Origin of the sequence: Rhizobium aureum (assembly GCF_030182495.1) — a bacterium.
In the GTDB taxonomy this organism is placed as follows: Bacteria; Pseudomonadota; Alphaproteobacteria; order Rhizobiales; family Rhizobiaceae; genus Rhizobium; species Rhizobium tropici_C.
In genome coordinates, this window is the sequence record NZ_JAQJCI010000001.1 from 1092676 (window position 1) to 1148925 (window position 56250).

The window sequence follows — 56250 nt, forward strand, 5'->3', positions numbered from 1 at the left end:
GTGATGGCGGCTGCCCAAAAAGCGAGCCGCTCAGGAGCAAGAAGCGCATGGGATCAGACGTCTCCATCAGACAACCCGACCCATGCTCGTAGCCCGTGAGAAGTGAAGGTTTTCCCGTTTGCTTCGATCTCTATTTCCGTTCGTTTTGATCAGAGTGTCACAATCGCCGCTCTTATCTTGTCCGGCGTTAGCGGCATGTGGGTGAACCGGACCCCCGTCGCATCGGCAAGCGCGTTGGCAAGAGCGGCGGACGTTGGGCCCTGCCCGCACTCGGCCACCCCAAGAAAGGGTTGCCCCGGCTGCTCGATCACTGTGACGTCGATTGTCCTGGGTACCTCAATGAAGCGGAGGATCGGATAGGCGCTCCAATCAAAACTGGTTCGAATGGTCCCATCGTTCATCGCTGCCTCGTGGATACACCAACTCAGCGATTGAATGATCGCGCCTTCGACTTGGTTTTGAACTCCATTTGGCGAGACAACCTCACCACAATCCGTGGCGGCATGGACACGCTCCACTGTAATCAATCCGGTATCCCGCTCGACCGTTATCTCCATGCAGACGGCACAATATGCTCCAAGATTCTTGTAGCGCGCAAACGCCATCCCAAAACCCTGCAGCGGCCGAGCCTTTTGTCGCTTTCTCCAACCGAACCCGTCGGCGGCAGTCTGGATCACCTGTCTGGCGCGCCCGTCCTCCATATGATTCAGCCGAATATCAAGCGGATCGATGCCACCAGCCAAAGCCAGTTCATCGAGCATGCTCTCGATCGAGAATACATTCAAATGTGCGCCGAGCGACCGCAATGCCGATACCCGAATGGGCATGTCCTTGATGAAGTGATAGATGACATGCATGTTCGGAAAGGCGTAGAGCGGGTTCGAATTTCGACTTCCATCACCTTCCGGCATCGGAATCGGCTTTCCTTCGGGAGGCTGGAAGGAAGGTTGGACCTCGTTGCCGATCAAAACGCCGCCGGCGCCGACCGGTCTGTTATTGTGAGGATTGCTCCACACACCGTAATTCCAGCGAACGATCCTGTTGTTGGCGTCGATCGCAGCATCAATCTCGGTAACCATCCCGGGTCCGAGTGGTTCCCAGCCGAACTCCTGTTCGCGCATCCATTGGAGGCGAACTGGCCTTCCCGGCACCGCCATGGCAAGCATGGCGGCTTCGGCGGCCACGTCGTCGGCACCGTTTTGTCCGTAGCACCCCGCCCCCTCCGCATGGATTGCCCGAATCTTTTCGATTGGCCGTCCGAGCAGCTCTGCCGCAACCCGTCGCACGTCGAATGTGCCCTGGCTGTGAGTCCATATCGTCAGCATGTCATCCTTCAGCCATGCGACCGCACACGAAGGCCCTATCGAGCCGTGGCTGATCCAATGCCTTGAATATCTCTGCCTAACTGACTTTTCCGGAACCGCTACGGCTCCGTCGGTATCGAGAATGACGATATCTCTCCAGGGAAGGGATTTCAGCGTGTCGTCCACGCTGCCGTGCGGGAAAGGAGCGTGGACCAGCTCATATGGCGCGGATTGAAGGGCGCGCATCAGTTTGATGGCATCCCATTCCCTCTCCGCAAGCACGGCCGCAAAATCACCGTTTCTGACGAACTTGAACAGGCCGGGCATGCGTTCGATTTCTTCGTCCGGGGGCAGCTTCAACCTGGTCCCTTCGCTCGGCCCCCGGACAACCCGCGCATGCAACATTCCCGGAAGTCGCATGTCGTGGATAAAGGCGGTCCCGCCCGTCGTCTTCGCTGGGATATCTACGCGCGGCAGATTGTGCCCCATCGTACGAAACTGTGACTTAACACGCAGCGGCGCATTGGCGACGGCTTCGACATGCAACGAAAGCGAACCGGCAATCCGGTCGTAGCCGATGGCTTTGCCATCCTGCGATCTTATCGTGCCGATGCCGGTCGTGCTGAGATTGCCGACATCCGTTCCTAGCACTTCTGCCGCCTGTCGCAGCAGTAGCATGCGAACATTCGCGGCGGCATTCCTTAGCGCCGTGCCGCCATCCTGCATTGAATGGCTGCCAGCGGTCAGTCCCTCATCAGGGGTTCGGAGTGTATCAACCGTCACCAAAGTCACTCTATGCGGTGGAAGATCAAGTTCCTCCGCAGCGACTTGAATCAAAGCTGTTTTGATGCCCTGACCGAGTTCGGCCTTTCCTGAAAAGACCGTTGCGTTACCCCACTCGTCAAGTTGTATCCATGCATCGAGATAGGGTGACGATTTGAGACTGCCGGGCAGGTCTGGTGCGATGATGGCAGGACCCGGTCCTCCCTCCCCGCCCCCGGCCAGTTGGGCCAGCGCCGGGCGCGTCAGTGAAAAGGCGACTGCGATCCCGCTGGCCGCCAGGAAGGAGCGGCGTGTTAAATTCGCGCTCATGGTCATCGTCCTTCCGTGCCCATGTTTTCGCTCGCGCGTCTGACCGCGCGCAGGATGCGGGAATGTGTTCCACATCGACAGAGATTGGGCTGCAGATGCGTGCGGATTTCGTCATCCGTGGGAGTCGGGTTCTGCTCGAGCAAGGCCTGCGCTCGCATAATCATTCCCGCGATGCAGTAACCGCATTGCGCGGCCTGCTCGTCCTGAAAGGCCTTTTGAATGATGCTCGGATTGTCGGTGGTTCCCAATCCTTCCAGAGTTCGCACCCGCCGCTCGCCGATAGCGCCCACCGGGGTCAAGCACGAAAAGACCGCCCTGTTTTCAATGTGAACCGTGCATGCGCCGCACTGGCCAAGTCCGCATCCGTACTTCGCGCCATTGAGTTCAAGCTCATCGCGCAAGACATACAGAAGCGGCGTTTCCGGATCGGAGTCGATGTCGCATTTCTTGCCATTCACGACCATGGAAATCGTCATTTTTGGTTCTCCTTACGGATATCGCGAACGGTTCGCCCGAGCCCCGGCCAAGGTTCTTTCGAGGTGAAGCGGGACCGCGCGTAGCCGAGTAGATCCGCAATCTGTCCGTCCGTGAGGTTGTCAGCGAAAGAAGGCATGTATGGTGCGTTGCTGGCCACCGGCGCTTCGATGCCTTGCAGAACGGCCTGGATTGCGTTGCGTGGATCCTCCGAGTTCAGATCGGAGGTCGCCGATAGAAGCGGCCGCCCCCGAACGGCCATCGGGCTGGCAGGCTCATGGCAGCCGGCACACGCCCCTTGAAACAGCGTGGCCGCCTCGTTGTTCGTGACAGCCGCGGTCGCGGCCGGCTGGGCTTCATGACCGGCCGCCGAATTTCGCGGCTCATCGCCGCTCGGGTGCATCATCGAGTCGATATAGACCGCGATGGCGCGGACATCCGAACTGTTCAGGCGCGAAAGCCCTTCCGTGACGGGTCCCATCGGACCGGCCGCCGTGCTGTGCGCGCTGTTTGTCCCGGTGGTGAGATATCCGATCAATGTGTCGACAGTCCAACGGTCAGCCGAGGGGTTATTTGGATCCAGGGGAGGCGCGTTCCATCCCTCAGCAATTCCGCCTTGGAATTCCCTTCCCCATTCCTCGCCACCCAATAGGTTGCGCGGCGTATGACAGGCTCCGCAATGAGCAAGCCCGTCTACGAGGTACTTTCCGCGCTTCCATTCGGCCGTCTGCGAGGTATCCTCCGGTTCGACGGATCCGTGCAGGAAAAGCAGCTTCCAACCCGCTAACAATTGGCGAATGCCCAGTCCCGGCAACAACTCATTTGGCGGAGCTGCCTTGGAGATGGCCTCCCGGGTCATCAGGAATGCGTAGATCGCATCCAGATCGTCGTCGCTGACCTTGATGAAATGCTCATAGGGCAATGCAGGATACAGATGGCTGCCATCGCGCCCCACACCGTGCTTCACAGCACGCCTGAAGGCCTCCGGCGACCAATTGCCTATGCCCGTCTCCTCATCCGGTGTGATGTTGTTGGAGTAAAGGACTCCGAAAGGTGTGGCGAGCGGACGTGACCCCGCGAAAGCCGGACCATTGTCGGCGGTGTGACAGACGATGCAGTCCCCCGCGGTCGCGAGCTGTTCGCCTTTTTTGATAATCTCCGGCGAGAATGATTTTCTATCCGGGCGCGCAATCTTTGGTATCTCCGGCTCGTAGACAATCCAGGCCGCGATCGCCAGACCGACCGCGCCAAGCACGCCAAGACCTCCGATACCCGCCCAGAGATGTCGCTTCGTCAGCTGCATTTGTCCACCTTTCGCGTGCTCGCAAGCAGCTACTTGATGGGCCGATATCGTGCCGAATTCTTGTGTACGCTTACTGCCAATTGAACGAAATTGCTCTTATTTGCTTCCCGTTTGCCTGCGAAATAGCAGAAGATATTCAGCCTTTTCTTCTCAGCGAAGAACCTCGGACTGAATATGAGCTTTGCAATTTGCGACCAGTCGTCGAGGGGCGCGGCAATCTCAGGCGGCAACCTCCGGGCAAGCAAGCTCCAGAGGCAGGATGGAATGGAAAGCCGTTAGCGAAAATCATATACATTGGTATAGTTGAGCATCGAGACGAGTACCCTTAGAAAGCCTTGCTGCACAACCCGACGCGGGAGACGCGTATGTCTGAAAAACCCAATGTCGTCATCGTCGACGACGAACAGCTCGTTCGGAATGGCATAGCGAGCCTATTGCGATCGGTTGGATATGAGGTCCAGGCATTTGAAAGCGTTCAAGAGCTTCAGGACGGCCGGACGCTGTCGGATGCCAATTGTTTGATTCTCGACGTTCGGCTTCCCTTCACGAGCGGCTTGGAATTTCAGCGTAAACTCGTGGACAATGAAATCAGAGTCCCCATCATTTTCATTACGGGCCATGGTGATATACCTATGACGGTCTCGGCGATGAAGGCTGGAGCCGTAGACTTCCTCCCGAAACCGTTCAGAGAGCAGGATCTCCTCGATGCCGTGGCTTCCGCAGTGGACCGCAGCAGGCAGCAAACGGCGTCCGGGTGTCGCGAGCAGGACATCCGCGCAAGATATCAAGCGCTTTCCGCACGCGAGCGCGAAATAATGATCATGGCGACGGCGGGGCTCCTGAATAAGCAGATAGCTGGCAAACTTGGCTTGAGCGAGATCACCGTGAAGATTCACCGAGGGAAAGTGAATCGCAAAATGATGGCTCGAACGTTTGCCGACCTGGTCCGCATGGCTGAAGTCCTCGCTCTCCAGGCGAAAGCTGGATGAGTGGCATCTTGGCCCGCAGGCTTGCTGCGACGCAACATGTTGAACTTCCGGAATATACCAGCGTATAATTCTCTCTTGGCCGGAAAGGCGGTAGGAGAAGCGATCACCAGCCCGAGGCAATCGGAGATCGGCTCCCCCCAAAGTGTCAATTCGCCCCGAAATCTCCATCGTAGACGACGAAGCAACTGTACGGCAGGCTATTGGTAACCTTCTGCGCTCCTTTGGTTTTAACGTGAAATCATATGCCTCAGCGGAAGAGTTCCTCTCGGCAACCGACGCGGCATCTTCGGCATGCATCCTTGCCGATGTGAGAATGGGTGGCATGAGCGGCATTGATCTATTTAACCTTCTGCGGAGTCGCGACATCCAGACTCCGGTCATATTCCTAACCGCTTCATCGTACGACCTGGTCCGAGCGCAAGTTGGCCCGGACGTGCCCTTGCTTCAAAAGCCATTCGACGGCGAGAAGCTGGTTTCGATGATAAACGAAGCCGCTCCGGGTGTCGGCGACCTCTGAAGACGCAAGCGATCAGCTGGACCCGTCGATATCGGTAAAATTGGATGGCCCGCCCATGTGGCGATTTCCACGTTTTCGCGCGGCAGGTTATCGGCAGCCCCTTCCGGCGCATGAAAAGCATCGCTTTCCGCCTTTCCATGACGATTCGGGGACTGCGCACATGGGATGTGGCGGCTGAGATCACCGGCCATTCGCGTATCGGTACTCTCTGCATTCGCCTTGCCGGCATTAGGTGGAAGCAGTCATCAGTTACACAGCAGCCGATGGCTGATCGAACACCGACGATCGGCGCCGACCGAGATTGACCTTGGAAGCAGCCTTGACGCGGCGCCAAGCGCTAGGTGTCATTCCGGTCACCCGCTTGAAGACCCGCGAAAGATGGGCTTGGTCAGCCAGCCCGCAATTCAAAGCTATCTCGCAGAGTGAAAGGTCGGTATTCAGAATTTGATCTTTGGCTGTTTCGATCCGGCGCTCCATCACATACGCATGAGGGGAGCGGCCGAAACTGGTCTTGAAGGCCACGGAGAAGTAGCTCGTGCTAAGTTTTGCGACGGCTGCCAGGTCAGCCAGCGAGATTCCACTGTCGATACGATCCGAAATGAATGCCCGCAGTTTTACGACCTGCCACGCTGCAAGCCCGCCGCTGACATGCACTCTGCCATGTTCAGCGGGCTTTTGCGCAGGCTGGAGCAAGATCGATGCCCTTTTAACGAGGTCAATCGCAGAGACCTCGTCGTCATCAATGCAATCAAGTGCTTTCAGCAGCAATCGAGAAATCTCCGAGGATTTCTCAGCGGTCAGGCTAGAAGCATTGATTCCCAAAATCGGACCTTCAAGGGCGGCACTATCGGACTGCATAACCAATCTCCTGCGGCGTCTTCTTCTCGATGACGCGATAATGGCCTGACCCGACTTCTGAACGGAATCGTACTTATATTTAGCTTGCTCGAAACTCCGGTTTGTGGGCGACATACCTCGGTATATGCCACCCTCCGCGATCTCAACAATTCCGCTAGACCGTCGTTCGCACTGGTATCCCTCCAATATACGGCTCAATCTACGGTGACGAGTGGATGATCCAGTCGGGCGTATCTAAGGCGTATGCGAGTGGACACTGCTCGCTTTGGCGTTTTGCACGCCGGGTACCATCCCGTGGTGTGATTCTAAAAGATTAACATATGTCTATAGTTGTAGCGGCGAGCTCTGGCAGAATGTCTCGTCAGAGCGCAAAGGAATACTGCGAAACTCATCGGCGAGCCGTAAAGGCTATTGATGAACTAGATTAATTTCCAGCTTTGAGCCAGTGGCTTCGGCATAGCGTCGCAAGGTATTCAATGAGGGTGAGACGCCGCCGCCTTCCAGTCGGGCGATGGCCGATTGCGTGGTGCCGATGCGGCGAGCAAGCTCCGCCTGGGAAAGGTTTGCCTTTGTTCGCGCTTTGATTAGAGCTTCGACAAGCTGAAATTCTGCATCCGCCTTCTCGTACTCCTGCCGGAATTCGGGATTGCTCATCAGCTTCTTTTTCAGTTCGGCAATCTTGGTCATGGTTTCACCTCGTTCATCCGCTCTCTGGCTATCGCTAGCGCGCCCGGTGGAGTCTTCTGCGACTTCTTCACGAAAACATGCAGTACGATGACTCGACGGCCTGTAACGGTCACGTAGATACCACGGGCGATCCCCTCGGCGGCTTTGGCGCGCAGTTCCCAAAGCTTGCCTTCCAGATGCTTCACATGCGGTTCACGCAATTGTTCAAGGCCGACATTCTCGACCGCTTCCATGAGGCGGATCAACCGCGCCTGAAAGCCGGGAGGCAATGCCTCGATCTCAGCATCAGCGGCATCGTGTGTTTCGACCGTCCATCTCATAGGTGCTATATAGCGGATATGCTATAGTCAATCAAGCCGTGCAGCAAACAACTGATGTTGTTAGCTTAGCATCAGCCGTCACGGGAATCTTGTGGCACTTGCTCCATAATGCCGCAATAATGCGCGCCGGCACCTATTCGGCTGACCAGCTTTCCGCGCCCGCATTTTGCGGGTTTGGTGCGCACCTGTGTGACGCAAGAGCGGCATGGCAGTTGATTATAAATTGAAATCAATTGCTTATGTGAATAGGAGTTGGAAAACATACTATAATGCTCACACTTGCGCCTCGAACACACGATCGGCCGATTCACACGGAGATATTTGATGTTGCAGTTAGACTCCGCATGGTTGAGCGGATGCGAACGCAAGACCTTGTGGAGATCCGACGTCTTCAAGCTTTATTCTCTCACGGATAGGCAGACCGGTGAAAAATGGGAAGCACTGACAACGTCCAATGGAGTATGGAGCAGTGCGTCTTTGCTCGAGGACGAGTTTGCCAGTTACAAGATTGAGCGCGCGGCCTGGATGGATATTCCTTTCGACCTGATCCGCACCGGAGATGAAACCGTACTTTTATACGAGGATGCCAGTGTCGCTCCGCTCGCTGAAAGCGGCTCTGCCATGACCGTCAAAGCATTCCTCGATTTTGCGGTTTCGGCTGCCAGGGCGCTGATCGCCGCTCACGGCGACGGCTATATCCACGCTCCCTTGCATCCACTCAATCTCGCAACGGACGAAACAGGGGCCGTTCGGCTCCGGGCCTTGGGAACACGCTTCCAAATCCGCGATCGTGCCTCGGTCACGACGGAGAACAAAGCCTTCATCGAAGACTTGCGCTATCATGCGCCCGAACAGCTTCGTTCGATGGATCCCGCCAGCGATCACAGGAGCGACCTCTACTCCCTAGGTGTCATATTTTATAGGCTTCTTGTCGGCCAATTCCCATTTAGAGGTGGCAGCGCGGCGGAGTGGCGGCACGCTCACCTTGCCGTGGAACCCTATGACAGCGGCCAACTTCGCAGAGACATCCCACCCATCTTGGGCCGTATGTTGAGCCATCTTCTGGTCAAGGATCCCGCACAACGATATCAAACTGCGGCATCGGTCTATGCCGATCTATCCAGGTGTCGAGATGAGCTGGTCTCGCGCGGAGAGATCTCGGAATTTGAACTCGGCACCGCAGATGTTCCCTTGGGCCAGGCTTACGCTCACGCGCTCTTCGGCAGGAGTCGCGAGGAGGCCGATCTCCTCGGTGTGGTCGAGCAGTTCGAGGATAGCCGCGAGGGTACCGTAGTGTTTGTCTCGGGCACAGCGGGGATCGGGAAGAGCGCCCTTGTCAATTCGATACGAAAGCGCACCGCCGTTCCGATCATCTTCGCTTATGGGAAAAGCGATCAACAACAAAGGGACATCCCCTACTCTCCGATGGTGCAGATGCTTCGCTCCATCGTCGAGCAGGCAATGCAGAGCCCGGAACCGGCGCTGTCCGAGTTGCGACACGCGCTCTTGAATCGCCTTGACACACACGCAAGGCTGATTGTCGATCTGGTCCCCACGATGGAGCTTATCGTGGGAGCGCACCCGCCGATGTCCGACGTGCCACCACATCCGGCGCAAATTCGTCTTCAAAAGGCATTGGTTCAGACATTGGCGGTTCTTGCCTCCCGCATCGCTCCACTGGCACTTTTCATGGATGATCTTCAGTGGGCTGATCAGCCAACGATCGCAGTTTTGAAGCTTCTCGTCATCGAGAAGGTGGAGAACGTACTGCTCCTGGCAGCCTACCGGGAGGAAGAGAGTACCTCTTTGCTTTCTCCAGGAGGATTTGTAACACATGTCCGCAACTCCACTATTCCGTACAAAGAAATAGCAATCGTACCGATTTCGAAAGTCGCTGCGGGCCAACTGATCGCCAGCGGCCTGAACGCGTATCCCTCGGAAATTGCGTCGTTAACGGATCTGCTTTATGCCAAGACAGCTGGAAACCCGTTTTTTCTTCGCCAATTGCTTCAGGCTCTCATCGAAGAACGGGTGATCGATTTTTCCATTTCCAACCGGTCGCCGCGCTGGAACGCGGATGATGTAAAGCGTTACCCTGCCAGTGACAATGTAGTCGAGTTCATGCTCAGACGATTGGGGCAAATGGACCCCGAGAGCCGTGAAATCCTTCGCTTCATGGCCTGCATTGGGCCTCGGTCGCCCGAGCGCTTGCTGTGCGCCGTCGCCGCCGTGGACCTCGAAAGGCTGCATGATCTCTCGCAGCAACTTGTAGATTCCGGCCTTGTTGACAGAATTGACGGCTATTACCGCTTCTCCCACGACCGCGTTCAGGAAGCGGCTTACGCACTCTTCTCCAATGATGAGCGCGCCGCCGCCCATGCCGGCGTCGCCGAGCAAATGATAGACCTGAACGGGGTCGAGACAAGTGACGCCGCCTTCGCCGCGGCGAGCCAGATAGAACGGTGTGATCCGACCGAGCTGTCAAAGAGCCAGCGCAAGCGCTTCGTTGAGGTCCTTTTGGCAGCGATGGTCCATGCCAGACGATCAGCAGCCAATGGTCAGGCTGCGCATTATGGAGAGACTGCCTATAGGCTTACTGACGAAAGCTGGTGGACGGGCGCCTATCACTTGATCTACCGCTCTCGTTTGCTGTGGTGCGAATGTCTGCTGACGACCGCAGACTTGAAGAATGCAGCCATTCAGCTCGACGATCTTATAGGCCGTACCAACTCGGCACTGGACCGCTCGTCGGTTTACAGGCTTTATGCAAATCTGCGAACCCTGCGATCGGATTACGAGGGAGCTATAGACGCCGCTCTCCTTGGACTCGACCTTCTTGGAGTGAATCTGAAGCGGGGGGCAACCCGCGAAGAATTGGACAAGGCCTACCAAGACGTCAAACGGTCGCTCGGCGACAGAGAGATCTCATCACTCAGGCATCTTCCGGAGATGACGGATCCCCGCATCAAATGCGCAATGGGACTTCTGACAACCCTTATTTCCTCGATTTTCACGAGGGATGGGCTTCGGTTCCTGCATATGGCGAAAATGGTAGAGCTTACGCTCCAATACGGGACCACCTCCGAATCGGCCTACGGCCTGAGTTGGTTCGGGGTGATGATTGCCTCTCTATACGACGATTATCGCGATGGATTTGCCTACGGCCAAGCGGCTCTGGCGCTGGTCGAGCAGCACGGCTACGAAGAGCAGCACACCGCTACCCTGGTGGCAGTTGACCAGATCAGCCCATGGACGCAGCCCATGAGCTATTCACTGCAGCGAATACACGATGCAATCAGAATTGGGCACGCTGCCGGCGACGTGGGAATGACCTGCTATGCTCGCAATCACCTCGTCTCCGACCTCATCATCATGGGTCACCATCTGGCCGGAATCGCGAAGGAGGCCATCGGAGCCATCACACTTACTCGCCAGTTGAACTACAAAGATATCGAGTATCTGGTAACAAGTCAGCTCAACCTGGTTCGGACCCTATCGGGATGGGACGATGGCTCGCTGCCCGAGGTCGACTGGACCTTCGGAGGCGAGAAAATCGTTGCGACATCCACGGTCTTCTGGGTCCAGCTCTACAAGGGCGTGGCATATTTCTACGACGGGGCGTATCGCGAGGCGACCGGTGCGCTACGGGAAGCGGCGGAGCTTATACCTTTGCTGGCCGCGCACATTGATACGGCCTACTGCAGCCTTTTTCTCGCACTGTCCTTGGCTAAGGCCGAAGATGCATACAGCCCCGGATCCGAGGTGGATCAGACACTCCAGTATTTGCGCGGGCGCTTTGCTACATGGGCTGAGCTCAATCCGGAAACATTCCAGAACAAGCTTCTGCTGATCGAGGCCGAGCTTGCCAGGCTCAACGGTGATCACGATCTGGCGACCGCGCTATTCGAACGATCCGTGCTTGCAGCCGAGGCCTCCCGATTCGTTCATGAACAGGCATTGGCATATGAGCTTGCCGGCAATCATAATCGCCAGCTGGGGCGGGTCCTGAGCACCAGGTTTTACATTCAAGCCGCGCTGGAAGCATACCAGCGCTGGGGTGCCGACCGGAAAGCTGGCCGCCTGCGAGAGGAATTCGCCGATATACTAGACAGCAATGGCGAGCGGAGTGCCTCATATCAGATTCCCCTCGATCAGGAGGCTGTCGTGGCGGCGTCACAGGCGCTGTCCGAAGAGGTATTCCTGGACCGCTTGATCGAAACACTTATGAAGAGCATGCTGGTTCACGCAGGCGCCAACCGTGCACTCCTGGTGTCGATGAACGACGGTGAGCTCAGCGTGGAGGCGATCGCCTGGATCGAAGGGGAGGATGTTGTCGTCAATACAACCGGCCTCCCTCTCGAAGGCACCATTCCCTATTCGATTATCGACGCCGTAATGAGTACCCGCCAACCGCTCGTGCTGGCAGATGCCAGACTGGATGGCCAGGAATTCCATGGCCCATATTTCAACAGTCGCCCGACCCGGTCCGTACTCTGCGTTCCGCTTCTGAAGCGTGGTAGCCTCGTCGGTTTCATTTACCTGCAGAACGATCTTGTTGCGGGAGTGTTCACGGAAGGCAAGATCGCACTTCTCAAGCTTCTCGCAACCCAGGCAGCGATCTCCCTCGAGAACGCCCGGCTTTACGCCAACCTGGTCGAGGAGAACGAGTTGCGCGTGAGGAGCGAGACGCAACTTGGCGACGCCCGCGCAGAGTTGGAAAGGAAGGCGAAGCTTACCGCACTGGGGAGTATGGCAGCATCGATCACCCACGAGATCGGGCAGCCATTGGCCGCCATATCGGCCTCCGCATCTGCATCCCTTCGTTGGCTGAGGCGCCCCGAACCCGATATCGGTGAAGCCGTGATCGGTCTCGAAGGGATCAAGGAGGGCATGGAGCGAGTGGGCGAAATCATTCGCTCACTTCGAGCACTTTCGAAACAGGCACCGCAAGCAGCAGAGCCAATCGACGTGGACTCGCTGATCGAACAAGTTATCCTGATCGCCAGATCAGAGATCGAGACCAGTCAGACCCGTGTCGTCACACGACTGGGCATGAGCAACCAGACGGTCATTGCCGACGCGACCCAAATCAAACAGGTTATCCTCAACCTGCTGACCAACGCGATCGAAGCGATGGGAGCCACGCCGCCTCAGGACCGCCAGCTTGTCATCTCGACCGAACCCGTTGATGGCGGCGGCGTCAGAGTCACGGTTCGGGATTTCGGACCTGGTATCTCAGACGCCCTCCATGCAAAGGTTTTCGATCCGATGTTCACGACAAAAGAATCGGGAATGGGTATGGGTCTCGCAATATGCCGATCAATTGTTGAGGCTCACGGGGGTAACCTCACGGTCGAGCCAGCAAATCCGGGTACTGTTTTCAGCTTTTCGATCGGTCTGGCACCCAGGGGATGAGAGCGACAGAGTCCGAAATGGTGGCCAGAACGTCCTCGACAGCAGAGGCGATGTAGCAATCGCTGCACAGGTCAGTATCTCAGGTGGCGAGCTATCATAGCAACACCGAGCAGGAGAACGGGCGCGATCTCGACCGGTCAACGCTCGCCGACTGGGTCGGTCGGGCAGCTTTCAATGTGGACAAAGACGCAGTTCGAGATGGCACAATTTAATTCTGCTGCAACCAGCGGCAGTTTGTCGACCTTTAACATTGCTATGCTTTTGATTGCTTCATGACAATCTCTCTGATTTGGCCCCTGTTCATTGCGTTCTTCGTGCTGGCGCTAATCAGCCCATTTCTTCCGCTGTTCCTTATGTGGAGGTCGGTCGCTCTTTCGGTTCTCGCCCTTGTATCATTCCGTTTGCTTCGTGGACCTGTTCATTGGACCGACCAGGACGTTGGCTATTCCATCGGAATTGCTCTCCTAACGTGGTTCCTCTCGATTGTATTCCTGGCTTTGGCCCTGCGGCTCTGTATCGCTGCTTATTATGATAGGTTGAGATCAGAAATCATGCTCGGCGAGAATACGCGCTGGATCGACAGGGTTTTGCTTGCGGTCACCGGTGCTGTTGTCGGCCTTGTGTTGACGATCAGCATGGCCTCACTCCTCGGCGGCAGCTCAGGCGGGCGCATGTTGGATTTGGGTATTGGCCTAACCGCCAGCGCAGTCATGATCTTTATGCTCATCCGCCGGGCCAGTGGCCTCGCGATCCCGGTCACGGTTCTGTCTATCGTCGTTGCGACAATTTCGTTCGTTGGTTCTGGGCAAACGCGCCGCATCATTGAGGGGGCGGAAACACTTGCAGATGGACGACCGTGGTGTCTCGTCGTGCCGAAATGGCGTTACCACGAACCCGCTGTCTCTGACCTTGGTTTTTTCTCCCTGCCAAAGGGAAGTCTATTACCGCATCTCGTATTGTTCGTCCGCGATGGAGCCGAGGAAACGAAAGCGCATTGGTCGATCCGACAGCAGCGCTTCGTAAACGGTGCAATAATCATCGATGCGACCTGCAATCCTACTGCAGACACCCGAAGATAGCCCCTTGAGACGGACGCGCTCGCTGCAGATCGGGCGGCTACGCAGTTTAGGCGTCAACCTCGCAGAGCAAGTGGCGGTTAGCGCATAGCAGCCAGCTTCATAAAGGCTGCCGGTCCTAAACATCGAACAAAGGACTGCTCTCCAAGCGCGAGTGGAACACCATCTTAACCGAAATGCTTAGTGCGAACGGCAGCCAATCCGAGTGCGAAAAGGGCAAGGGACCACCGTTTTCGACTGGCTTATTGAAATCATCCAAATTCATGGTGACAGCGGTGACGAGGCCGAAGATAATGTCGAACTCGTTCTGGAGTGACGTCCCCTTGCCGCTGATATTTGGATGGGGATCTCCACGGGCAGCGATTTTTGGGGCGTCGTAGTGCCCTGACGAACCGATAAACTTGGATGCCCCGGTTACCGCTCATCGATCTCGTCATGAATCTGCAACTATGCTCTCTTAACCGGAAGCATGCTTAAAAACAGCGTCGGAACAAGGGGGGAGCCAAATCCTATGCGTCAGCCTCGTATCGCTATCATTCTCGACGAGAACACCAGCACGGGCGGAACCCGTTATGAAGCGGCCAAGGGATATTTTCGGGGTGTGAGCAAAGCGGGAGGTCTTCCCTTCGGCGTGCCGTATATTCCTGAAGTCGTCGGCATCGTTTTGAACGAGTTCGATGGCCTGGTCTGCGTCGGCGGACGGTTTGCCTATCCTGACGATTGGTACATCACCGGGGAGGTCTCGAAAGCGCCGCCATCGGAACGTCTCGATATCGAAAGGGCAATCGTCGAGGGTTTCCTGGAGAAAGATAAACCCATTCTCGGCATTTGTGCCGGCATGCAGATGCTCGCATGCCTCAACGGCTGTCGCCTCACACCCGACCTACGCTCGTCCTTCCCGACTGCAAATGAACACGACCAACGAGACCACCTTCATGCGGTCGAAATTGTCCCAGAATCCCGCTTGGCGAAGATCGTTGGCGAGCGCCGTTTCGAGGTAAACACCTTCCATCGAGAGGCTATCGCGCAATTGTCACCAGCCGTTCTTGCGAGCGCCTACGCTGAGGACGGCATCGTCGAGGCCATTGAAGTCGTCTCCAGCTCGTTTGCGATCGGCTTGCAATGGCACCAGGAGTTATTTGCTGACGTGGACCACCCAGGTAATGCCGTGTTTCGCGGCCTTGTGGAAGCCGCGGCATAATCTGAAGCACCACTGATCTCGAATTGAGATACCGTCTGCAGGTCTCCGCAACCGCTGAGGGGTTTTTCAAGCCGTGCTTGGTTATGAGATTGGATCTCAGCACGCTGCGAGCATGATTCGATCGGCCGGAGATGATGCGCTTGTGGCATGTCCTGCAAGCGCACCGGTAAACCATCATTATCAAGGAATGTGAACTGGTCAGGCAACCGGATCTGCCTTAGCTTAGCGTCGCTCGACGCCGCGGCTCCGCCCTTCGGGAAATCTGCTCATTATGCGCACGCACCAGTTAAACATTTCATTGGAGAATTGTCATGAACCTGGAACTCGACGGTAAATTAGCTCTCGTCACCGGCAGCACCGCCGGCATCGGCTATGCAATCGCAGCTACTCTCATTCGCGAAGGCGCCCATGTCATCGTCAACGGACGCACCCAGGATGCTGTCGATCGCGCGGTCGCGGAACTTTCCGCAATCGGAAGCGGCCGCGTTGAAGGATTTGCCGGCAATCTTGGAACCGAAGATGTCGCTGCTGCGGTCGCGAAACGCTTTCCTGATGTCGAAATCCTGGTCAACAACCTCGGAATCTTCGAACCGAAGCCTTTCGAAGAAATTCCCGATACCGACTGGCGGCACTTCTTCGATGTCAATGTGCTTTCAGGTGTTCGTCTCGCCCGCCTTTATCTGCCCTCGATGCGCCAGCGGAACTGGGGCCGCATCATCTTCATATCAAGCGAAAGCGGCGTGCATATTCCCGCCGAGATGGTGCATTACGGTGTGACCAAGGCGGCCCAGATTGCCGTAGCGCGCGGTATTGCCGAATCCGTTGCCGGCACCGCGATCACGGTCAATAGCGTGCTGCCCGGTCCAACGAAGTCGCGCGGCGTCGTGGATTTTGTCGCAGCCTTGCCCGGATCCGAAGGAAAGACCTTCGCGGAATTCGAGACCGAATTCTTCGAGAAAATCCGACCAACGTCCCTGATCAAACGCTTCACGCAGCCTGAGGAAGTCGCGACGATGGTCGCCTATGTGGCAAGCCCGCTGTCTTCGGCCACCAATGGCGCCGCGCTCCGGGTCGATGGCGGTGTGGTCAAGAGCGCGTTCTGACGGCGGTGCCTTCGCCGATCGACGGCAAGGCAGTGATCACCTGATGCTCTCCTTCGTCCAATGCCATGACCGCAGCCTGTATCGGGCTCCGTAATCGGGAACCGCTGCTATCTGGTGGTCGTTAGGAGGGCAAGTGAACTCGGCGGTCTGGCCGCGAATGCATTCGCGGCCAGACCGCCATGACAGGAGACTTGATATGCCCAGCAATGCCGACCGCGACCCACTCCACCATACCCAGAAGATGCAGAAGGCCTTCGCCGATCTGCGCAAGCACCTGCGCGAGGACATTGAAAAAGTCGACGAGCCGCAACTAAAAGCCATGTTCGAGACCTCGGCTGAGGTTTTGAGCGGCCTGGAGAAGGCCTTCCACGACTACGAAGAAAAGAATGAAAGCGCTTGGCGAGTCTAGACTGAAGTCACGCCACCTCGGAAATCGCCAAACCGGCGCTGTCGGACTCCCGTGGACGGGGGCGCATAGCCTCCGCATGGCCAAAAAAGGCCTTTCCCGCTAAGAAATCCCGCCAATGAGCGGTACGAACATCACAGCTTGGAGATCCAACTCTTCATAGCTGCTCGCGCTTCGCCGGATGATCTTGCGGAGTATCTGGCCCCGCTCGTCGCCCACGGGAATGACAAGCCGCCCGCCGATCGCAAGCTGCTCCTTGAGGGCTTCCGGCACGAGAGGGCCGCTGGCTGCCACCAGAATGGCGTCGAACGGTGCTTGCTCGGGCAACCCTCGGGTTCCGTCGCCGGCAAGTATCTCGACATTGCCATAACCGAGATCGGCCATGCGATGTCTTGCCGATACGGCCAAGGTTTCGTGGCGCTCGATGGCATAGACATGCTCCGCGATCTGGCCGATCACCGCGGCCGCGTAGCCGGAGCCGGCTCCCACCTCGAGCACGCGATCGCCGGGGTGCACCTCCGCCGCTTCGATCATCAAAGCCACGACATACGGCTGGGAAATGGTCTGCCCCTCCTCTATGGAGAGAGGGGTATCCTCATAGGCGAATTCAGCCATGCTCTCGGCAACGAAGCGCTCTCTCGGCACGGCGCGCATCGCCCTTAGGATGTGTTTATCGCGCACACCGCGGCGCTCAATATCCACCTCGACCATATGATCGCGCATGCGCCGGTAGTCGGCCATCCTGGCCTCCCGTTCTGCTCGCCTTTTGTTGTCGGTGGGCGGGTTGAATCGGGTGATGGCGCGCGACGGTCAAATCGCGGTAGGTGGCGATGCAACACGAAGATCATCTTCCATCATGCACGATCTTCTCCATTGCCCCTGCGGCCACCATCCTGCGCCGCCTCTCGTTGTTCGGCTTCACCCGGTATCAGCACACCTTGCGTCACCGCGGGAAAGCTTCAGCATCGATCGACGTAGCGGTTCCCGTCGCGGTCGCGGTAGTAGCAGCGGCCCGGTTGTCCCGCGACATTGCCGATCAACGCGCCGGATACGCCGCCGACGGCAGCACCAACCGCAGCGCCGCGAATATTGCCCGTTGCAGCGCCGCCGACGACCGCACCCGTGGCGGCGCCGATGCCGGCGCCTTGTTCCGTCGACGTGCAAGCCACCAACAACAATCCTGCACATCCGATGGCGATGAACCTGTTCATTTGAATTTCCTTCCCATTTCGCCTTAGAGGACTGGTCTACTCCTTATGCCGTCATGGCCGTGCAACAGGGCGGGTATTGGCTCCGGCCGGCCGGCCCGGCACAGTGGATTCATCAAACCACGTCACCGGCCGGAAGTTCCGACCGAGTTGAAGGGGGGCGCCATCGGACTTGATATTTCAATGGATATTCAGGCAGGTGCCATGCTTATCCAGGTTGCTTCAGATACCTCACCGAAGTACCCGCGTCGCATCTCGAACTGGCGGATGGGCTACATGTACATGCGTTGCATGCAGCGGATTCATTGCGGACCCGCATCAATCGGATCATTGACGCGTTAGGAATAGAGCGATGAAAGAGTGGTTCCGGAAGACGTGATTCTTTACTTCGAAATGTCGAATTTCCGGCGAAAGCTGTCATACATATTCTCAAACATCCACGACTTCAGTGACATGCCGTCAGGAAACCGATCGAGATTTGCGAAGGTCACGGCCATAAGCTCCTGTACGAGATCCTCCGCATCGGCCGGATTTTTACAGAGCGCCTGCGCTAACGATCGAAACGTAGGTCCTAGCTCCTCGATTTCAGCCTTCAATCGACGATGTCGGGAAATATTCGTCACGATATTCTCTCTCACTGACTCATGCGATTGTTCCATCGGTTTTCATCGGGACGCATTCGCGCCAGCCCCATATTTTTTTAACGGGTATGATCCTCGGCTTGTTCCTAGGTGGCGAAAAAATGGAAGGATCAGCACCACTTGCAAGGGTGCGCGGACCTAGGCAGGTCACGAGCCTGCAGGACTGTGGGAGGCAAGAACCCTAAACAGCATCTGCTATCGATAATGACTGTTTTCGTGCCACTTATGACATCGAAACGATCCATCGACGGCGAGGCTGCCCGGCAAGCTTCGACAGCTTCCGCGAGCCTTCCGTACAGATAAACCCAAGGTTTGCGAGCGCCACAACCTGCTGCACGCCGATGTCCTTTATGGCGACACGGCACGTTTCATTTGGGATGAGGGTGACCGCCAACGGTTCTGCCAAGATGGCTTTCCTTGCCCTGCGCCGCATCGGAAGACAATCCACCTTCCATGCTGCGCAGCAACTCCAATGCCCTTCGCTTCTCCTCGGAGTCGCCTCGACTGAAGTGGGCTAAGGCCGTCAACGTGGTGAGGTGATGAAGCTTGTCAAAATCCACCACGCCCCCTCGATAGAGCTTGATCAGCTCTGAAGCGAAAGCCTCGCGGCTAACTTCGTTCAGATCGAACCATGGCTGGGCTATTACGACATCGAAGATCTTTTGGAGGTCGTCGATCTCTTCAGGCTGGAGTACTCCCTCCACGAGGTGATGGTAGTTGCGCATTGCCGCCTCCGGGAAGATTCGCAGTCGCGTCCATTGCCAGGCGCAACCGGAATGAATGCGAAACGACCTTGCCTGTATATCAAACCGAGGCACTACGCGAAAGTCGCAAGGGGAAGCGAATAAGCGTGTGGAACAGAACCGAGCGCAGCAGTTTCGCGAGAGTATGGTGGTGCCTTTGCGACAAGGGCCGGCGGAGTTTTTCCCTCCCACTCCACCGGGATACATGACATAGTCAATGGCCAGATGCAGCTGGAGCATTTTTCGATGCCGCGAGAAGCCGTCTGGACGCTGATTTTGTTTGTTCTCCTCATAGTGAGCGCCGCGGTCGGCTCGATATTGCGCACCAGATTGCCGGCGCCGCACCGTGGTACCGAGACGATAGATTTCCTTCGCGTCGTGACGGCCTTGCTCGTGACGTTTGCCGCCCTTGTCATGAGCCTGCTTCTGGCATCGGAACTGACCGCATTCACGACGGCATCCCACGATCGCAACCGCTATGCCGCCGATCTGGCGGAAATGGACGTCTGCCTCAAAAACTACGGCGCCGCATTGGATGGTGAGAGGCAGCTCCTGCGCAGCTATACCGCCGCCGTCATCGCCAGCACATGGCCGGGAGAGCCGCTTCCGCCGGGAATGACGTATCCGGACGTATCAAAATTGCCTTTGATCGGTGAAGCACCCAGTCTGGGGGCACTTCTGAACACCATAGGGCTCGGCATTGCCCGCCAGCAGCCAAATGATCCCCTGCATCAGATCCTTGTGGCCCGTTGCAATCAGCTCTTCGGCAACCTCATGGTCGCGCGGTGGACCGTCATAGAAGATGCGCACGGCTCGCTTTCGGCGCCGTTTCTCGATGTCCTGATCTTCTGGCTTATGCTGGTATTTCTGAGTTTCGGTCTTCAGGCCCCCAGAAATCCGCTGGCGGGCTCCATTGTCGCCGTCGCCATCGTCTCGGTGGCGAGCGTCATGTTTGTCATCCTGGATCTCGATCTTCCCTATGGCGGCCTTTTTGGGATTCCGAGCACGTCCATGCGGCATGCGCTCGCCGATATGCTGGCGCCATAGCGATCTATTGACGGCTAATGCCATAATGATCGACGGCACAGCACAGCTCGCCGAAGGAAATCGCTGCTGCTTACGCGGTCTGCCTGGGCCGCCAGCGCAGCAGATGGGCCTCCAGCGCATAGGCAAGGCGATTGAGGGTGAAGCCCACGAGACCCAGCACGAGAACGCCGACCATGACGAGCGCCATGTCGAACCGCTCGCGGCCGGCAATGACGAGACCGCCGACGCCCGGGCCGACCGCCAGGAAATATTCTGCCTTCTCATAGTTGAAGAACAGCAGCAGCGGCGACCCAGAATAGGTGTATGTGGTGGCATCGACGACAAGATTGGCATTACCCTTCAGCCGCTCGATAACGGCATCGGGTTGAGCAGCAATAGTTGTTGGAACTGACGGCGATTGATCGACATAGGCTTCGCTCCGATGATTTAGGCGGCGGGGCACAGCGTCCCGTTGCAAAAATGATCGTTGTGAATGCCTGAAATCCAAAGGCAGTTTTTCTAGCAGTTGACGAAAGCAATGCTTCGCGCCATGCGGCAAATTGTAGAAAAGACGAAAATTCCGATTGCCGATGCCGAATGACCCCGCCTGAAACGGCCGGCGATGGCTTTTTGCTGGAAGCGTTTGGTTCGCTTGCCAAACGTCTTTCCTGGCCAACAAATGTACAGATTGTAAAAATTTCGAATTCCCCGATAACGACAGAAACTCCAGACATTAGTAATTTATTAATTATAGTCCTCGTCGGAACTATATTTAGAGACGAGGAAAAACACGGCACGTGTTCAGTACAGCCGTCGCGGCTATGTTTGTGTATCATCGTAAAAGTGGAGAGTTCTATGAATATGCCGCTCAGATATACGAATTTGTATTCGAAAAATTCCGAACGACGCACCGTTCTTGTTGCTGGCGGCGCCGGTTTTCTAGGATCTCATCTCTGTGAGTGGCTATTGCGGGATGGCTGTCAAGTCATCTGTGCCGACGACTTCTCGACCGGACGCACGGAGAATTTGCGGCATCTGCTCCGCTACGACGCCTTCAGCTTCGTTCGTCACGATGTCGTCAATCCCATCGATCTGCCGGTCGACGAGATCTATAATCTGGCCTGCCCCGCCTCACCTGTGCACTATCAGGCGGACCCGATCCATACGATGAAGACGTGCGTTTTCGGGTCGTTGAACCTGCTTGAACTGGCGGCCCGTCACCAGGCTCGCATATTCCAGGCTTCCACCTCGGAAATCTACGGAGACCCGCAGGTGCATCCCCAGCCGGAGCGCTATTGGGGCCATGTCAATTCGTTTGGCCCGCGCTCCTGCTATGACGAGGGAAAGCGCTCGGCCGAAACGCTTTTCTATGACTTTCATATGAGACATGGCGTGGACATCCGGATCGCACGCATCTTCAATACCTATGGGCCTCGCATGCGTCCGGACGATGGCCGCGTCGTTTCCAATTTCATCGTCCAGGCACTCAAGGGGCAGGATATTACCGTCTACGGCGACGGATCGCAGACGCGCTCGTTCTGCTATGTCGACGATCTTATCGAGGGCTTCGTTCGGCTGATGGGCAACCCGGCCGCGCTTCATTCGCCGATCAATCTGGGCAATCCGGCGGAATTCAGCGTCCGCGAGCTTGCCGAACAGGTCATCGCGCTGACGGGCTCGCCATCGAAACTTGTCTACAAGCCGCTGCCAATCGACGACCCTCGCCAGCGCCGCCCCGACATCACGATTGCAAAACGGGACTTGGGATGGGAGCCCACAGTCGCTCTCTCTGAAGGTCTGAAGTCGACGGTCGCCTATTTCGAACGGCAGCTTCATCGGCAAGGCAGCGAACTCGTAGAGGTCATCTGATGTCTACGCGCACCATCCTCGTCGCGGGCGGTGCCGGCTTCATCGGCAGCCACACGGCAAAGCTTCTGCACAGAGAGGGTTACGAACCGGTCGTCTACGACAATCTTTCCACGGGCCACCTTGAATCGGTCCGCTGGGGACCATTTGTAGAGGGTGATATTCTCGACACGCCTCGCCTGGTCGAGGCCATCAAGACATACCAGCCCGAAGCGATCATCCATTTCGCAGCGTCCGCCTATGTCGGTGAATCGGTCGAAGAGCCGGCGAAATACTACGCCAACAACGTCAACGGCACGCATTCGCTGCTGGAAGCCTGCCGCACCACCGGTACCGACAAGCTCATCTTTTCATCGAGCTGCGCCGTCTATGGCATACCGGAGCAACTGCCGATCCGCGAATGTGAGCCGCAGCGTCCCATAAATCCCTATGGCCGCACAAAGCTCATCGCCGAACACATGCTGGCCGATTATGCGGCGGCCTACGGGCTTCGCTATGTCGCGTTGCGCTATTTCAATGCGGCGGGAGCCGACCCCGAGCAGGAGCTCGGCGAATGGCACACTCCGGAGACGCACTTGATCCCCCGCGCGCTGCTCGCGGCGACAGGCTCCATCGACTGTCTCGAGGTCTATGGCGACGATTACGATACGCCGGACGGCACCTGTGTGCGCGATTACATCCACGTCATGGATCTGGCTCGCGGCCACGCTCTTGCCGTCAAATATCTGATGGCGGGCGGCGCCAATCTCGCCATCAATCTCGGAACCGGCCGCGGCACGTCGATCAGGGAGGTCCTGGACGCCATCGGGCTTGCCTCGAAACGCTCCGTGCCGGTTGCGATGCGCCCGCGCCGGTCGGGTGATCCGCCGGCGCTCTATGCGGCGTCGGATCTTGCCGCCGAAAAACTCGGCTTCCAACCCCTGTACTCCGATATCGGAACCATCATCCGAACGGCAGCTCCATTCTTCGGATTGGAGACGCAATCATGAGGATGCCCAAGATAAACAGATCCGCCGCACAGGACGAGCCACTGATGGTTCCCATCCTCTCTGGCTATCGGCGCACGGAATATATCGCCTGTGCCACGATATGGTTTGCGGCACTCGTTTATCTTTGGTGGTGGTGGCTCCTGCCGGCTCACCATGTCGATCCGCTTGGATCCATTCTGATCACCACCGTTCTGGCATGGACAACCCTTCTTCCGGTCTATTTCGTCGCCGTATTCTATCGTGCGCGGAAGCCAAACGGGCCGTTACGCCTGCCGGCAGGCAGCCGGGTGGCGATGGTTGTGACAAAGGCACCGTCGGAACCGTTCGATGTCGTTGCCCGCACCCTGGAAGCCATGCTGGCACAGGAGGTGCCGCACGATACCTGGCTGGCCGACGAGGATCCCTCACCTGCGACGATCGACTGGTGCCGCAGGCATGGCGTTCAATTGTCCACCCGCAAGGGGCGGGAGGATTATCACCGTAAGACATGGCCGCGCCGCACACGCTGCAAGGAAGGAAATCTCGCCTTCTTCTATGACCATTACGGCTATGAACGTTATGACTTTGTCGTCCAGCTCGATGCCGATCACGTGCCGAGCCAGGACTATCTTTACCAGATGCTGCGCCCGTTCGCCGATCCTGCGATCGGTTACGTATCCGCGCCCAGCATCTGCGACAGCAATGCTCGCGAGAGCTGGTCCGCGCGTGGACGCCTTTATGCCGAAGCAAGCATGCATGGATCGCTGCAGGCCGGCTTCAACAACGGCCTGGCGCCGCTCTGCATCGGCTCACACTATGCCGTCCGCACTGCAGCTCTGAAAGATATCGGCGGCCTCGGGCCTGAACTCGCCGAGGATCATTCGACGACGCTCATGATGAATGCACATGGTTGGCGCGGCGTTCATGCCATCGATGCCATTGCCCATGGTGATGGTCCACGTACCTTTACCGATCTCATCACGCAGGAATTCCAGTGGTCGCGCAGCCTGATGATGATCTTGCTGCAGTATTCGCCCAAATTGCTTCCCTGCCTCCCCCCTCGGCTGAGGCTGCAATTCCTGTTCTCGCAGCTCTGGTACCCGCTGTTTTCGCTGTTCATGGCGCTGATGTTCGCGCTGCCGATATTAGCACTCGCGGGAGGACGGAACTTTGTCAATGTGTCCTATCCCGATTTCCTGCTGCATTTCCTGCCGCAATCGTTCCTGCTGATCGCGTTTGCCTATCGCTGGCGCCGTACCGGCACGTTCAGGCCGGTGGATGCCAAGATTCTCAGCTGGGAAGTCACGCTGTTTCTGTTTGCGCGCTGGCCATGGGCGCTTGCCGGCACAATTGCAGCGATACGGGATTGGACGACCGGATCTTTCGTCGATTTCCGCGTCACCCCGAAAGGCACGTCCAATGTCGATCCACTGCCCTTCCGCGTGCTTGCGCCTTATGCACTTCTGTCTCTCGTCTCCATCGTACCTGTCCTGATGGTTCGCGATGCGGGAGAAACGAGCGGCTTCTATATCTTCGCAACCATGAATGCGGCGATCTACACGCTGCTGCTATCGGTGATCATTCTGAAGCATGCGCAGGAGAATACCATCTCCATGAGCAGCCGCTTCTATCGTCCCGCCGTTGCAAGCGCAATGCTCGTTCTCGTCGCCCTGCCGGGGCTTGCAGCCAGGGAGCGCGGTGCCGAAGGAGTACTGTCGCTGACGTGGAGCACGAGCGGCTATGCCCTTTTCGTGGAGCGCTCGTCGGTGGCGGGGGCGGGCGTCAGCGGACGCAAGCTGCATCGGATCATGTTCGATCCGCATTGGCATGATGCCAACGCAATGACGGAAGTTCCCAGCAGGAGGGGCGCATAGGCGCAACAAACCATGAAGATAGCTGTTGTCGGAACGGGATATGTGGGTTTGGTCAGCGGCGCCTGCTTCGCCGAGTGGGGCCACACCGTCGTTTGCGTGGACAAGGATCCGCCCAAAATTGCCGGTCTCCGCCAGGGCAGAATGCCGATTTACGAGCCGCACCTCGACGAAATGGTCGAACGAAACTGTGCGTCGGGACGGCTTGATTTCACCTGCAACCTCGCTCGGGCGGTCAAGGAAGCGGCTATCGTCTTTATCGCCGTCGGCACTCCGCCTCGCACCGATCGGGGGGAACTCGATCTTTCCAGCCTCTACCGCACGGCGAGCGACCTTGCGCCGTTGATAGCCGACGACACGGTTGTCGTCGTCAAATCGACCGTGCCCGTCGGCACCGGCGACATGGTGCAGAAGATCATCGGGGCGACACGCAAGCCGGGCACGTTTTCCGTGGCCTCCAACCCGGAATTCCTGTGCGAAGGCGTTGCGGTACGCAATTCGCTCGCGCCGGACCGTGTCGTAATCGGCGTAGACGACGAGCGTGCCTATAAGCGCCTGCTGGAACTCTACGCCGACCCGATGAACCTCCAGGACATACCGCTTGTGGTGACGGCGCGGCGAACTGCGGAATTGATCAAATATGCGGCCAACGCATTTCTGGCGACGAAGATAACCTTCATCAACGAGCTTGCCGATCTTTGTGAGCGTCTGGGCAGCGATATCGAGGAACTGGCACTCGGGATAGGATTGGACAAACGCATAGGCATGACCTTCCTGACGGCCGGTCCCGGCTTCGGCGGCTCCTGTTTCCCGGGGGATACGCTCGCTCTTCTGCGAACCGCGCAGGACCATGGCGTCGCGCTGCGCGTGATCGAGGAAACCATTGCGGCGAATGAAGCCCGCAAGCGGCGAATGGCGCTCAGGGTCGTCGAAGCGCTTGGCGGCAATATGGACGGCCTGACCATCGCCATTCTCGGCCTCACATGCAGGCCCGACACGGACGACATGCGCGAAGCCCCCTCGGTCCCGCTGATCGAAGCGCTCCAGCGCTTTGGCGGCCATATTCGAGCTTACGATCCGATGGGGATCGAGAATGCCGCCAAGGTCCTCGATGACGTGGTGTTTTGCGACGATCCTTATGACTGCGCGCGCAATGCCGATGCAGCGGTCGTCATGACGGAATGGGCAATCATCAAGAACCTCGATCTGATCCAGCTCAAGGCGAATATGCGCCAGCCCATCCTGGTGGATCTCAGAAACGCCTTTCGCAGGGACGCCGCAGCACAGCTCGGATTCCGTATTTCGACAATCGGAAATTCGGCCAGCACAAAGGGCGATGTCCGAAGTATGGCGAGACAGAGGAACAAATCTCTAGGGACCGCGAAGGTCATACCAATTGCTATGGGGGAGAAAGACAATGGCATCATCATATAGCAAGCCGAGCCCTCTGGTCCGCGCAAGCGCGGCGACGCTTGCCGCCGTCATCATCCTCGGATCTGTCGCGTCAAGCAGCGCGGCCGCCGCGGGCAAGGACCTCAAATTGCCGGTCGACGCTCGCCCCATGACGGCGTTCGAGCTCTACCAACTCTACCGCGACAAGAGCTGGCAATGGCCGGATGGCGCCGGGCAGATGCAGGACGCAAATCGTCGTTTCGCTGCCTGGGTCGACGGCAAGGAAGGCAAATCCTGGGCCGAAGGCCGTTGGAGCGTAAGCGATGCCGGCCGCATGTGCTTTGAAGCGACCTGGTACGCGGCGAATGGCAAATTCCCGGCCAAGACCTGCTTTCTGCACCGCATTCTCAATGAAACCGTATACCAGAAGCGCGAGCCCGGTGGGACATGGTTCATATTTCGCCATGCCGCGGCCAAAGACGCCGACGAGGCGAAAAAGCTGATCGCCAGCGATCTGGTTACTGAACGACTGAGCATCGTGAAAGCCACCTTGAACACGAGCAAGGCCGAACTGAAGAAGGAGGCAGTCCAATGAAAACGGCATTCAAGTTTACCGCAGCCGTCGTTTGCTTCGCAGGTTTGTCCGGAGCGATCTACGCCGCCAACAATGGTCTCGAAACGGCGGGCGGCAGTCAAAACATGTTCCATGACAAGAGGCCGATCATCACACCGCAATCGCTGCCATCGGGCGCATACGATCCGAACGGCGATTTCTCGAATGACCCCAATCCCAAGATCGAGCATCTTTTCCTTCCCTGGGAAGATGTGGATCTGGCAACGCTTGGGGTCGCCGACAGCTATGCGCGCCAGCGCGGCCGCTCGCTGCTGATCACAGTCGAGCCCTGGTCCTGGGCACGCAACTGGCGCGTCACGCCGGACGATCTTTTCCAGGGGATCGTGGATGGGCACTACGATGCGAACATGGCATCGATATGCTCGGCCGCCGCCAAGCTAAAGCAGCCCGTTACCATTCGCTGGGCCCAGGAAATGGATGAAAAGAACGGGCAGTTCACCTGGGCCTACTGGAACCCGGCGCAATATGTGAAGGCGTATAAGCACGCCATCGATGTCTGCCGCCGCCATCTTCCGTCCGCCAAATACATGTGGTCGCCGATGGGCAAGGAAGGGCTTGAAGCCTATTATCCGGGAGATCAATATGTCGATGTCGTAGGCCTCTCGGTCTTCGGCTACCAGCCTTTCGACCAGCGCATGCTTGGACGCGACTCGACCTTCGTCGAGGCGACCAAACCAGGCTATGACCGGGTCAAAGCTTTCGGAAAGCCGATCGTGATCGCGGAGCTGGGCTACCAGGGAAATGAAGCCTATGTCCATGCCTGGGCCGAGGAAGCCGCCAAACCGCATGACGAGTTCAAGAATATCGTTGGGGTGGTGTATTTCGACGATCGCGAGACCTACCCGTGGCCTCATGGTCTTGGGCGCCCGGACTGGCGTGTTGTCAGCCCTCTGTTGAACTGAAACAACAACAAGAATGGAGGCGAAGATGTCTCTTGCAAAGTTCTTTATATCAGGTGCAGCCCTATCGATGTTGCTGCTGGGTGGATCGGCACATGCTGCGAGCCGGCAGCATGCCGATTGGATAATCGAGCGCTCTGCCATTCAGGCAACATCGATAAGCGCCTCGGACGTGCGGAGCCTTTACGCCGGCCGGTCGTGGATTTGGAAAGATGGTGCCGGCTATTTTTCAGCCAAGCAAGGCAGCTTCATGGCCTGGTCGCATCCCGGCGCCGAGAAAACTTATGCCAAAGGCACCTGGTATGCGACCTTCAATGGCAAGCTATGCATGAAGGCGCGTTGGCAGAGCAAGAAATACGACGTGGACAAGACGTCCTGCTTTTTGCATCGTGAGAAAGACGGCGTCATCTACCAGAAGCGTCTACCGGACGGAAAGTGGTATGTATTTCGTCACGATCCGCCGAGACATGACGACGAGGCAATGAAACTGCGCAAAGGTAACTATGTCAGCCGGCACTTACCTAGCTAACCGGATGCGGAGAAGATGTCGAGCATGCGGGATCAATCGAGTATGACGACACCATCGATTGAGACATTCGGGACCGTTCTGGCAATGGGATCAATTGCCAGAAGGTTTCAACCGTTCAACGATTGTAGCAATGCGAGGTGCGTCCAAAGCCGCTCGGCGTGCAGATATAGGGTGCGCCCTTGAAATACTCGTCGGCCGAAACCGTTGTCCTCTTGCGGATCTGACCAGTTCCATAAAAGTACATGTTGCTTTCGCTTTTCTTCATGTACAGGTCGATGGTCTTGTATTTATATTTATCTAAGGTTGCGGAAACCGCGTTTTCTGCAGGATAGGCAAGAAAAAGGGTGCACAAGCAAACAGAAGTCAAGCTTGATACAAGACGAGAAAGATAAAACTTCGGCTCAATTGGGTTTACTACCATTTGCTTACTTCCATGTCCTCTATGTTTCGTTTCTACATCCATTCAAATTATTTCGATCTCTCGATAAAACTCTTGAAACTATTAGAGAATAATGTTTAAGTAACTGTTACGAGTATTGAAGTAAGGTTTGCGGCAATGCGACCCTCTCGGGTATCAGTTTTGCGTTCCTTGCGATGGCCGCCGGAGATCATCACCCGGGCAGTTTGGCCTTCTGCCAAGCTGCTCGTCGCGCTGTCGAACAGAACTGTCCGCCTCATCAAAGATGAGGACGCAACCTGTCGTGCGTTTATCCCTCTCTCTTCCTGTTACAATACGGAAACAGATTCGTTCCGGCATGAAAAGTTGGAAATCAGGCTGGATCTCACGAGAAGGCGGCTAATCCACAAACAAATGCGGTTTTAATATGATCAACTGGTGTTGGGGCCAGCTGCAGAATTTTCAAGGGGCGCGCTGCAGCCGCGGCAAGTACAACACGCCATGTAGTGTCGAGGGATCGCTACAATGATGTGGGGCAAAGCAGATATTTCGTTTGAACAGCCCAAGGCCGTCGAGCGCCGGCGCTGGCCGCGCTCACCTCAGGCACCGCTTTACAGCGAGCTTCCCGAAACAACGGAGCTGGCGTCGCTGCCGTTTTCAACGGAGGAGCTGCGCCCCGATCGACAATTTGCAGCCTGGCAGGAGCGCATGGCTCCGCTGGTCGATATGCGGCTGCAGAACCAAGCAAAAGCGTGCGAGCCGTTCGCGGTTAAGCAGGTCGTATGGAACCTCGAAGGAGTCTTGCTCATTCAGCAGGACACTCCGGCGTTCAGTTTCGAACGCTCCCCCGAAAAGGTGCGCTTCAGCTCGATAGATCATTGGCAGATCACCTTCCTGCGCACTGGAAAGACATGGACGAGCGTTAACGGCAAGGTTGTCGAAAACGAGCCCGGCATGATGGAAATCCGAATGCTGGGCTGCCCCTTTTACGGACGAACCTCGCCGGCGCAATCCACGACGCTGATCCTGCCATGCGATCTGTTTGCCGCCTATGGCGGACTGCCGAGCGCCAGCAGCAATATTGTCCTTGGAGGCCCGCGCGTCTCGTTACTTTCGAGCTACATGGATTTCCTCGAAGTCAATCTCCTTCGCTTGACCAGAGATGATCTTCCAGGCGTCAGGAACCAGCTTCGCGAGATGGTGTTCCATACAATCTCTCCCTTGGTCCACAGCGAGATCGACGGCGAAATATCGCAAAGCGGTTTGATGACCCGGGCAAGGCATTTCATTCAGAACAACCTGGGCTCAGCAGAATTGACGCCGGAAACCCTGAGCCGCGAATTGGCGATCTCGCGGACGCGCCTTTACGAGCTGTTTCAGACCTCGAGCGGAGTGCTCAACTATATAAGAAGAAGACGGCTTCTGGCCGCGCGCGCCGCACTCAACGATCCCGCCGATGGCCGGAAAATCGGCGAAATCGCCAGCCAGTTCTGTTTCGAGTCCGCCGCCAACTTCTGCCGGGCTTTCACCCATGAGTTCGGCTACAACCCAAGCGAAGTGCGCAGGCATTCGCGCGATTTCAAGACGGAAGCGCCATCGCGCACGGCTATGGTCTCAAGCTTCGATAACTGGCTCGGTACGCTTGGTCTTTGACGATAAAGACCGGCATCGACGTCGCAATGTGCTACCTTGCAAGGCTAGGAGCCTGTTTGATATCGTTGCCAAGCGTGATATGTTCCGTATTTGTTCGACCCGCTGCGAGTTACGGCGGCGTTGAACGCCGGAGCATGATGTCGAAAACTGCGTGCGGTTTTCGCACCACATCATCCACACAACGTCATTTCAGCGCGGCCTGATTCCAGCGCGGATTACCGAGACGATAATGAACGATATGAGCTCGACGCCGGTCCGCAAAATCATCCATGTGGACATGGATGCCTTCTACGCGTCGGTCGAACAGCGTGACAATCCCGAACTGCGCGGCAAGCCGCTAGCGGTCGGTGGGTCCGCGGCGCGCGGCGTTGTGGCGGCGGCAAGCTATGAGGCCCGCGCCTTCGGCGTTCGTTCGGCCATGCCGTCGGTGACGGCGAAGCGCAAATGCCCGGATCTGATTTTCGTGCCGCCGCGCTTCGACGTCTACAAGGCCGTGTCGCAGCAGATCCGCGAGATCTTCGCCGAATATACGCCGCTGATCGAGCCGCTCTCGCTCGACGAGGCGTATCTCGACGTCACCGAAAACCTCAAGGGCATGGAGATTGCCACCGAAGTCGCGCTGGAAATCCGGGCCAGGATCAAGCAGGTCACCGGGCTCAACGCTTCCGCCGGCATCTCCTACAACAAGTTTCTCGCCAAGATGGCAAGCGATCTGAACAAGCCCAACGGCCAGGCGGTGATCACGCCGAAGAACGGGCCAGCCTTTGTCGAGGCGCTGCCCGTCGGCAAATTCCACGGCGTGGGGCCGGCGACCGCCGAACGCATGCGCAAATACGGCATCGAAACCGGGCTCGATCTGAAAGCGAAGTCCCTCGCCTTCCTGCAGGAGCATTTCGGAAAGTCCGGATCGTATTTCTACGGGATCGCCCGGGGCATCGACGAACGTCAAGTGAGGCCCGACCGGATCCGCAAATCCGTCGGCGCAGAGGATACGTTTCCCGAGGATATCGACGATCTCGATCTGGCTACGGCGGAATTGCGGCCGCTTGCAGAGAAGGTCTGGCACTACTGCGAGGCAAGCGGCATCAGCGGCAAGACGGTAACCGTGAAGATCAAATACTCTGATTTCACGCAGGCCACGCGCAGTCGGACCATCCCTGTTCCGGTCGCGGGCTTGAGCGAGATCCTCGAAGCGGCATCTGCACTTCTGGCGACCGTCCATCCGTTCAGGCGGCCGGTTCGGCTGCTCGGCGTCACGCTTTCATCCCTGACGAACGAAGAAACCGACGATAGCCGCGCACAGCCCCAGCTCGATCTCGGCATTTAATTGCCGGTCATGGTGGCGACACGGCGAACCCAGGCCTTGCCTTGGTCCGCGCGTGCCGAACCTGTAGAAATATGACTAAATTCCTCTTGTTTTTGACCGGCCGGCAAGGCTATACCGCCGCGGATGTTTTCAACCGTCCCTCTCTGGCCGCAACGATCAGGATATTTTTCGTGACCATATTGAAATCACTTTTGGCCGTCTCAGCTCTTTGCATGGCGCTTGGCCTTGCCGCACCGGCGGCATCTGCCGCATCCACCAGCTATCCGCTGACACTCGATAATTGCGGAACCAAGGTCACTTTCCAGAAAGCGCCGGAACGGGCGATCGGGCTTGGCCAGAACAGTGCCGAAATTCTTCTTTTGCTTGGTCTGCAGGATAAAATGGCCGGCACCGCCTTCTGGCCCAACAAGGTTCTGCCGCAGCTTGCGGAAGCCAATTCCAAGGTCAAGCTGCTGACGGTCGAGTTTCCGACCTTTGAATCGATCCTCGCTGAAAATCCTGATTTCGTTGCAGCCGCACTACCGACCCTGATGGGACCGAGCAGCAAGGTGGCAAAGCGCGAGGACTTCGAGAAGCTCAATATTCCCACCTATGTTTCCCCCAGTGTCTGCCCAGCCCAGGGCGCCTCTCAGGACAAATACGGCAATGCCGCCCGTAGCCAGATCTGGAACATGAGCGCGCTCTACCAGGAAATCGATGAGCTCTCGCAGATTTTCGATGTCCGCGACAAGGGCCAGGCGCTGATCGAGGATTTCAAAAAGCGGGAAGCGGCACTGCGCGCGAATGCGCTGAAGGACGGCAAGAAGCTCTCCTATGTCTTCTGGTTCTCCAGCCCGTCGCCATCTGCAGATGCCTATGTCGGCGGAAAAAACAGCCCTTCAGCTTATATCGCCGACCTGCTTGGCGGCCGCAATGCCATTACCACCGAAGCGGAATGGCCGACACTGGGCTGGGAGAGTATCATAGCCGCCAATCCAGACGTCATCGTCGTCGCCAGCCTCGACCGCAATCGCTGGGAGCTCGACAAGCCGGAAGCCAAGATCAAGTTTCTCACCACCGATCCGGCCGTCAGCGAGCTTCCTGCGGTCAAGAACAAGGCTATCGTCGTCATGGACGGTCAGGCCATGAACCCGACCATCCGCACGATCTATGGCGCCGAGCAGGTGGCCCAGCAGCTCAAGGCCCTAGGTCTGCTGAAGTGATCGACGCGTACCGCAACCTGCGGCAACTGGCTGCCTTCGGCCTGTTGCTGCTGGCCTCCCTTGCAGCAATCGGCCTGATCATCGGTATCAGCGTCGGCATCGGTGACCTGCCGATACCGCTGTCGACGACGTTTTACGCCATCACCAACAGGCTGGGCTGGACAGGCGTCGAGCTCAACCGCATCCACGAAACAGTCATCTGGGATTATCGCCTCAGCCGGGCATTGGTGGCGGCTTTCTGCGGAGCGGGCCTGGCGCTGTCGGGCGCAATCATGCAATCGCTGCTCCGAAATCCCCTTGCCGAACCCTATGTGCTCGGCATCTCGGCGGGTGCTTCGACGGGGGCCGTCGCAGTCGTCATCCTGGGCGTCGGCGCCGGTGCGGTTTCACTGTCGGCAGGCGCCTTTGCCGGCGCATTCGCCGCCTTTTTCTTCGTCGCTCTCCTTTCCAACGGCACACGAGGCGGCACGGACCGCACCATCCTTGCCGGCGTCGCCGCCTCCCAGCTGTTCAACGCCGCGACGTCCTATATCGTAACGACATCGGGGAACGCCCAACAGGCACGCGATGTCATGTTCTGGCTGCTCGGGAGTTTCGGCGGCGTCCGCTGGCCGGAATTCATGCTGGTATCGACGATCGTCAGCTTCGGGCTTGCCGCCTGCCTGCTCTACGCGCGCATCCTGGATGCCTTCGCCTTTGGCGACGAGGCAGCCTCGTCGCTTGGCGTCAATGTCGGGCGGGCGCGGATGGGGCTCTTTGCGCTGACCGCGATGATGACGGCAACCATCGTCAGCATGGTCGGCTCGATCGGCTTTGTCGGTCTCGTCGTACCGCACACGGCGCGCTTCGTCGTCGGGCCGCTTCACATCCGCCTGCTGCCGGCTTGCGCCATCATCGGAGCGATGTTCATGGTACTGGCGGATATCGCCTCACGCGCCCTCATCCCACAGCAGGTCCTGCCGATCGGGGTGGTTACGGCGCTTGTCGGCGTCCCGTTCTTTGCAATCATCCTCTATCGGTTCCAACGCGCGTCATGAGCATCAAGGCTGACAACGTCATCTGGAAAATCGGCGGAAAGACCGTGCTCGACGGCGTCTCCTTCGAAGCGCCTGCGGGAAAAATGCTCGGCCTGCTCGGGCCGAATGGCTCGGGGAAAACGTCGCTCTTGCGTCTGCTGGCCGGATTGAAGAAGCCGAATTCCGGCCGCATCACGCTTGAAGGGCGCGACCTTGACAAGATGCCTCGCCGGGCGATCGCACGGCGTGTCGCCTTTGTAGAGCAGCACAGCACGACCAATGCCAATCTCCAGGTCATTGACGTCGTAAAGCTCGGCCGATTTCCGCATCGGTCGATGTTCTCAGGCTGGACCTCGGCCGATGACGAAAGCGTGGAAAGCGCCCTTGAGCGCGCCGGGATGAAGGAAAAGCGCAACGACCGTTGGCAGAGCCTGTCGGGCGGAGAGAAACAGCGCACCCATATTGCCCGCGCCCTGGCGCAGGCACCGAAGGAGCTCATCCTCGACGAGCCGACCAACCATCTCGACATCCAGCATCAGATCAGCCTGATGCGGCTGGTTTCCGGCCTGCCGGTCACCAGCATCATCGCCCTTCACGATCTCAACCACGCCGCCATGTTCTGCGACCAGCTGATCATCATGCAGCAGGGCCGGATCGTCGCCTCCGGCACCCCGGAAACTGTGCTGACCGAAGACCTCCTGCGGGACGTCTTCGCCGTGGAAGCCCGGGTCGAGATCTCGCCTCATCACGAGCGGCCGCATATCCATTATCTGCGATAGGTCACTTGAGCCGGCCGCCTGTCTCTCGAATGCGGGCGGCAAAGCGATCGAAGCCGTCTTAGCCGGTAAGCGGGAATCCGGACCGTGACATCCTTTTTCGTTACCGGCAAAAGACGGCTTACTTTCACACCGGGCTTGCGAGACGTCGCGAATATGGAGAACTATATTCCGCACCAATGGCCCATGCCAAAGTGAAGAACATCGGGAGGAACAAATGACGGATAGGCTCAAGGGCAAGATTGCCATCATTTCAGGCGGGGCCACCGGCATGGGCGGAGCGGCCTCGCGCTTGTTTGCGGCAGAAGGTGCGAAGGTCGCGATCATCGATCGAAATGCCGCGGCGGCGGCGGAGACGGTGCGGGCCATTCAAGAAGCAGGTGGCATTGCCGATTATTGGGTCGCTGACGTTTCAGACGAAGAAGCCGTCAATGCGGCCGTCAAAGGTATCGAAGAGCGTTTCGGCGCCGTGACCGTACTCTTCAATCATGCCGGCACCATCGTCATCAAGCCGTTCCTCGAGACAACATTGGAGGAATGGGAATGGTTGCATGGCGTCAATGTGCGCTCCATGTTTCTGACGACCAAGGCAGTGCTGCCGGGCATGATCGCAGCCGGCGGCGGCTCCATCGTCTGTACATCATCGATCTCGGCGGTTGCGGCAACACCGATGGAAGTGCTTTACGATACGACGAAAGGCGCCGTGCACATGTTCGCCCGCGCCATTGCCGTCGAGTTTCGCGATCGCAATATTCGTTGCAATGCCGTTTGCCCCGGCTTCATCCGCACGCCGCACGGCTTGCGCGAGGTGGCTGCGCTGCAAGCTCTTGGTGTTGATGTTTCGGACGCAGCAATCGCCGCGCAGCAAGGCCGGATCGGAGAGCCGGAAGATGTTGCGCGCGCCGCCCTCTACCTTGCCTCTGACGAGTCCAATTTCGTCAATGGCATCCATCTTTTCGTCGACAATGGATTTACCGCAATCTGAACCTCTGACGGCTCAGCAACTGCGTCTCATTGCCATCCGGCATGGCCTGCATGTTTTCTTGACATCGTCTCATTATACAATATATAATATTGTATATTAATATGAATAGAGAACAGCGCCATGGACGCCGTACAAATCAATGATCGACTGACAGTATCGGCCCAACCGGATACGGCCGCCTTTGCTGGCTTTGCGGGGCGCGGCTTCGTGGCGGTCATCAATGCTCGTCCGGAGGGTGAAGAGCAGGGTCAACCCGGCAATGCCGCCGAGGCCGCCGCCGCTCGCGCTGCCGGTCTCGGTTATACCTTCCTGCCGGTCACCAACTCCACCATTACCGACGCGGATATCGAGGCCTTTCAGAAAACCTTGAAAGATGCGAAAGGGCCGGTCCTTGCTCATTGCAAGAGCGGCACTCGCGCGCTGGCGCTCCATGCAATCGGCGAGGTGCTCGACGGGCGGATGAAGCGCGAAGACGTGGTGGCCTTCGGCAAGGGTCATGGGTTTGACCTGACGGGCGCGGCCAATTGGCTCGCTCGAAAAGAGCGGAAAATACCCCATGTCAAGGGCTTCTACGACGCGCGCACCGGCAGCATCCAGTATGTCGTCAGCGACCCGGCAACTCGGGCTTGCGCCATCATCGATCCTGTCTTGGATTTCGACGAAAAATCCGGCGCCACTGCCACCCTCAATGCTGATGCGATCCTGGATTACGTGCACGCCGAAAATCTCGCCGTTGAATGGATTCTCGACACCCATCCCCATGCCGATCATTTCACGGCAGCCTCCTACCTGAAGGAGAAGACCGGCGCATCGACCGCGATAGGCTCGCGTGTGGTTGACGTCCAGAAGCTCTGGAAAGATATCTACAATCAGCCGGATATGGCTGCCGACGGCTCGCAATGCGATCGGATATTTGCCGATGGTGATACGTTCAAGATCGGCAATCTCGAGGGTCGCGTCATATTCTCGCCCGGCCATACGCTTGCTTCAGTCACCTATGTCATCGGCGACGCAGCCTTCATTCACGACACGATATTCATGCCTGATTCGGGTACGGCGCGGACCGATTTCCCGGGCGGCAGTGCCAAGGCTTTGTGGAATTCCATTCAGAACATCCTGGCGCTTCCCAATGAAACGCGCCTGTTCACCGGCCACGATTATCAACCTGGCGGTCGAAACCCGAAATGGGAGAGCACGGTCGACGAGCAGAAGCGGTCCAATGCGCATCTCGCTGGCATGACGGAAGACCGATTTGTGGCGCTGCGCGAAGCGCGCGACCGGACACTGCCCATGCCGAAGCTGATCCTCCACGCACTTCAGGTGAATGTGCAGGGTGGTCGCTTGCCGGAGCCTGAGGACAACGGCCGCCGTTATCTCAAATTCCCGCTCAACGCATTGCAGGGGGCTGCATGGTAACGGAAATCGAAAAATCGGTTCTCTCCGCCATGTCGCTCGAGGATATGGCGAGGCGGTCGGCCGAGGTCGCATCCCTCCTGCGGACATTGGCGCATCCCATGCGACTGATGCTTGCATGCAGCTTGGCCGAAGGCGAATATTCAGTCAGCGAATTGGAGGAAAAGCTCCATATCCATCAGCCTAATCTGTCGCAACAGCTCGGTGTGTTGCGCGAAGCGGGTGTCGTCGAAACCCGTCGAGAGGCCAAGCAGATCTTCTACCGATTGACAGAGGAAAAAGCCGCGCAGCTTATCGAAGCGCTCTATTCGATCTTCTGCCTGCCGGAGGAAAGGTCATGACCGGGCATTTATCGGCCGTCCTCGCCGCCATTTGCCAGCGGAACGAATAATCCGAGTTTCACGTCGCGCAGGACCACATTCGTGTGCATGCGGCGGATCTGGGGATTCTCCGCCATGATCAAGGCGGCGATATCGTCATAATGCTCGACATCCCTGGCTGTGACGATCGCAATGAGGTCGACGGCACCGGTGACATAATAGACCTGCTGGATGTGATCCTGTTTCTCCGCCCAAATTCGGAACTTGGCAAGCGCATCATAGTTGTCCCGTTCGATCTCCATGCCGACGATGAAGACCATCGAGGTTCCGGTCGCCTTACGGTCCACGACCGCAATTTCGGCCTTGATGATACCATCCTCGCGCAACCTTTTCAGGCGTCGCTGCACGGCGGACGTCGAAAGACCGACCTCGTCGGCGATGGCTTCGGCGGTGAGCTGACAGTTGCGTTGGACGATATCGAGGATATCGCGATCGAAGCGATCCAGATTTTCCATCCCATTCCTCTGGTCGGCTGGTGAAATTGCGTGGCGACATCCTCATTCTATCACAAAAGATGCATTTGAAATAGATTTTTGCTTTTTTTATGCAGAACGATCGGAAATTGCGCGCAAATTCTGCTCACCTTCGCGATATTCTCCGCAAATTGTCTTTTATCGGAATTATGCATGGCAGAGCCCTCCTCCCAGGCACTTTGTGTGGAAGATCTTCACAAGAGCTTTGGTTCACACGAAGTCCTCAAGGGCATTTCAACCTCGGCTAGGCAAGGGGATGTCATTGCCGTCATCGGCTCGTCCGGTTCCGGCAAGAGCACGTTTCTGCGGTGTATAAATCTGCTCGAAATGCCCGACCGTGGACGCATCGTCGTCAATGGCGAGGAAATAGCCTTGAAACAGGCACGGCAAGGACGGACGCAGCCGAAAAGTTGGCGACAGATCGAGCGGATCCGCAGGGGCCTCGGCATGGTATTCCAGAGTTTCAATCTCTGGGCGCACATGACTGTTCTCGAAAACATCATCGAAGCTCCGGTGCATGTTCTGGGCTTCCCTCGCCGCGAAGCGATCGAAAAGGCGGTGGCTCTTCTCGATAAAGTCGGGCTTTACGACAAGCGCGATGCCTATCCGGCCTTTCTTTCCGGAGGTCAGCAGCAAAGAGCGGCAATCGCCCGCGCACTCTGCATAGACCCGGCGGTGATGCTCTTCGACGAACCGACATCGGCGCTCGACCCGGAACTGGTGGGTGAAGTGCTCAAGGTCATCCGCGATCTCGCCGAAGAAGGCCGAACCATGCTGCTGGTTACGCATGAGATGCGGTTTGCCCGAGATGTCGCCAGCCACGTTCTTTTTCTTCATCAGGGACGGATCGAGGAAGAGGGGGCGCCTGAACAGGTCTTCGATGCTCCGCTCAGCGCCCGCTGCCGCGAATTCACCGGCATGCTTTCGCCCTGATCTTCACGTCCCCGCACAACAACAACACCAGGAGAACCCCGCACATGAAACTGCTTCCCATGCTGCTTGCCGGCGTAACACTTGCCCTTTCCGCCATGACGGCGCAGGCCGAAGTCCGCTTCGGCATCATGAACGAATCCTATCCGCCCTTCTTCGCCAAGGATGCCTCCGGCAAATGGCAGGGCTGGGAAATCGACATGATGGACGCCGTCTGCGAGCAGATGAAAGAGAAATGCTCGATCGTCGAGCTTTCCTGGGACGGTCTCATTCCGGCGCTTCAGAGCAAGAAGTTCGACGTGATCTGGTCATCGATGTCGAATACGGCGGAGCGTTCGAAAGTCATCGATTTCACCGACAAATATTACAATACGCCCAGCACGCTGATCGGTCCGAAGGACCAGAAGCCCGGCGCGACGGCAGACGATGTCAAGGGCAAGACCATCGGCATCCAGGTGTCAACCATTCAGTCGGAATATTACAAGAAATACTTTGCCAAGGTCGCGGACGAAAAGACCTACCAGACGCTCGATGAAGCATTTCAGGACCTCGCAGCCGGCCGCATCGACTATGTCTTCGGCGATTCGCTTGCGCTTGATGCCTTCCTGAAAAGCGATGGCGGCAAGGATTGCTGCGCCAAGATGGGCGACGTCGCCGACGACAAGGAAATCCTCGGAGCAGGCGTTTCCGGCGGCCTGCGCAAGGAAGACACCGCGCTCAAGGCTAAGCTCAATGCGGCCATCGCCGCGGTGCGCGCCAGCGGCAAATATGACGAAATCACCAGGAAGTATTTCAGCTTCGATATCTACGGCGCCAAGTAAACGATCGTAGCGATGGCGACCTCCCAACAAGCCATTCTCGACCTGCTCTCCCCCTATCCGCCCGGATGGGGTGGAGTGCTGCTGACGGGCGCCGCCTCCACGGTCGCCATCTCCGCCGGCGCGTTTCTGATAGGCCTTCTTCTTGGTATCGGCGGCGCACTGGGCAAGCTTTCCGGCATCAGGCCACTCGGCCTTTTGCTGGAACTTTACACCACCGCCATCCGTGCGGTCCCCGAGCTGATCCTGATCGTCGGGCTCTATTATGCCGGAATGGACGGTCTCAACCGGCTCCTTGCGGTGCTCAATTTCTCCGCCTTCGAATTGAATGGCTTTGCGGTCGCCGTCGCCGTGCTCGGCTTCGTGCAGGGTGCCTACATGACGGAGGTGCTGCGCGGTGCGATCCTTGCCATTCCCGTAGGCCAGATCGAGGCGGCAAAGGCTTTCGGCATGGGACCACGTCTGCGTTTCCGCCGCATCATCCTGCCCGCCCTGCTGCCGAACGCGCTACCGGGACTTGCCAATCTTTGGATGTCGGTCACCAAGGACAGCGCTCTCGTCGCGGTCGTCGGCTACCAGGAGCTCGCTCTCGCCACGCGTCTCGCCGGCGCGAGTACCAAGCATTACTTCATCTTTTTCCTGGCCTCCGCCCTCATCTATCTCGCCCTCACGCTCGTCTCGAATGCGGTGTTCAAGCTGATTGAGCGTCGGGTGCGGCGTGGCCAGCCGAAGCTTGCGTGAGGAGCGTTGACATGACCTTCTCATGGATCAATGCCTATTGGCCGCTTCTGTTGACGGGAGCCTGGCAAACGCTGTCGCTGCTTGCGATTTCCGTTGTCTTCGGCTTCATCATCGCAATCGGCCTCGCCTTCGCGCAGATCAGCAGCAATCGCCTTCTCCGGTATGTCGCCAGCGCTTATTGCACCTTCTTCCGGGGTACGCCGCTGCTGATCCAGCTCTGGCTGCTCTATTATGGCGTCGGCTCTCTTTTGCCTGTCATCCCCGGCATTCGCCAGAGCCTGCTTTGGCCGGTCCTGCGCGAAGGCTTTTTCTTCGCCGCCGTCAGCTTCACGCTGAACTATGCGGCTTACGAAGCGGAGGTGCTGCGCGGCGCATTGCTTGCCGTCCCGAAAGGCGAGCTGGAGGCCGGCCGCGCATTCGGCATGCGGCCCTTCACGCTGACGCGGCGCATCTGGCTGCCACGCGCCATTCGCATCGCACTGCCGACGATCGGCGGCGAAATTGTCATGCAGCTGAAAGCAACGCCGCTGGCTTTCACCGTCACCGTGCTGGATCTCTACGCCGTTGCCACCAAGGTGCGTCAGGACACGCTGCTCGTCTACGAACCGCTGATCGTCGTGACCATCTTCTATCTCATCATCACAGCCATCATCGCGCGAGCCTTCCGCTTCCTGGAGGCGCAGGTTCCCGTGCGGCGCTAACCGGGGGCACGAAGGAGGGGCCGCGCCGCACCTCTCCGCATGCCCGACCTTTCTGGAGATTCATTTATGAGCAAATTCCTGATCCTCGACGGCGGCATGAGCCGCGAACTCCTTCGTCTCGGCGCCGAGTTGAAGCAGCCGGAATGGTCGGCACTGGCGCTGATCAATTCGCCCGAGATAGTCCGACAGGTCCACGACGAATTCATCGCCGCCGGCTCGGACGTCGTAACTACCAACAGCTACGCGCTCGTGCCATTCCATATCGGTGAAGAGCGGTTCCGGGCCGACGGTGCCGCTCTGATTGCGCGTGCGGGACGATTGGCGCGCGCCGCCGCCGACGCCTGCAAGGACCGTAAGATCCTGGTTGCCGGCTCCCTGCCGCCGATCTTCGGTTCCTACGAGCCGCAGAATTTCGATCCGTCTCGGGTCCAGGATTATCTCAAGGTTCTGGTGGAAAATCTCGATCCTTACGTCGATGTCTGGCTCGGCGAAACCCTCAGCCTGATCGCCGAAGGAGAAGCCGTTCGCACCGCGGTTGCCGAAACCGGCAAGCCGTTCTGGATCTCCTTCACCCTGGCGGATGACGCCGCTCAGCGGAACGGCGCCTCTCCCGCGCTCCGTTCCGGGGAAAGGGTGGAGGATGGGGCTCGATGGGCCGCTTCGTCCGGTGCGGAAGCGCTTCTGTTCAATTGCAGCAAGCCGGAAGTCATGCGCGCGGCGGTCGATACGGCGGGAGAGGTCTTCAGGAGCAGCGGTTCGGCCCTGCAGATCGGCGTCTATGCCAATGCCTTCGAAGGGGAGCAGGGCGAATCCGCCGCCAATGAAGGCCTTCATGCCACCCGTGACGATCTGAACGATGACGCCTATTCGCGTTTCGCCTGTTCATGGGTCGATGCCGGCGCGACGATGGTCGGCGGCTGCTGCGGGATTGGCGCGGGACATATTCACCAGCTGAGGCGATCCCTGACGCATGCCGTTGAGGCGGCAGGCAATTCCTGACATATATGCACGCAGGCGACTTGCCGGCATGGATATCGCGTCATGAATGGATCAACACCGGAAAAAAGCAGGATGCGCGCACCCGCGGGCTCCGTTACCGGGCTTTGCTCGGCATCCGCGACCATGTTTGCAGTCGGGATGGCGTTCCTCGGCTATTGGGGCGTGTATGAACAGGGACCCTGGCATATCTCCGATTATTTCGTGGTGGTTTTAGCCATCATCGGATTTGCAGCGCTTGGCTGCGTGCCCTGGATCGTGACGACTCCCGTGGCGGAAGAAGAAGCGGAAAAAGTGGTCGAGGCCAGGCGAGCCTTGGCGCTGGGAATAGCCTTTATCTGGCTATCCGTCTGTATAGCGGTATTCGCCTGAGCAATTGTGGCGCCATAACGACGCGACGGCACAAGGAGCCTGACTCCAGTGCCGTCGCAAAGCCGGGACAATCTTATTTTTTCACACTCAAGGCGGCAATCCGATCGACCGCTGCCGAAAAGCCTTGCAGCGAGATTTGAAAACCGAGCGCATTGCCACCGTCGGCAACGACCTTGAGATTCAGGCGTGAACCGTTGCGCAATTTGGCAAGCGTCGCCGCGTCGAGCGGAAGCAAGGCAATGCAACCATTGGGCAGGCAGGTGCGAAAGCGCACCGGCTTCAACGGCGGCTGGTCATCGATATTCGGCGTCACGCCGGAGTCGAGAACGATGCCGAACGGCAGCAGAAGCGTCGCAAGCCCGCTGCCGTCGGGACGCATCTGTAATTCGACGGCAAGCAGCCGCTGACCATTCTGTTGGGTTTGATCCTGCGAAATCGTGCATACCGGCGCCTTGTCGCTTTGGCTGCATGCGACGCGCCAGTCCTGATAGGCCTCCTGCAGGCTTGAGGCACCGTTTGGTAGCGCCGATTGGGCAAAGGCCATGGACGCAACCGTCAAAGTGGCGCCCGCGCAGGCAAGGGTGAGCATCGCCCGAAACATGTGACCGACCGTGCGGGATGAAATGAACGTCGAAACTGGCAAAGGATGAGGTCTTTCTGCTTGGAGCAAAATATTTCCACGGCCGGCACCGCGGGGCATCAGGGGTATGCGTCATGCCGATGAGCGATGATCGCGAAATCCATGCTTTCGCGATCATGGCTGCGGATGGTTACGTGCACACCCACTCGCGGACTGCGCAGGAAGAGCCGGAGCGCTCGCATGCCTTCAGCGCGAGATCTTCGGCTTCCTTGCGCGTCGGTGCCGAATTCGCGCTCCATGGCGTTGCCCGTTCGCGTTTTTCCTTGCCGATGGCAAGCGCCCCGCAATGATTGTACGGAAAGCCGGTCTTATCGTCGTCATCCCAGTGCCGGTGATTGCGGAACACGCTGACGACGACGCAGCTCTTGCCCTTGTCGTGCTCGCAATGCTTGAGCGCGATATCCATGGCTTCCTGCCGTTTGTCGGCGCCCCAGAAGAAGCCGTATTTCTCGTCGGGCGCGGAATAGGCGATGGCCGCCCAGATGCCGCGTTCGTCCGGCGGAGGCGCCGGCGGCTGCTCGGTCGTAAAGAGATCGGCGGCCCCCAAATGGGTGGTGGAGACGAACAGCATGCCGATCACAGCAATGGCGGATCTCAATTTCATTTGGTGCCCCCTTGTTTTCCTGCTGCCGAAGCGACCGAAATGACGATGCAGCCGTTTCCGGTCGGCAGAAGCATCGCATCGCCGCCATCGCTGCCGAGTTCGTAGACTCCGACCTGCCCGAGATTGTTGACGAGCTTGCTTCCGTTCGGGAACTTGGCCGAAACTTCCGGGCAAGAGCCTGTGAACGGTGCCACGCGGACCATGGCGCCTTCGCAGCCGGATGCGACGGGTGCCGCGAATACGATGCCGGCGGCCGGGCCGCTATAACCCTGCGTGGCGTAGTCCATGCCGACGAGGGCCTGCACCGCATGCTTGTCGGCCGCCTGGTTGTTCCAGATCGATTGGACATTGTATTGCGTGCCGTTGGTCAGCAACTGTCCAAGCACCGGAAAGATGGTCGAGCAGGACTGCAGGCCGGCCTTTTTGGCGTGCTGCAGGAACGGCGTGTCCGGCAGCGCCGGATTGGCGTCGTTCGCCGCGGCGACGGCCGGCTGCGATAGAAGGTTCCCGATCAGGTCATAGCGGGCGACCGCATAGCCACCGGCGCCGGCAATGGCGATGGCAAGCAGCGAGAGAAGGGTCGCCTTCCGCCACCTCCGCCCCGGTTTCACCTGATCGTCGGCCACGGTCTGAATTGCGGCGTCGTTCTTGTTCCGGGACATGATGCGCTCGTGGATCGATTGCTGGGTCATTGAAAATCCGTCCGTCACTTTATCGCCTTCACGGCGGTAGAAAGGCCCTTGAGGTTCGCAGTCACGCTGATCGTCTGCCCATCCGCCGTCGGATAGGAGATCGCCGGCGCGGTACTCTTCGAAATCTGCTCGCGCAGGACAGGCCCGATCGGGAGCATGCCGACGCAAACCGTTTGGTTGCAGCCGTCGAGCTTGACTTGAATAGGCTCCTTGCGGCCCTCGAACTTCACCAGGATGCGTCCGTCGCTCTTGGCAACCGGGGCGGTGCGCAAGATCATGTAGGGCTCGCCTCCCTTGGTGGCGGCGAGCGACCAGCTGAACGCGATCTGTCCCCGCTCGTTCTCGATGATCTGAGTGACGTTGCAAACCCGCTGGCGGACCTTCAGGTTTTCATCGCAGATCAGGGTCCAGTTTTCGAACGGGCGAATGGTTCTCTGATATTCGCCAGGCTTCAACTCCGGAGGAACGACGACCTCGGAAGGTTTTATGCGATAGGTTGGGAGGGCAGCCTCCTGCCCGGCCGCGAACGGGCCGAACAGGAGGCTGCAAGCCATGAAAGCCGGGACGCCGAGAAGCGCTCCTTTCAGCATGACGTGGCTCAGTTCAAAGTGAAGCTGAGACCAGCACCGACGCCCACCTGGCCGCCAGCCGCCGTACCCGACAGGTTGCCGCGGATGCGCCCGTCTTCGCTGGTATAGCCCGCACCGAAGGCGAGAGCGCCTTCACCCCGCCAGACGCCACCGCCGACAGCCACGCTCAGCTTGCCGGGGCGGTCGTCATAGCGAAGCGATGCCGCGGCAAGCCCAATCGCGGCCGCCTGTCTTGCTTCCGACCGCACGTCTCCGAGCTCCCTGTTCAGTTGCCCGAACTTCTGGTCCGTATAGTTGTTGGCCGAGGCCAGCGTCGTGGCGACAGCGTTATCTGTATAGGACTTGCCCTGGTTGAAGCTGTCGGTCAGCTGAGCGACATTGACGGCATCCGTCGAAGCGACACCCTTGCCGACATTGGAGATGACCACCGGTGCATTGACGTCGCCGCCCTGCAGCGTGATGCTGTTCTTCTTGCTGCCATCGGCATTGAGGTCATAGGTGACGGCATTCTTGGTAATCGTCCCGACACCGGTCTGCAGGCTGTTGATCGCCGAATTCGTCGCGGCGAGCTGCGAGCCGTTGATGGCGTCGGTGCTGTCGGACGAAATGCGGCCGGCCGCGACGTTCGTGATGGTTCTTTCAGACCCTGCAGCTCCAACACTCACAGTTCCCACAGGCGTGGTGCCGGCAAAGTCGTAGTGCTGGCCCTGAAGGTCCGTACCGGATGTGCCGACGGCTGCCTGCGTTGACGAACCGGAGCCCAAGGCCACATCATTGGCATTGTTGGCCTGCGCGCCCTGACCGAGGGCGACCGCACCCGTGCCTGCCGCTGCCGCGCCGTTGCCGGCCGCCAGGCTGCTTGCGCCGGTGGCGACACTCTGCGGACCGATCGCAACGCTGTCGGTGCCGCTGGCAGCGGAATCGGCGAGCGTCGAGTTGGCGTGGAAATATTTGATGCCGCCGCCATTGTTGATGTTGGTCAGCGTGTTGTTCACCGCACCGAACGCATCGTAAACCGTGGTGTAGTTGTTGCCCTGGATATTATAGGTCGGGCCGGTGACCGTGCCGTCCGGATTGACGGTCGTGCCGCCGCCGATCAGGTTGGTGATGTTGGTGCCGAGACCCTTGAGCTGGCTGACATTGACGGCATCCGTATCGGCCGAACCGGCTGCCAGATTGGTCAGCTTACGCTCCGAACCGGCCGAGCCGATCGACACTTCGCCGACGGAGGTTTGCGGGCTCGTAAGCGCAAAGCCGGTATAGCCGGCCTGAGCGCCCACACTCGTCACGGATTGCGCGCCGAGAGCGACGCTGTTGATGTTGTTGGCCTGCGCGCCGGCGCCCAATGCGACCGATTGGATTCCTCCAGCCACCGAGTTCGTACCAAGGGCGACGCCGTCGGCCAGCATGACATGGGCATTCTGGCCGATGGCCGTGCCGCCGGGCGCGACCTGGTCGACGACCGCGCCATTGCCGATGCCGATGCCGTTGTCACCATTGACGACAGTCGTCGGGCCGACAGCCACCGACTCTGCGCCGACGGCAAGCGAGTCGCCGGCCGCCGAGTTCGCATGGAAGTACTTGCTCGGCGTCGCTGCGACCGAAGCAATGGCACCCTGCAACTGGCGAACCGTGACGGCATCCTGCGCGCTGCTACCGTCAGCCACATTGGTGATCTGGCGATAGGAGGTGCTCGAACCGACTGAGACAGCGCCCAGCAGGGTCTTGTCCGTCGTGTTGTACTGGATGAAGTTCGTCGGACCCGCGGGCAACTGGCCGGAGGCGGGAGCCAGAACGCGATCGGCAACCGATCCCGAACCAAGCGCCACGCCGCCGACGATGGTCGACTGGCTGTTCATGCCAAGCGCGAGCGCATTGTCGGCGGTCGAGGTGGCGTTATAGCCGACCGCCGTGGAGCCGATCCCTTGAGCGGAGGAGTCGCTGACGGCAAGGGTCCTGTCGTTGGTGCGCACATAGCGGATGCCATCGCCGTTTGCATCGGTGTAGGTCGTCGATGTGTCGCCGGCGATGTTGTTGATCGTATTGCCGAGATTGGTCAGGTTGCCGTTGATGGTGGTGATGTCGGTGGAGTTCTGCGTCACCTGCTGGTTGGTGGCAAAGAGCTGCGAGCCGTTGACCGCATCGGTCGAACCATTGTTCAGGCGGCCCGCCGCGACGTTGGTGATGGTGCGCTCGGCACCGACAGCGCCGACGCTGACCGTCGAAGCCGGTGTCGTGCCGGCAAAGTTGTAGGTGGTGGTGCCGATCACCGTGCTGGCGGTGCCGACCGCAACGTCGGTTACCGAGCCAGAGCCGAGCGCCACGGCGCCTGCGTTGCCGGCGGTAGCGTTGACGCCCAGCGCGAGTGCATCCGCGGCACTGGCATTCGCTTGTTTGCCGAGAGCGGTCGCTTGAGCGGCCGTGGCAAAGGCATTTTGGCCAACCGCGGTACTGGAGATGGCTGTCGCTTGGGCATTGGGGCCGATGGCCGTGCTGTAGTCACCCGTGGCCTGGGATATGTATCCAAACGCCGCCGCGTCGAGGCCGGAAGCGGTCGCACTGTTGCCGGCCGCGATGGCATTCGCTCCTGCCGCAGTCGAGAGAGGTCCGATCGCGACCGATTCCGCGCCCGTTGCCGACGAGTCCGCTGCCGTCGAGTTGGCATGGAAATATTTGATGCCGCCGCCGGTGGTGATGTTGTTGATCGCGGTCGTGTTGATGTCGACCTGCTGGTTGGTCGCAAAGAGCTGCGAGCCGTTGACGGCATCAGTCGAACCGTTATTGAGCCGGCCCGCCGCGACATTGGTGATGGTGCGTTCGGCACCTGGCGCGCCGACGCTGACCGTCGAGGTCGGTGTCGTGCCGGCGAAGTTATAGGTATTGCCGCCGATCACCGCGCTCGCGGTGCCGACTGCTACGTCGGTCACTGAGCCCGAACCGAGCGCTACGTCGCCGGAACTCGCCGTCGCCGTTGCGCCGTTACCCAAGGCGATATTGCCGACGAAGCCGGAAGCACCGGCGGTGGAACCGTTGCCGAGCGCGACCGAGCCCTGGCCGATCGCCTTGTTGTTGTTGCCGATCGCGACTGCGCCGGCCGCCTGGTTGGCGGCGCTGGCACTCGCCGTGCCATCGCTGTTGGCGATGTTGTTGGCGCCGCCGGTGAAGGCGCCGGCGCCGCTCGCATAGCTCGGATCGCCGATCGCGACCGCGCCGTCGCCGTAAGCGGAATTGCCGAAGCCGATCGCGACGGCCTGACCGCCATCGGCGATCGCGCCCGTGCCGATGGCGACGGAATCGTCGCTGAGCGAGCCAGCGGCGGTGCCGATGGCGATCCCGTTCACGCCTTGTGACACCGCGCTCGAACCGATCGCGGTCGAAGCTGCTGCTGTCGCGACGGCCGACGTGCCAATGGCAGTCGAGTCATCTCCTCCGGCATTGGCAATACGGCCAGCGGCGAACGCACGGTTGCCAGCGGCCTTGGCTTCAGAACCAATCGCGGACGAGTGCGCTCCCGTTGCGCTGGCCTGGAAGCCTACCGCTGCCGAATTGTCGGCGCTGGCGACCGTGCCGATGCCGAGCGCGGTACTGCCGACTCCGCCGGCATTGGCGCTGACGCCGGCAGCGAGAGAATTGTTTCCGGTCGCCTGCGTTCCAGAACCGTACGAGGAGGCGTTTGTGCCGCTGGCAACAGCCTGGCGTCCCGTGGCGGTGGAATTGTCGCCGCTGGCGCTGGCACCGGCGCCCGTGGCAACCGATAAGACACCTGCGGCATTTGCATTGTTGCCGAGCGCGACGCTGGACGTCCCGGTGGCGGCAACGGTTGCGCCCGAGCCTATCGCAACGGCACCGCCGCCAGCGAGCGTCTGCGCCTGGTTACCCAAGGCAACCCCAAAAGCTCCTGAGGCAACGGAGCTGGAGCCAGCGGCGACCGAATTGATTCCGGATGCTGCGGCTTGCTTGCCAAGCGCAAGGGCACTGTCAGCACTGGCGACGGAGCCCCAGCCTCCGGAAAATGCATAGCTGCCGGTGGCGCCGGCGCTGACGCCGACCGCGGTGGAGTTCCCTCCCGAAGCAGTGGAGAAGGTGCCTAGCGCGCTGGCCCCGGCTGCGGTGGCCTTAGCCTGTACGCCGAGCGCTACGGAATTGACGTTATTTGAGACCGTGCCTTGGCCGAGAGCCATCGCGCCGCCTGTACCCGTGGCCGACGCATTCAGGCCGAGAGCCACACCGTATTGGGTCGACGAAACGGACTGGCGTCCTATCGCAATGGCGTCGGCTTGGGATGCCGTAACATCCGTGCCGATGGCGACGGTGCTCTGCGCGAGAGCGCCCGATGTTGTGACGGTGCGCGAGCCGAGATAGACGGAGTTCAATGTGGTGGCCTTCGCCTGGAAGCCGAGAGCAATGGCATTCTGAGCGCTAGAGGCCGCGCCACTGCCGCTGGCAAGAGAATCCAACCCCGACGCAACGGTGTTTGCGCCGAAAGCGCTAGCGCGCAGTCCGCTCGCATTAGCGGCGGCACCGACGGCGGTCGAATTCACCCCGGTCGCCGTGGCTCCTGGTCCTACGGCGACAGCATCTACATCTTGGGCTTGCGCATCGACGCCGATCGCAACTGAATTATTCCCGTTGGAAATCGCTCGGCAGCCGATGGCCATGCCACCTGTCGTCGCCCCGACGGTGGCGGTGTATCCAACGCAACCGATCGAGAGGCCATTGGCTCCGGTCGCAGTGCCATTGCCCGCTGTATAGTTGCCGCCTACTTGGCCAAATGCCTGAGGCGCAATCATCAGCCCCAAGGCGCCGAAAATAGCCCCAATCGCACCGATACTCCGATTTTTACGACGCATCCCAAGAACGCGCGATGACATCCGCAGCGCAGCCATCACGCGGCGACGCTGCGAACGATCGCTACCCCTGACCGGCGCAGGGTCTTTGACAAATCCGTCACGAGATTCAGTCTGCAGGCGTTCCCCAACGTATTCCCTCATGCTGCCTTATCCTCGCTGTTGACTGGACGACTAGGCGCGCCCGAAACCGCATCGGCGGCCGCGTCGTCATTGAAATTCCGCATGTCCAGAAGTGTCTGCCCCATCCTGGCGCTTTGGCTTTCGAGCTGTTCGCGCAGGCTCTCGACCCACGGCTCCGTCGGCGCTGGGACTGTATGCAATGCAGCATGCGCCCGATCGGGAGGGAGCTTCATCGCCACCAGGGCGCGGCAGACATCGAAATGAAACGATGGTCCCCCTTCCCCATAGGCCGGGGAGGTCAAACCAAGGACCAGGCAGGCAAATAGATAATCAAGTTCCGCCTCGGTCAGGCGGTTGGCATATCGCTGCTGCAAGGCAGACCAGGCTGCCTCGACTTTCGGAGCAAAGATTTCAAATTCAGGGAATTGAATGTCCATACAGCACCGGTTCGTTACCGTCTGTGACCATGCCCTTATTTTCGCGGAAGCGTATTTTAGAAAATTCCGGATTTTTTTTAGAAAATTACGGTTTTTTGCACGCTCGGTTGCAGGTGTAGCCGCTTTGCCACACGTACCGCAGGCTGTTGCGCATGAGCGCCGGGGATCGCCGGGCCATGCATGCCAGGCGGGAATATCTCAGCTCCAGGCAGCCTCTATCCCCCCGACATATCAGAGAGATAAAGCATTTGCTGAAATGGAAAATCGACTGCGGCAGGCCCGAGCGAGGCTTCGAGCGCCCGTGCTCCGCCACGCCTATCGCGCGAAGCGGAACTCCATCGGCGTTTTTCCGCGATATCTCTTCATGGTTGTCGCCAGGTGGCTTTGATCCGAGAAGCCGGTGACGAAGGCGATTTCCGCAATGGAGATCTCACCCGCCGCGAGCAGCTCTTCCGCCCTGTCCAGGCGTAGATTGATGAGATAGCGGTGCGGCGGCATGCCGAAGGTCTTGGCAAACCGCACGATGAAGTGATTGGGCGAAATGCCGGCGACAGCAGCAAGCTCCGCGACATGTACCTTTTCGGTAAAGTGCTCACGAAGATATTCCTGCACGCGCCGAGCGCTTTTGGCGGAAAGCCCGCCTTTTGGCGAAGGAAGCTGTGTCATGCGGCTTGTATAGGTGCGAAGCAGATGTGTGCTGAATAGCGTAACCAATGAATCCAGATAGAGTTCATTCGAAGGTGCTTTCCTCGTTAACTCGACAGAGATTCTCTGCGCTATGCCGAGGGCCAATGGATCGACGGTGCCGAAATCAGGCGGCTGGAGTTCCACATTGCCAAGATCGAACTCCTGGAGCGCCAGCTCGGACAGAACCTCAGGAGGAATGGCGACGACAAGATTTGACCTGGTTTCGGTCCAGGCAAGGGTACTGTCCACCCCGGCGGGATTGACCACCAGACAGCCGGTCGGCGCATCGTATTGCGTGATCCGGTCGCTGCCGAGAGAGGCTCGCAGGCCGCGCGAGGGCGCCAGCACGATTGCCACCGCGTGTTCCCTGGCAACCCAGGTCTGCGATCCGGGATTGCGAACCGAATTGATAACGCTCCCCCGCATGGAGGCTCTTCTCGGTCCCGCACTCTCAGGGATTATGTCGAATACATATCGATCGGCCCGCTCCAGGGCCTCACCCGCAAATCTCATTATGCATCGCCCGCCCCTGACGAAATTTCACTTGCACGCGAAGCAGGCAAGGCAACAATCATCGATTGCAATCGCAATCCCCCAAGCCTGCCCGCTCCACGCTGCTGCCTACCAGCTATAGCGCGAAATTAAATAGTATAAATTACTGAGTTTTGAAGGGGAAATATTCACATGGTAAAGAAAGACTAAGGCGCTAGAGCGCATCATTGATTAGCCGGATCGAATGGATCCGGCACAATTCAACAGAGGGCTGTTGTCAGGCTATATCTTATTTCGCGCCCGAGTGGAAAAGCGATCATCGCACTATTGCGGCGGCTGAAGATCGCCCCGGCGCTTTTCATAGAGATCCCACGCGATATCCGCCATCGCCAGAAGGACGTCTTTCTCGTCCCATCCAGCTGCGACCGCGGCACGGACAATTTCACTAACGATGGGCTGCAATTGGCGTTGGCACTCGTTCGAAATGTCCTCAGAGCCGTTTCCTCGAGGTGGCTCGCTAAAATTGAATTCGACCATTATCACTCTCACCGGATTACTATATGTCAGCTATCATATTCCTGATATAAAATAAATCCGTAAGAACGCTTAAAGATGTTCGCAAGGCTAGTCCTCGATCACACTACGACTCTGTTGCGATCAATCCGACCTTGATCACTGTAACCGTCATCATACCACTAGGAAACTCACGGGTTACCGGGCGATAGTTACCAGAAAAATGGGAAACTATTCTATCATTGGGACAGGATCGTGGCACGACGCACAGCAGCATGTATCCAATTGGTGAATTACCGACGCCGATCGGAAAACAAAAATTTCCGCCATGAATTCCGGCATGGGTTTCGGTTTGAAATTCGGCAAGTCCGCAGGTGATCCATTGTCGGAACGGGCCGGCTAATTCTCCGCCCGGGAGCGCCTTATGCCCGGAATGCGCGGCAACTCCTCCGCCAGAAACTCCACAAGCAGCCTGACGCGCGCAATACTGGCCCGTTCCGGCGCAATAAGCATGTTCAACGGCACGGCCGGCGGCGCATGGTCGGGCAGAATCGTTTCGAGGCGGCCGTCCGCGAGAAGATCGTCCACCAGCCAGATATGGGCCGGACCGAAGCCGCGAGCGGCCGCAAAAGCTTCGCGCGCGGCAAGTCCATGATCGAACTGGAGCCTTCCGCCGAACGGCACGACGTAGCGCTTGTCCCCCGCCCGTTCGAGCACGAGATCTTCGCTGCCGGCAATGTTCGACATGCGCACACCCTCATGACCCTTGAGTTCCTCGGGTGACGTCGGCCGGCCGTGTCTTGCCAGATAGGCGGGAGAAGCAACGAGAACGCGCTGGCTCTGGCCGATCGCCCGCAGCTTCATGGAACTGTCGGCAAGCGGGCCGAGGCGCAGCGCGATATCCACACCCTCGCGGATAAGATCGATGCGCTCGTCGGTCAGGCTGAGATCGACCGCGATCTCCGGATAGCGGTCCTGAAAGGCGAAGATCAATCGGCTGACGTGCCGGACGCCCAGCGCTGCCGTGCAGGAGATGCGAACCGTGCCGGCATGGGCGCCCTGTGCGCTTCGCGCCTCATCGGTCGCCTGTTCCACGAGGCGCAGGATTTGCACGACATTGGCATAGTAGCGGCTGCCTTCCTCCGTCAGCGTGACGCGGCGGGTCGTGCGGCTCAAGAGCGCCACGCCCAAGGCTTCCTCGAGCTCGCGCACATGTCGCGTGATGCTCGACTGGCCGACGTTCAGCTCGCGTGCCACGACCGAAAGGTTGCCGCGCTCGGCGACGCGGACAAAGGTGCGGATGCGCTCGAGCGTGATATCGGATCTATCCATTATTCGGCATTATCTTATTCATATCCTACATATAACGCATCAGTCGGGCAGGGTCTATCTTTGGATAAAACCAACGCCAACAGATAGGTGCTCATCATGAATGTACTCATCGTCTTCGCCCATCCCGAACCGAAATCCCTTTCGGCATCGCTGCGCGATGTCGCCATCAAGGAATTGGAGGCAGCCGGACATACGGTTCAGGTTTCCGACCTCTATGCCATGGGGTGGAAATCCGAGATCGATCGCGCCGACTTTCCTGTCCTGGGGCCGGACGAACGGCTTCTGCCCGTTTTGGCCTCCAAACATGCGTTCGAAAGCGGCACGCTGACGGCCGATGTCAAGGCAGAGATGGAGAAGCTTCTCTGGGCCGATATGTTGATCCTGCAGTTTCCTCTCTGGTGGTTCACCATGCCCGCCATCCTGAAAGGCTGGGTCGATCGCGTGTTCGCATATGGCTTCGCCTATGGCGTCGGCGAACACAGCGACAAGCGGTGGGGCGATCGCTATGGCGAGGGAACCCTGGCCGGCAAGCGAGCCATGTTGATCGTCACCGCCGGCGGCTGGGAGGAACATTATTCCCCGCGCGGAATCAACGGCGCCATCGATGACCTGCTCTTCCCGACCAACCACGGCATTCTTTATTATCCAGGCTATGACGTGCTGCCGCCCTTCGTGGTCTACAGTACCGATCGCTTCAACGAACAACGCTTTGAAGCCGCCGCCGAAAGCCTGTGCGAGCGGATGCGGACCCTCGAGACAACGCGTCCCATTCCTTACCGGCGGCAAAATGGCGGGGATTACCATATTCCGACCATGCAGCTCCGTGCGGAGCTGGGCGCTTCGGCAACATCGGCTTTTGCGCTTCACCTCAAAGAGGCGGCAGACGCGGAACCGGATTTCCAGCACTCCATCCCGTCGCTTGCGCGCCGGTGATCCCCGGCCACGCTACCCGAAGCTGATCCCTGGGCCGGTCCATCGGGCCTGTCGCGGGGCCAGCCCAGGGCTATTGCATATGAATGAAGCCGTCGCCGCACATTCCCTTCTCCCCAGTGGGGAGAAGGAGATTCCGGTGCTCATCCGCCCATATGCGATCGCCCAGCTGGGCAAGGTGCGCCGGCAGAACGGCGGGCCAGGGATTTGACTTAAAGGCCGGCAAGGTCGAAGAATGCTGTTATCGGCCTACTTGAGCCTTTCAAAAATTCGCCGGACGGCTATCAAGTCTCACCAGTTTGAAATAAGGACATTGACGGATGCAGGCGCGGCAGGGTGAGGTTCGAGAACGCATGACGATCCTGGGCGACGTCGACTCGACCTCATTCGTCCCATGGATCCGCCGCCACGCCGATAAGCTTGGGCTTTCCCAGACATTCTTCCATTCCGGCGCGGACAGGATCGAGCTTGAGGTTGCCGGGCCCGTGGAATTGATCGACATGCTGGAAATGGGTTGCTCGCTCGGCCCGATCGACGTCTGGGTCGAGGAGATTCAGCGCAGGATCATGGATGATCGGGAAACACCGCATCTTAGGAATTCCTGATCTATTGCCTTTTATTTAATCATTGTTGCCAATGCGAATTGTTTATGCAAAACCTTTAAAAGCTACGGGGATGCAGGCATCAGTGCCTGCCTATGACCAGCGGCGCTAAGCCATTGGTGAAATTAAGAGAGTTAAGGCTATGCCATTTGATGGGGCCGGGTCCTGGGCGCCAGTCGCCCTCTCCTCTGATCTTCCGCCAGGAACCGTCATACCGGCCTGGACGCCGGAGGGCTCAATCGCTCTATGGCGCAGTCAGTCGGGCCGCGCGGCCGCATCTTCGGATCGCTGTCCCCATCGCGGAATGCGATTGTCGCATGGTTTCGTTCGTGGCGAGGCGCTGTCCTGCATCTATCACGGATGGAGCTATTCGCCATCGGGCGGATGCATTCGCATTCCGGCCCATCCGGATCTCGTCCCTCCGGAAACCATTCGCGTCGCCGTGCAGCGGGTCGAGGAATCGGACGGTATTCTGTGGGTCGCCGTCGGGCAGCCGGCGATGCAGCCCCCTCCGCTCGAGGAACTGATACCGCTACGCTCGTTGACGGTGGAAACAGACGTTGCGGCCATCGAGGACGTGGCAGGAGCGGAGATCGATGCGAACGGTCTGATCCGCCTGCCTGAATTCCCATGGATCGCGCTGCTGCTGGCACCTCAGGAAAAGCATACGCTCCTCCATCTCATGGTCGACAGGGATCGCAGCCCGGCAGACCGCGTTGCGGCATCGCGGGCTGTCGAATCCATCCGCCGGGCCGCGGAAGAGCGCCAAAGGGAGAGCGCATGATGAATGGCGGCGCGATGATCGATGAATGGTATCCGGTCGGCCTTTTCAGCCAGCTCAACGAAAAAGGAACCAGGACTTATCTGATGGACGAGGCGATCGAGGTCGCCCGCGATCACGACGGGAATGCGCGGGTGACGACCGTCGAGGGAAGAATACTTCCCGTCCGCGTTCAGTATGGCCACGTCTGGTCCTCGCTCGGAAAGCCGGACAAGGCGCTTTTTGCCATTCCCGAAGCCGATCAGCCGGGCCGGCGCTTCGTCGAAGTCGGCGTGGTC

Annotated in this window: 55 protein-coding genes and 1 pseudogene (1 of these 56 only partly in view); 33 read left to right on the forward strand and 23 right to left on the reverse strand. The window is 58.7% G+C overall.

Features of this window, described 5'->3' with window-relative positions:
* Positions 1 to 149: 149 nt before the first annotated feature.
* The 3 genes from PH552_RS05175 to PH552_RS05185 are packed head-to-tail and all read right to left on the reverse strand — an operon-like array spanning position 150 to position 4125.
* The gene (locus PH552_RS05175) at positions 150 to 2396 is read right to left on the reverse strand and encodes a xanthine dehydrogenase family protein molybdopterin-binding subunit (protein WP_483315478.1); all 2247 of its coding nucleotides are present in this window, start codon (positions 2394 to 2396) and stop codon (positions 150 to 152) included.
* Between the two features lie 2 nt (positions 2397 to 2398).
* Positions 2399 to 2872 carry a (2Fe-2S)-binding protein gene (locus PH552_RS05180; RefSeq protein WP_285165655.1) on the reverse strand — a complete coding sequence of 158 codons (474 nt, stop codon included), beginning with the start codon at positions 2870 to 2872 and terminating at the stop codon, positions 2399 to 2401.
* Positions 2869 to 4125: a cytochrome c gene (locus PH552_RS05185; RefSeq protein ID WP_285165656.1), complete on the reverse strand. Its 1257-nt coding sequence runs from the start codon at positions 4123 to 4125 to the stop codon at positions 2869 to 2871. The genes PH552_RS05180 and PH552_RS05185 overlap by 4 nt, the downstream gene beginning before the upstream one ends.
* A 413-nt stretch (positions 4126 to 4538) precedes the next feature.
* On the opposite strand from PH552_RS05185, the gene PH552_RS05190 reads away from it, so the two are divergent.
* Together PH552_RS05190 and PH552_RS33725 are read left to right on the forward strand one after the other, a co-directional pair.
* Positions 4539 to 5162 carry a response regulator transcription factor gene (locus PH552_RS05190; RefSeq protein WP_113251554.1) on the forward strand — a complete coding sequence of 208 codons (624 nt, stop codon included), beginning with the start codon at positions 4539 to 4541 and terminating at the stop codon, positions 5160 to 5162.
* Positions 5163 to 5304: 142 nt separating this feature from the next.
* A complete protein-coding gene (locus PH552_RS33725) occupies positions 5305 to 5679 on the forward strand; it encodes a response regulator transcription factor (RefSeq protein WP_113251553.1) in 375 nt (124 codons plus the stop codon).
* Here the strand turns inward: PH552_RS33725 and PH552_RS05195 are convergent.
* The 4 genes from PH552_RS05195 to PH552_RS05210 form a co-directional block, all read right to left on the reverse strand.
* Positions 5607 to 5870 carry a hypothetical protein gene (locus PH552_RS05195; RefSeq protein WP_285165657.1) on the reverse strand — a complete coding sequence of 88 codons (264 nt, stop codon included), beginning with the start codon at positions 5868 to 5870 and terminating at the stop codon, positions 5607 to 5609. The two genes, PH552_RS33725 and PH552_RS05195, sit on opposite strands and share 73 nt — an antisense overlap.
* A 58-nt stretch (positions 5871 to 5928) precedes the next feature.
* Positions 5929 to 6537, reverse strand: coding sequence for a helix-turn-helix domain-containing protein (locus PH552_RS05200; RefSeq protein WP_113251552.1), 609 nt, complete (start codon positions 6535 to 6537; stop codon positions 5929 to 5931).
* A gap of 408 nt (positions 6538 to 6945) precedes the next feature.
* Positions 6946 to 7224, reverse strand: a complete 279-nt coding sequence (locus PH552_RS05205; protein ID WP_112343449.1) for a helix-turn-helix domain-containing protein — start codon at positions 7222 to 7224, stop codon at positions 6946 to 6948.
* On the reverse strand, positions 7221 to 7544 hold the full coding sequence (locus PH552_RS05210) for a type II toxin-antitoxin system RelE/ParE family toxin (protein WP_112343450.1): 324 nt from the start codon (positions 7542 to 7544) through the stop codon (positions 7221 to 7223). Before PH552_RS05210 ends, PH552_RS05205 begins: the two co-directional genes overlap by 4 nt.
* 324 nt (positions 7545 to 7868) lie before the next feature.
* Here PH552_RS05210 and PH552_RS05215 point away from each other — a divergent pair, with 324 nt between their 5' ends.
* From PH552_RS05215 to PH552_RS05235, 5 genes are all read left to right on the forward strand, one after another.
* Positions 7869 to 12959, forward strand: coding sequence for a trifunctional serine/threonine-protein kinase/ATP-binding protein/sensor histidine kinase (locus tag PH552_RS05215; RefSeq protein ID WP_285165659.1), 5091 nt, complete (start codon positions 7869 to 7871; stop codon positions 12957 to 12959).
* Between the two features lie 272 nt (positions 12960 to 13231).
* A complete protein-coding gene (locus PH552_RS05220) occupies positions 13232 to 14038 on the forward strand; it encodes a hypothetical protein (protein ID WP_113251550.1) in 807 nt (268 codons plus the stop codon).
* Positions 14039 to 14504: 466 nt separating this feature from the next.
* Positions 14505 to 15236 (forward strand): gamma-glutamyl-gamma-aminobutyrate hydrolase family protein, encoded by a 732-nt coding sequence (locus tag PH552_RS05225; RefSeq protein ID WP_245430407.1) that lies wholly within the window; start codon positions 14505 to 14507, stop codon positions 15234 to 15236.
* A 311-nt stretch (positions 15237 to 15547) separates the two neighbouring features.
* Entirely contained in the window at positions 15548 to 16339 is a 792-nt protein-coding gene (locus PH552_RS05230) for an SDR family NAD(P)-dependent oxidoreductase (RefSeq protein ID WP_112343454.1), read from the forward strand.
* 196 nt (positions 16340 to 16535) lie between these two features.
* Positions 16536 to 16748 (forward strand): hypothetical protein, encoded by a 213-nt coding sequence (locus PH552_RS05235; protein ID WP_112343455.1) that lies wholly within the window; start codon positions 16536 to 16538, stop codon positions 16746 to 16748.
* A gap of 99 nt (positions 16749 to 16847) precedes the next feature.
* Here the strand turns inward: PH552_RS05235 and PH552_RS05240 are convergent, their stop codons facing one another.
* From PH552_RS05240 to PH552_RS05250, 4 genes are all read right to left on the reverse strand, one after another.
* Positions 16848 to 17486, reverse strand: a complete 639-nt coding sequence (locus PH552_RS05240) for a protein-L-isoaspartate(D-aspartate) O-methyltransferase (protein ID WP_245430408.1) — start codon at positions 17484 to 17486, stop codon at positions 16848 to 16850.
* Positions 17487 to 17704: 218 nt separating this feature from the next.
* Positions 17705 to 17956, reverse strand: a complete 252-nt coding sequence (locus PH552_RS05245; RefSeq protein WP_112343456.1) for a YMGG-like glycine zipper-containing protein — start codon at positions 17954 to 17956, stop codon at positions 17705 to 17707.
* A gap of 380 nt (positions 17957 to 18336) precedes the next feature.
* On the reverse strand, positions 18337 to 18612 hold the full coding sequence (locus tag PH552_RS33730) for a sigma factor (protein WP_112343457.1): 276 nt from the start codon (positions 18610 to 18612) through the stop codon (positions 18337 to 18339).
* A 350-nt stretch (positions 18613 to 18962) separates the two neighbouring features.
* Positions 18963 to 19319, reverse strand: coding sequence for a hypothetical protein (locus tag PH552_RS05250; protein WP_181592392.1), 357 nt, complete (start codon positions 19317 to 19319; stop codon positions 18963 to 18965).
* Between the two features lie 264 nt (positions 19320 to 19583).
* Here PH552_RS05250 and PH552_RS05255 point away from each other — a divergent pair, with 264 nt between their 5' ends.
* On the forward strand, positions 19584 to 20384 hold the full coding sequence (locus tag PH552_RS05255; protein ID WP_113251571.1) for a bestrophin-like domain: 801 nt from the start codon (positions 19584 to 19586) through the stop codon (positions 20382 to 20384).
* A 70-nt stretch (positions 20385 to 20454) separates the two neighbouring features.
* On the opposite strand, the pseudogene PH552_RS05260 reads toward PH552_RS05255, so the two are convergent.
* Positions 20455 to 20640: pseudogene (locus PH552_RS05260) on the reverse strand (ABC transporter permease); the annotation flags it as partial.
* Between the two features lie 578 nt (positions 20641 to 21218).
* On the opposite strand from PH552_RS05260, the gene PH552_RS05265 reads away from it, so the two are divergent.
* The 7 genes from PH552_RS05265 to PH552_RS05295 are packed head-to-tail and all read left to right on the forward strand — an operon-like array spanning position 21219 to position 28522.
* A complete protein-coding gene (locus tag PH552_RS05265) occupies positions 21219 to 22232 on the forward strand; it encodes a UDP-glucuronic acid decarboxylase family protein (protein ID WP_112343458.1) in 1014 nt (337 codons plus the stop codon).
* The gene (gene galE, locus PH552_RS05270) at positions 22232 to 23218 is read left to right on the forward strand and encodes a UDP-glucose 4-epimerase GalE (RefSeq protein WP_113251549.1); all 987 of its coding nucleotides are present in this window, start codon (positions 22232 to 22234) and stop codon (positions 23216 to 23218) included. The genes PH552_RS05265 and galE overlap by 1 nt, the downstream gene beginning before the upstream one ends.
* Positions 23215 to 25071, forward strand: coding sequence for a glycosyltransferase family 2 protein (locus tag PH552_RS05275; protein ID WP_113251548.1), 1857 nt, complete (start codon positions 23215 to 23217; stop codon positions 25069 to 25071). Before galE ends, PH552_RS05275 begins: the two co-directional genes overlap by 4 nt.
* Before the next feature lie 12 nt (positions 25072 to 25083).
* On the forward strand, positions 25084 to 26502 hold the full coding sequence (locus tag PH552_RS05280) for a UDP-glucose dehydrogenase family protein (protein ID WP_113251547.1): 1419 nt from the start codon (positions 25084 to 25086) through the stop codon (positions 26500 to 26502).
* The gene (locus tag PH552_RS05285; protein WP_350223706.1) at positions 26486 to 27055 is read left to right on the forward strand and encodes a DUF995 domain-containing protein; all 570 of its coding nucleotides are present in this window, start codon (positions 26486 to 26488) and stop codon (positions 27053 to 27055) included. Before PH552_RS05280 ends, PH552_RS05285 begins: the two co-directional genes overlap by 17 nt.
* Positions 27052 to 27996 carry a glycoside hydrolase family 26 protein gene (locus PH552_RS05290; protein ID WP_112343463.1) on the forward strand — a complete coding sequence of 315 codons (945 nt, stop codon included), beginning with the start codon at positions 27052 to 27054 and terminating at the stop codon, positions 27994 to 27996. Before PH552_RS05285 ends, PH552_RS05290 begins: the two co-directional genes overlap by 4 nt.
* A gap of 25 nt (positions 27997 to 28021) precedes the next feature.
* A complete protein-coding gene (locus PH552_RS05295; protein ID WP_285165660.1) occupies positions 28022 to 28522 on the forward strand; it encodes a DUF995 domain-containing protein in 501 nt (166 codons plus the stop codon).
* 115 nt (positions 28523 to 28637) lie between these two features.
* Here PH552_RS05295 and PH552_RS05300 read toward each other — a convergent pair whose 3' ends face one another.
* Positions 28638 to 28943: a hypothetical protein gene (locus tag PH552_RS05300; protein ID WP_285165661.1), complete on the reverse strand. Its 306-nt coding sequence runs from the start codon at positions 28941 to 28943 to the stop codon at positions 28638 to 28640.
* A gap of 501 nt (positions 28944 to 29444) precedes the next feature.
* Here PH552_RS05300 and PH552_RS05305 point away from each other — a divergent pair.
* From PH552_RS05305 to bigR, 8 genes are all read left to right on the forward strand, one after another.
* Complete coding sequence (locus tag PH552_RS05305) at positions 29445 to 30572, forward strand: helix-turn-helix domain-containing protein (protein WP_113251545.1); 1128 nt, start codon at positions 29445 to 29447, stop codon at positions 30570 to 30572.
* Between the two features lie 229 nt (positions 30573 to 30801).
* Positions 30802 to 31899 carry a DNA polymerase IV gene (gene dinB, locus PH552_RS05310; protein ID WP_113251544.1) on the forward strand — a complete coding sequence of 366 codons (1098 nt, stop codon included), beginning with the start codon at positions 30802 to 30804 and terminating at the stop codon, positions 31897 to 31899.
* Between the two features lie 170 nt (positions 31900 to 32069).
* The gene (locus PH552_RS05315; RefSeq protein WP_285165662.1) at positions 32070 to 33101 is read left to right on the forward strand and encodes an ABC transporter substrate-binding protein; all 1032 of its coding nucleotides are present in this window, start codon (positions 32070 to 32072) and stop codon (positions 33099 to 33101) included.
* Positions 33098 to 34138, forward strand: a complete 1041-nt coding sequence (locus PH552_RS05320; protein WP_285165663.1) for a FecCD family ABC transporter permease — start codon at positions 33098 to 33100, stop codon at positions 34136 to 34138. The genes PH552_RS05315 and PH552_RS05320 overlap by 4 nt, the downstream gene beginning before the upstream one ends.
* The gene (locus PH552_RS05325; RefSeq protein ID WP_285165664.1) at positions 34135 to 34896 is read left to right on the forward strand and encodes an ABC transporter ATP-binding protein; all 762 of its coding nucleotides are present in this window, start codon (positions 34135 to 34137) and stop codon (positions 34894 to 34896) included. Before PH552_RS05320 ends, PH552_RS05325 begins: the two co-directional genes overlap by 4 nt.
* A 214-nt stretch (positions 34897 to 35110) precedes the next feature.
* Positions 35111 to 35878 (forward strand): SDR family NAD(P)-dependent oxidoreductase, encoded by a 768-nt coding sequence (locus PH552_RS05330; protein ID WP_285165665.1) that lies wholly within the window; start codon positions 35111 to 35113, stop codon positions 35876 to 35878.
* Between the two features lie 120 nt (positions 35879 to 35998).
* On the forward strand, positions 35999 to 37294 hold the full coding sequence (gene blh / locus PH552_RS05335) for a bifunctional sulfur transferase/dioxygenase Blh (protein ID WP_285165667.1): 1296 nt from the start codon (positions 35999 to 36001) through the stop codon (positions 37292 to 37294).
* A complete protein-coding gene (gene bigR / locus PH552_RS05340; RefSeq protein ID WP_285165668.1) occupies positions 37288 to 37632 on the forward strand; it encodes a sulfite-sensing transcriptional repressor BigR in 345 nt (114 codons plus the stop codon). Before blh ends, bigR begins: the two co-directional genes overlap by 7 nt.
* An 8-nt stretch (positions 37633 to 37640) precedes the next feature.
* On the opposite strand, the gene PH552_RS05345 is transcribed toward bigR, so the two are convergent.
* Positions 37641 to 38126 (reverse strand): Lrp/AsnC family transcriptional regulator, encoded by a 486-nt coding sequence (locus PH552_RS05345; protein WP_112343471.1) that lies wholly within the window; start codon positions 38124 to 38126, stop codon positions 37641 to 37643.
* Between the two features lie 171 nt (positions 38127 to 38297).
* On the opposite strand from PH552_RS05345, the gene PH552_RS05350 reads away from it, so the two are divergent.
* The 6 genes from PH552_RS05350 (at position 38298) to PH552_RS05375 (ending at position 42702) form a co-directional block, all read left to right on the forward strand.
* Positions 38298 to 39077, forward strand: coding sequence for an ABC transporter ATP-binding protein (locus PH552_RS05350; protein WP_285165669.1), 780 nt, complete (start codon positions 38298 to 38300; stop codon positions 39075 to 39077).
* Positions 39078 to 39121: 44 nt separating this feature from the next.
* The gene (locus PH552_RS05355) at positions 39122 to 39895 is read left to right on the forward strand and encodes a transporter substrate-binding domain-containing protein (protein WP_285165670.1); all 774 of its coding nucleotides are present in this window, start codon (positions 39122 to 39124) and stop codon (positions 39893 to 39895) included.
* A gap of 12 nt (positions 39896 to 39907) precedes the next feature.
* A complete protein-coding gene (locus PH552_RS05360) occupies positions 39908 to 40633 on the forward strand; it encodes an ABC transporter permease (protein WP_285165671.1) in 726 nt (241 codons plus the stop codon).
* An 11-nt stretch (positions 40634 to 40644) separates the two neighbouring features.
* On the forward strand, positions 40645 to 41334 hold the full coding sequence (locus PH552_RS05365) for an ABC transporter permease (RefSeq protein ID WP_169646139.1): 690 nt from the start codon (positions 40645 to 40647) through the stop codon (positions 41332 to 41334).
* A 66-nt stretch (positions 41335 to 41400) separates the two neighbouring features.
* Entirely contained in the window at positions 41401 to 42333 is a 933-nt protein-coding gene (locus tag PH552_RS05370; protein WP_285165673.1) for a homocysteine S-methyltransferase family protein, read from the forward strand.
* Positions 42334 to 42375: 42 nt separating this feature from the next.
* The gene (locus PH552_RS05375) at positions 42376 to 42702 is read left to right on the forward strand and encodes a hypothetical protein (RefSeq protein ID WP_285165674.1); all 327 of its coding nucleotides are present in this window, start codon (positions 42376 to 42378) and stop codon (positions 42700 to 42702) included.
* A gap of 73 nt (positions 42703 to 42775) precedes the next feature.
* On the opposite strand, the gene PH552_RS05380 is transcribed toward PH552_RS05375, so the two are convergent.
* From PH552_RS05380 to PH552_RS05420, 9 genes are all read right to left on the reverse strand, one after another.
* Positions 42776 to 43291 carry an invasion associated locus B family protein gene (locus PH552_RS05380; RefSeq protein WP_285165736.1) on the reverse strand — a complete coding sequence of 172 codons (516 nt, stop codon included), beginning with the start codon at positions 43289 to 43291 and terminating at the stop codon, positions 42776 to 42778.
* A gap of 181 nt (positions 43292 to 43472) precedes the next feature.
* The gene (locus PH552_RS05385) at positions 43473 to 43946 is read right to left on the reverse strand and encodes a DUF4189 domain-containing protein (RefSeq protein WP_285165675.1); all 474 of its coding nucleotides are present in this window, start codon (positions 43944 to 43946) and stop codon (positions 43473 to 43475) included.
* Complete coding sequence (locus tag PH552_RS05390; RefSeq protein ID WP_285165676.1) at positions 43943 to 44638, reverse strand: hypothetical protein; 696 nt, start codon at positions 44636 to 44638, stop codon at positions 43943 to 43945. Before PH552_RS05390 ends, PH552_RS05385 begins: the two co-directional genes overlap by 4 nt.
* A 14-nt stretch (positions 44639 to 44652) precedes the next feature.
* Positions 44653 to 45228, reverse strand: a complete 576-nt coding sequence (locus PH552_RS05395) for an invasion associated locus B family protein (protein ID WP_113251786.1) — start codon at positions 45226 to 45228, stop codon at positions 44653 to 44655.
* A gap of 8 nt (positions 45229 to 45236) precedes the next feature.
* Positions 45237 to 50219, reverse strand: a complete 4983-nt coding sequence (locus PH552_RS05400; protein WP_285165677.1) for a YadA-like family protein — start codon at positions 50217 to 50219, stop codon at positions 45237 to 45239.
* Positions 50216 to 50635 (reverse strand): hypothetical protein, encoded by a 420-nt coding sequence (locus PH552_RS05405; RefSeq protein ID WP_285165678.1) that lies wholly within the window; start codon positions 50633 to 50635, stop codon positions 50216 to 50218. The genes PH552_RS05400 and PH552_RS05405 overlap by 4 nt, the downstream gene beginning before the upstream one ends.
* A 315-nt stretch (positions 50636 to 50950) precedes the next feature.
* Positions 50951 to 51835 (reverse strand): helix-turn-helix domain-containing protein, encoded by an 885-nt coding sequence (locus PH552_RS05410; protein ID WP_483315468.1) that lies wholly within the window; start codon positions 51833 to 51835, stop codon positions 50951 to 50953.
* Positions 51836 to 52138: 303 nt separating this feature from the next.
* Entirely contained in the window at positions 52139 to 52351 is a 213-nt protein-coding gene (locus tag PH552_RS05415) for a hypothetical protein (protein ID WP_112343484.1), read from the reverse strand.
* A 375-nt stretch (positions 52352 to 52726) separates the two neighbouring features.
* On the reverse strand, positions 52727 to 53659 hold the full coding sequence (locus PH552_RS05420) for a LysR family transcriptional regulator (RefSeq protein WP_285165681.1): 933 nt from the start codon (positions 53657 to 53659) through the stop codon (positions 52727 to 52729).
* A gap of 96 nt (positions 53660 to 53755) precedes the next feature.
* Between PH552_RS05420 and PH552_RS05425 the strand changes: the two genes are divergently transcribed.
* The 4 genes from PH552_RS05425 to PH552_RS05440 form a co-directional block, all read left to right on the forward strand.
* Positions 53756 to 54592: an NAD(P)H-dependent oxidoreductase gene (locus PH552_RS05425; RefSeq protein WP_285165682.1), complete on the forward strand. Its 837-nt coding sequence runs from the start codon at positions 53756 to 53758 to the stop codon at positions 54590 to 54592.
* A 317-nt stretch (positions 54593 to 54909) separates the two neighbouring features.
* Complete coding sequence (locus tag PH552_RS05430) at positions 54910 to 55194, forward strand: acylphosphatase (RefSeq protein WP_145646150.1); 285 nt, start codon at positions 54910 to 54912, stop codon at positions 55192 to 55194.
* Positions 55195 to 55333: 139 nt separating this feature from the next.
* Positions 55334 to 55975, forward strand: coding sequence for a Rieske (2Fe-2S) protein (locus PH552_RS05435; RefSeq protein WP_285165683.1), 642 nt, complete (start codon positions 55334 to 55336; stop codon positions 55973 to 55975).
* Positions 55975 to 56250, forward strand: the 5' portion of a protein-coding gene (locus PH552_RS05440; RefSeq protein WP_285165737.1) for an aromatic ring-hydroxylating oxygenase subunit alpha. 570 nt of this gene lie beyond the right edge of the window; 276 of the gene's 846 nt are visible here — the first part of the coding sequence; it begins with the start codon at positions 55975 to 55977; the stop codon falls past the right edge of the window. Before PH552_RS05435 ends, PH552_RS05440 begins: the two co-directional genes overlap by 1 nt.

What these genes read in the sequence shown, in the direction of transcription:
- PH552_RS05290 (WP_112343463.1), top strand. Translation starts at nt 27,052, where the DNA reads ATGAAAACGGCATTCAAGTTTACCGCAGCCGTCGTTTGCTTCGCAGGT.
- PH552_RS05415 (WP_112343484.1), bottom strand. Translation starts at nt 52,351, where the DNA reads ATGGTCGAATTCAATTTTAGCGAGCCACCTCGAGGAAACGGCTCTGAG.
- PH552_RS05265 (WP_112343458.1), top strand. Translation starts at nt 21,219, where the DNA reads ATGAATATGCCGCTCAGATATACGAATTTGTATTCGAAAAATTCCGAA.
- PH552_RS05245 (WP_112343456.1), bottom strand. Translation starts at nt 17,956, where the DNA reads ATGAACAGGTTCATCGCCATCGGATGTGCAGGATTGTTGTTGGTGGCT.
- PH552_RS05400 (WP_285165677.1), bottom strand. Translation starts at nt 50,219, where the DNA reads ATGAGGGAATACGTTGGGGAACGCCTGCAGACTGAATCTCGTGACGGA.
- PH552_RS05180 (WP_285165655.1), bottom strand. Translation starts at nt 2,872, where the DNA reads ATGACGATTTCCATGGTCGTGAATGGCAAGAAATGCGACATCGACTCC.
- PH552_RS05210 (WP_112343450.1), bottom strand. Translation starts at nt 7,544, where the DNA reads ATGAGATGGACGGTCGAAACACACGATGCCGCTGATGCTGAGATCGAG.
- PH552_RS05330 (WP_285165665.1), top strand. Translation starts at nt 35,111, where the DNA reads ATGACGGATAGGCTCAAGGGCAAGATTGCCATCATTTCAGGCGGGGCC.
- PH552_RS05365 (WP_169646139.1), top strand. Translation starts at nt 40,645, where the DNA reads ATGACCTTCTCATGGATCAATGCCTATTGGCCGCTTCTGTTGACGGGA.
- PH552_RS33730 (WP_112343457.1), bottom strand. Translation starts at nt 18,612, where the DNA reads ATGGAACAATCGCATGAGTCAGTGAGAGAGAATATCGTGACGAATATT.
- PH552_RS05300 (WP_285165661.1), bottom strand. Translation starts at nt 28,943, where the DNA reads ATGGTAGTAAACCCAATTGAGCCGAAGTTTTATCTTTCTCGTCTTGTA.
- PH552_RS05430 (WP_145646150.1), top strand. Translation starts at nt 54,910, where the DNA reads ATGCAGGCGCGGCAGGGTGAGGTTCGAGAACGCATGACGATCCTGGGC.
- PH552_RS05200 (WP_113251552.1), bottom strand. Translation starts at nt 6,537, where the DNA reads ATGCAGTCCGATAGTGCCGCCCTTGAAGGTCCGATTTTGGGAATCAAT.
- bigR (WP_285165668.1), top strand. Translation starts at nt 37,288, where the DNA reads ATGGTAACGGAAATCGAAAAATCGGTTCTCTCCGCCATGTCGCTCGAG.
- PH552_RS05250 (WP_181592392.1), bottom strand. Translation starts at nt 19,319, where the DNA reads ATGCGCAACTACCATCACCTCGTGGAGGGAGTACTCCAGCCTGAAGAG.
- PH552_RS05370 (WP_285165673.1), top strand. Translation starts at nt 41,401, where the DNA reads ATGAGCAAATTCCTGATCCTCGACGGCGGCATGAGCCGCGAACTCCTT.
- PH552_RS05385 (WP_285165675.1), bottom strand. Translation starts at nt 43,946, where the DNA reads ATGAAATTGAGATCCGCCATTGCTGTGATCGGCATGCTGTTCGTCTCC.
- PH552_RS05275 (WP_113251548.1), top strand. Translation starts at nt 23,215, where the DNA reads ATGAGGATGCCCAAGATAAACAGATCCGCCGCACAGGACGAGCCACTG.
- PH552_RS05325 (WP_285165664.1), top strand. Translation starts at nt 34,135, where the DNA reads ATGAGCATCAAGGCTGACAACGTCATCTGGAAAATCGGCGGAAAGACC.
- PH552_RS05305 (WP_113251545.1), top strand. Translation starts at nt 29,445, where the DNA reads ATGATGTGGGGCAAAGCAGATATTTCGTTTGAACAGCCCAAGGCCGTC.
- PH552_RS05425 (WP_285165682.1), top strand. Translation starts at nt 53,756, where the DNA reads ATGAATGTACTCATCGTCTTCGCCCATCCCGAACCGAAATCCCTTTCG.
- PH552_RS05230 (WP_112343454.1), top strand. Translation starts at nt 15,548, where the DNA reads ATGAACCTGGAACTCGACGGTAAATTAGCTCTCGTCACCGGCAGCACC.
- PH552_RS05355 (WP_285165670.1), top strand. Translation starts at nt 39,122, where the DNA reads ATGAAACTGCTTCCCATGCTGCTTGCCGGCGTAACACTTGCCCTTTCC.
- PH552_RS05220 (WP_113251550.1), top strand. Translation starts at nt 13,232, where the DNA reads ATGACAATCTCTCTGATTTGGCCCCTGTTCATTGCGTTCTTCGTGCTG.
- galE (WP_113251549.1), top strand. Translation starts at nt 22,232, where the DNA reads ATGTCTACGCGCACCATCCTCGTCGCGGGCGGTGCCGGCTTCATCGGC.
- PH552_RS05390 (WP_285165676.1), bottom strand. Translation starts at nt 44,638, where the DNA reads ATGACCCAGCAATCGATCCACGAGCGCATCATGTCCCGGAACAAGAAC.
- PH552_RS05380 (WP_285165736.1), bottom strand. Translation starts at nt 43,291, where the DNA reads ATGCTCACCCTTGCCTGCGCGGGCGCCACTTTGACGGTTGCGTCCATG.
- PH552_RS05295 (WP_285165660.1), top strand. Translation starts at nt 28,022, where the DNA reads ATGTCTCTTGCAAAGTTCTTTATATCAGGTGCAGCCCTATCGATGTTG.
- PH552_RS05190 (WP_113251554.1), top strand. Translation starts at nt 4,539, where the DNA reads ATGTCTGAAAAACCCAATGTCGTCATCGTCGACGACGAACAGCTCGTT.
- PH552_RS05255 (WP_113251571.1), top strand. Translation starts at nt 19,584, where the DNA reads ATGCCGCGAGAAGCCGTCTGGACGCTGATTTTGTTTGTTCTCCTCATA.
- PH552_RS05405 (WP_285165678.1), bottom strand. Translation starts at nt 50,635, where the DNA reads ATGGACATTCAATTCCCTGAATTTGAAATCTTTGCTCCGAAAGTCGAG.
- blh (WP_285165667.1), top strand. Translation starts at nt 35,999, where the DNA reads ATGGACGCCGTACAAATCAATGATCGACTGACAGTATCGGCCCAACCG.
- dinB (WP_113251544.1), top strand. Translation starts at nt 30,802, where the DNA reads ATGAACGATATGAGCTCGACGCCGGTCCGCAAAATCATCCATGTGGAC.
- PH552_RS05240 (WP_245430408.1), bottom strand. Translation starts at nt 17,486, where the DNA reads ATGGCCGACTACCGGCGCATGCGCGATCATATGGTCGAGGTGGATATT.
- PH552_RS05280 (WP_113251547.1), top strand. Translation starts at nt 25,084, where the DNA reads ATGAAGATAGCTGTTGTCGGAACGGGATATGTGGGTTTGGTCAGCGGC.
- PH552_RS05420 (WP_285165681.1), bottom strand. Translation starts at nt 53,659, where the DNA reads ATGGATAGATCCGATATCACGCTCGAGCGCATCCGCACCTTTGTCCGC.
- PH552_RS05285 (WP_350223706.1), top strand. Translation starts at nt 26,486, where the DNA reads ATGGCATCATCATATAGCAAGCCGAGCCCTCTGGTCCGCGCAAGCGCG.
- PH552_RS05215 (WP_285165659.1), top strand. Translation starts at nt 7,869, where the DNA reads ATGTTGCAGTTAGACTCCGCATGGTTGAGCGGATGCGAACGCAAGACC.
- PH552_RS05235 (WP_112343455.1), top strand. Translation starts at nt 16,536, where the DNA reads ATGCCCAGCAATGCCGACCGCGACCCACTCCACCATACCCAGAAGATG.
- PH552_RS05410 (WP_483315468.1), bottom strand. Translation starts at nt 51,835, where the DNA reads ATGAGATTTGCGGGTGAGGCCCTGGAGCGGGCCGATCGATATGTATTC.
- PH552_RS05350 (WP_285165669.1), top strand. Translation starts at nt 38,298, where the DNA reads ATGGCAGAGCCCTCCTCCCAGGCACTTTGTGTGGAAGATCTTCACAAG.
- PH552_RS05205 (WP_112343449.1), bottom strand. Translation starts at nt 7,224, where the DNA reads ATGACCAAGATTGCCGAACTGAAAAAGAAGCTGATGAGCAATCCCGAA.
- PH552_RS05225 (WP_245430407.1), top strand. Translation starts at nt 14,505, where the DNA reads ATGCTTAAAAACAGCGTCGGAACAAGGGGGGAGCCAAATCCTATGCGT.
- PH552_RS05195 (WP_285165657.1), bottom strand. Translation starts at nt 5,870, where the DNA reads ATGGCCGGTGATCTCAGCCGCCACATCCCATGTGCGCAGTCCCCGAAT.
- PH552_RS05360 (WP_285165671.1), top strand. Translation starts at nt 39,908, where the DNA reads ATGGCGACCTCCCAACAAGCCATTCTCGACCTGCTCTCCCCCTATCCG.
- PH552_RS05175 (WP_483315478.1), bottom strand. Translation starts at nt 2,396, where the DNA reads ATGAGCGCGAATTTAACACGCCGCTCCTTCCTGGCGGCCAGCGGGATC.
- PH552_RS05435 (WP_285165683.1), top strand. Translation starts at nt 55,334, where the DNA reads ATGCCATTTGATGGGGCCGGGTCCTGGGCGCCAGTCGCCCTCTCCTCT.
- PH552_RS05395 (WP_113251786.1), bottom strand. Translation starts at nt 45,228, where the DNA reads ATGCTGAAAGGAGCGCTTCTCGGCGTCCCGGCTTTCATGGCTTGCAGC.
- PH552_RS05345 (WP_112343471.1), bottom strand. Translation starts at nt 38,126, where the DNA reads ATGGAAAATCTGGATCGCTTCGATCGCGATATCCTCGATATCGTCCAA.
- PH552_RS05375 (WP_285165674.1), top strand. Translation starts at nt 42,376, where the DNA reads ATGAATGGATCAACACCGGAAAAAAGCAGGATGCGCGCACCCGCGGGC.